Here is a 54820-nt window from a genome sequence, read left to right as displayed (position 1 = left end):
CACACGTCGTCGGCGCTGTACTGGCCGGCCTGGTACAGGGTGGCGATCAGGCCCGCGCAGGCCTCGCCGTAGCCGCTGGGCGCGGTCAGCAGGGCGCGCGCCTCGTCTGCCACTTTCAAGCCCTTGAGCGCCTTCGACTGCAGCGCGTAGCATTTGACCTGGGTGTCGTCGTTGAGCACGAACAGCGGCAGCTGGTCGTCGAAGTTGGGCCAGTCCTTCTTGCGGCCCAGCTCCAGCAGCCAGTCGTTGCGCAGGCGGTCGGCGATGGCGCTGCCTTCGTAGCGCTTGAGGAATTCGCGGATCTCGTAGGTGGTGGCGTCACGCCAGTGCGATTTCAGCCGATAATAATCGACATAGGACGGAATGGAATAGCTGGGCAGGCGGGCGGCGTAGAAATCGGCCTTCTGCGTTTCATCCTTGCGCACCGCTTCGCGCAGCAGCAGGAAGGCATCGTCCTCTTTGCGGTTGTCCGCGCCAGCGTCTTGGGCGTGAGCCAAGCTGGTAAAGGCGCATAAAGCTACTACGCCGGCAATCCATTTCGACCTGGAAATCAATGTACGACTCTCACAAAAATTCAAGACAATTCAAGACAACTCCGAGACATGAGCGGCGACCCTAGAATACCACGCAACGTCCCCCAGCCCCTAGCCCGGCCAGAGGGCGGCAACCCGAAATCGGCGCTGCGCAAACAGATGCTGGCGGCGCGCCGCGCGCTGGACGCGGACACGCGCGCGCAGTGGGACCGCGCGCTGTGCGAACAGGTGCTGGCGTGGCAGCGGAAAAACAAGGTGGCGGTGCTGGGCGTGTACTGGCCGCTGCGCGACGAGCCGGATCTGAACCCGGCCTACGCCGAGCTGGCGCGGCGCGGCGTGCGGCTGCTGCTGCCGGTGGTGGTGCAGAAGGATGCGGCGCTCGAATTCGCGCACTGGCAGATCGGCGAGGCGATGGTGAAGGACGCGATGGGGGTGGCGGTGCCGGCCGAGCTGCGCATGGAAGCGTATCCGCCGGCGCTGCTGGTGCCCTGCCTGGGCTACAACCGGCACGGCTACCGGCTGGGCTACGGCGGCGGCTTCTACGACCGCACGCTGGCGCGCGCGCCGCGCCCGGCCACGGTCGGCATTGCGTACTCCTGCCTGCAAGCCGACTTCCCGGATGATAGCCACGACATCGCGCTGGATGCCGTGCTGACGGAACTGGCGGCTTAAGAACGCCGTGCGACGGCGCCCCTAAGCCGCTCTCGGGCGGGACTACTGTCAGCGGGTCTTGACGTAGGGTACCGACTGCTTTTCCTGCCACAGGCGGTTGCCAGCCCTGTCACGGCCGATGATCAAGTCGTGGCGGCGCGGCAGGCGGCCTTTCTGGAACAGCACCACGCTGTCATAGATATGCATGCCGTAGGTCGAGTTGGTGAACTCGGTGACCGGTACCGCGCCGCGGGTGTGGTAGGCGTTCAGGCTGTCCATCAGATCCTTGGTCAGCTCCATGAAGCTGCCTGGCTGCTTCAGGCCGCCGCCGTAGTCGGGCCAGTAGTTGGTGTGCAAGTCTTCCACCGCGTAAATGCCGCGCTCCGTCACGTGCGGGTAGAGCACGTTGAAGGTTTTGACCTGGTGTTCGCAGATGTGGCTGCCGTCATCGAGGATGATGTCGAACGCACCGAACTCCTCCACCAGGCTGAGCAAAAACTTCTCGTCCGACTGGTCGCCGATCCGCACATGGATCTGGTCCTCTTCGTGGTTCTTGGCGTCCGGGTTGATGTCGATCGAGACGATAGTGGCCAGCGGCCCAAAATAGCGCTTCCACATTTGCAGCGAACCGCCGTGCAGGCAGCCGATCTCAAGGATGGTGATCGGCTTGTTCACGAACTCTGCAAAGTGCTGCTCATAGATGGGCAGGTAGTGGGTCCATTTGAAGACGGTTTTGCCTTCGTTCAAGTTAAACAATGACCATAAGCTCATCTCGTTGCCTGCTTTCTTCTCAATGTAGTCGATATGCTGCCGTTTTTGGCACCGCTAAGTATAGGGAAGTTTGGCCACTACGCAACCCGCCTGTCTTAAACCAGCCGTTGCCACAGCGCCGTGGTGGCGGCGGCCTGGTTCATGCTGTAGAAGTGCAGGCCGGGCGCGCCGCCCGCCAGCAGGCGTTCGCACAGGCCGCCCACCACGTCCAGGCCGAAGGCCTTGATGGAGGCGCTGTCGTCGCCGAAGCTGGCCAGCTTCAGCCGCACCCAGCGCGGGATCTCGGCGCCGCACATGTCGGAGAAGCGCATCAGCTGCGTGTAGTTGGTGATCGGCATGATGCCGGCCACGATGGGCACGTCGATGCCCAGCTTGCGGCTCTGCTCGACAAACTGGAAATACGCGTCGGCATTGTAGAAGTACTGGGTGATGGCGGCGTTGGCGCCCGCCTTCACCTTGCGCTCGAAGGCCAGCAGGTCGTCCTGCGGCGATTTGGCCTGCGGGTGCACTTCCGGGTAGGCCGCCACTTCGATGTGGAACCAGTCGCCGGTTTCGGCGCGGATGAATTCCACCAGCTCGTTGGCGTAGCGGAACTCGCCGGACGCGCCGTAGCCGCTCGGCAGGTCGCCGCGCAGCGCCACGATGCGCTTGATGCCGTGCGATTTGTACTCGTTCAGGATGGCGCGGATCGATTCGCGCGTGCCGCCGATGCAGGACAGGTGCGGCGCGGCGTCTTCGCCGGCGGCGAGGATCTCGCGCACCGTGTCGAGCGTGCCGGTCTGCGTGGTGCCGCCGGCGCCGAACGTGACGGAGAAATACTTGGGGTGCAGCTCGGACAGCTTGGCGCGCACCACGCGCAGCTTTTCCGCGCCTTCCGCCGTCTTGGGCGGAAAGAATTCGATACTAAAATTAGGGGTTTCCATCGGCATTCTTCAGAAGTAAGGTGGACAAAGCCCAGGAAATCACACTGTACAGAATGGCGCCGCCCATGGCGGACCAGAAGCTGTCGACATGGAAGCCGTCGATCCATTGCGCCACCAGCCAGAACATGAAGCCGTTGATGACCAGGATGAACAGGCCCAGCGACAGCACCGTCACCGGCAGGGTGAGCAGTACCAGGACGGGACGTATCAGTGTGTTGACCAGGCCCAGCACTAAGGCTGCGACCAGGGCTGCGCCTATGCTCGTGACATCGACGGAATGCATCAGGTAGGGCACGGCGAACAGCGCCGCGGCATTGATTAACCAGGTAAGGACCAAACGCATAAAAAGCCTCGCAGCGGATAAACAAAGGGCCGGCTGCGAGCCGGCCCGGTTCACTGATCAGTAACGGTAGTGCTCAGGCTTGTAAGGGCCTTCTTTTTTCACGTTGATGTAGGCGGCCTGCTCTTCGGTCAGCTCGGTCAGCTGCGCGTTCAGCTTGCGCAGCTGCAGGCGGGCGACCTTCTCGTCCAGGTGCTTCGGCAGCACGTACACGCCGACCGGGTAGTCCTTGGTGTTGACGAACAGCTCGATCTGGGCGATGGTCTGGTTGGCGAACGAGGACGACATCACGTACGACGGGTGGCCCGTGCCGCAGCCCAGGTTCACCAGGCGGCCTTCGGCCAGCAGGATGATGCGCTTGCCGTCAGGGAAGATCACGTGGTCGACCTGCGGCTTGATGTTGTCCCACTCGTATTTCTTCAGCGACGCGACGTCGATCTCGTTGTCGAAGTGGCCGATGTTGCAGACGATGGCCTGGTCCTTCATGGCCAGCATGTGCTGTTCGGTCAGGATATGGTAGTTGCCGGTGCAGGTGACGAAGATGTCGCCGTGTTCGGCGGCGTAGTCCATGGTCACCACGCGGTAGCCTTCCATCGCGGCCTGCAGCGCGCAGATCGGATCGATTTCGGTGACCCACACTTGCGCCGACAGCGCGCGCATGGCTTGCGCCGAGCCCTTGCCCACGTCGCCGTAGCCGGCGATGACGGCGATCTTGCCGGCGATCATCACGTCGGTGGCGCGCTTGATGCCGTCCACCAGCGATTCGCGGCAGCCGTACAGGTTGTCGAATTTCGATTTGGTGACGGAATCGTTCACGTTAATCGCAGGGAAGGCCAGCTTGCCTTCCTTGTGCATCTGGTACAGGCGGTGCACGCCGGTGGTGGTTTCCTCGGTCACGCCCAGGATGGCCGGCAGGCGCTTGGAGTACCAGGTGGGGTCTTTCGCCAGGTGGGCCTTGATCGAGTTGAACAGGCAGATCTCTTCTTCCGAACCGGGGTTGGCCAGCACCGAGATGTCGGTTTCGGCGCGGGTGCCCAGGTGCAGCAGCAGGGTGGCGTCGCCGCCGTCGTCCAGGATCATGTTGGAGTACACGCCTTCGCCCGGCCACTCGAAGATGCGGTGGGTGTATTCCCAGTATTCGTCCAGGTTCTCGCCCTTGACGGCGAACACCGGCGTGCCGGCGGCGGCGATGGCGGCGGCGGCGTGGTCCTGGGTGGAGTAGATGTTGCAGGAGGCCCAGCGCACTTGCGCGCCCAGCGCTTCCAGCGTGCGGATCAGCACGGCGGTCTGGATGGTCATGTGCAGCGAACCGGTGATGCGCGCGCCTTTCAGCGGCTGCGCGGCCGCGAATTCTTCGCGGATGGCCATCAGGCCGGGCATTTCGGTTTCGGCGATCTTGATTTCTTTTTCGCCCCATGCGGCCAGGCCGATGTCAGCGATGATGTAGTCTTGTGCGGATTTGAGTACGGCGTTCATCACGCCCTCCTTTCAATGGTTGAAAAAAGTAACGTGAGCGCGGTGTTGATTTCCGAGCCTGGCCTGCCTGTTGTTGCTTGGCGGGTCGCAGCGCTCCTCGGGAAGGGAATTCTAGCAGAAAAAACCGGGGTCAGGTCCGGCATCGCGACACAAAAACCGGGGTCAGGTCCGGCATCGCGACACGGCCCCATCTATTCAATGGTTGAGCTCGTGTCGCGATGCCGGAACTGACCCCGTTTTAGATTTAGTTCAGTCCGGCGGCGGCGCGCAGGGCGGCGACCTTGTCGGTGCGCTCCCAGCTGAATTCCGGCTCTTCGCGGCCGAAGTGGCCGTAGGCGGCGGTCTTCTGGTAGATCGGGCGCAGCAGGTCCAGCATCTGCACGATGCCTTTCGGGCGCAGGTCGAAGTGTTCCAGCACCAGTGCGGCGATCTTGTCGTCCGAGATCACGCCGGTGCCTTCGGTGTAGACCGTGATGTTGATCGGACGGGCGATGCCGATCGCGTAGCTGACTTGCACCTGGCACTGGCGCGCCAGGCCGGCGGCCACGATGTTCTTGGCCACGTAGCGCGCGGCGTAGGCGGCCGAACGGTCAACCTTGGATGGATCCTTGCCGGAGAACGCGCCGCCGCCGTGCGGGGCTGCGCCGCCGTAGGTGTCGACGATGATCTTGCGGCCGGTCAGGCCGCAGTCGCCCTGCGGGCCGCCGATGACGAAGCGGCCGGTCGGGTTGACCAGGAATTTGGTCTCTTTCAGCCAGCCGGCCGGCAGCACCGGTTTGATGATCTCTTCGATCACCGCTTCTTCGATCTGCTTGTGGCTCACTTCAGGCGCGTGCTGGGTCGACAGCACCACGGTGTCGACCGACACCGGGCGGCCGTCCACGTAGCGCAGGGTGACTTGCGATTTGGCGTCCGGGCGCAGCCATGGCAGGCGGCCGTCCTTGCGCAGCTGCGACTGGCGCTCGACCAGGCGGTGCGCGTAGTAGATCGCGGCCGGCATCAGTTCCGGGGTTTCGTCGCAGGCGTAGCCGAACATCAGGCCCTGGTCGCCGGCGCCCTGGTCCAGGTCCAGGCCCGCGCCTTCGTCCACGCCCTGGGCGATGTCCGGCGACTGCTTGTCGTAGCACACCATCACGGCGCAACCCTTGTAGTCGATGCCGTAGTCGGTGTTGTCGTAGCCGATGCGCTTGATGGTCTCGCGCGCCACTTGAATATAATCGACGTTGGCGTGCGTGGTAATCTCGCCTGCCAGCACCACCAGGCCGGTGTTGCACAGGGTTTCGGCGGCGACGCGCGCTTTCGGGTCTTGCGCCAGGATGGCGTCGAGAATGGCGTCCGAAATCTGGTCGGCAACCTTGTCCGGATGGCCTTCGGATACGGATTCAGAGGTGAAGAGGTAGTCGTTGGAAGACATCGCAAGCTCCTGATACTGGTTTGGTAAACATGTCGCAACAACCAATACGGCTTGCGACGCTTTAGCGATATTTATATTCCGCTTCGCAAGTTGTCTGTTAACTCAGCGGTTCCTTCATACGTGGTATTTTACGCTTCTTTTAAAAACTTTTGGCAAGGCAAAGCTTTTTGCCGGATCTGAACCTTCCATGCTCGTCACCCTATTCCGCCTTCTTTCCGTCTTTCCCTTGCCAGTCTTGCACGCCCTGGGCGCCGCGCTCGGCTGGCTGGTCTATCTGCTGTCGCCGTCGCACCGCCGCCGCATGCGCGACAATATGCGCCTGGCCGGCTTCGAGCGCCATCTGGGCGCGGCGATTGCCGAGTCTGGAAAGAGCATACTGGAATTGCCGTTCATCTGGTGCGCGCAACCGGAACGCGTGTCGCGCCACGCCAGCACCGAGAACTGGGAGCTGGTGCAAAAAAATCTGGACGCGGGGCGCGGGATTGTGTTCCTGACGCCACACCTTGGCTGTTTTGAAATTGTCGCTCAGGAAATTGCGCTGCGCACCGAACTGATGGTGATGTACCGGCCGCCGAAAAAGGCGGCGCTGAAGCCGCTGATCGAGGGCGCCCGCGCGCGCAAGAACCTGCTGCTGGCGCCGGCCAATATGTCCGGCGTGCGCATGCTGGCCAAGACCTTGAAGAAGGGCATGCCGATCGGCCTGCTGCCCGACCAGGTGCCGCAGGAAGGCGAAGGCGTGTTCGCCGACTTCTTCGGCCGCCGCGCCTACACCATGACCTTGCCGGCCAAGCTGGCGCAAATGGGCGACGCGGTGGTGATCGTCACCTACGCCGAGCGCCTGCCGTCCGGCCGCGGCTACGTGATCCGCTTCGTGCCGTTCGACGGCACGCTGGAAGGCACCAGCGCCGAGCAGGCGCGCGCCATCAACGCCGCCATGGAGACGCTGATCGCGCGCGCGCCGGCGCAATATTATTGGAGCTACAACCGCTACAAGGTGCCGGCCGGCGCCGCCGGCGCCGACACTGCCGCCGCCAGCCGGGAGGCGCCATGAGGGTGCTGCTGGGATTCATGTGGCTGCTGCACTGGCTGCCCTTGCCGGTGCTGGGCCGCTTCGGCAAGGCGGTCGGTTCGCTGCTGTTCGTTATCATGAAGCCGCGGCGCGACATCACGCTGGTCAACCTGCGGCTGTGCCTGCCCGAACTGTCCGAGGCCGAGCGCATTGCGCTGGCGCGGCGCCACTTCCAGGCCTACTCGCGCAGCGTGTTCGAGCGCTCCATCCTGTGGTGGGCCTCCGAGGCGCGCCTGCAGCGCCTGATCAAAGTGGTGTCCTTCGACGGCGCCCACCCGGACAGCGCCGGCGTGCCGGTGCAAGCCATGACGGAGCGGCCCACCATCCTGCTGTGCCCGCATTTCGTGTGCCTGGACGTGGCCGGCGCGGCGATCGCCATGCAAGCCTCTGCCTCGTCCATGTATGTGCAGCAGAAGAACGCCGCCTTCGACAAGGTGCTGCGCGACGGCCGCGCCCGCTTCAAGCCGGTGCGCCTGTTCACGCGCCTGGACGGCATCAAGCCCATCCTGCGCGCGCTGAAGGAAAAGCTGCCCTACTTCATGCTGCCGGACATGGATTTCGGCGAGAAGGACGCCGAGTTCGTGCCCTTCTTCGGCGTCCAGGCGGCCACGCTGTCGGCCACCGCGCGCATCGCGGCCGCCACCGGCGCCCAGGTGATGCCGGTAATTTGCACCTTCCTGCCCAATTACCAGGGCTGGCAGGTAAAATTCCATGCGCCGTGGGACAATTACCCGGGTCCGGACATGGTGGAAGCGACGCGCCGCATGAACGCCTTCATCGAGGAACGCGTGCGCGAGGCCCCGGCCGAATATTTCTGGACGCATAAGCGCTTCAAAACGCGTCCCAACGGCGAGCCTTCCTTCTACGGCAAGGCCCGCTAAGCCCACAACACCAACTGATTATGAAACTCAAATTCACCAAGATGCACGGCGCCGGCAATGACTTCGTGGTCATCGACGCCATCAGCCAGCAGATCGACTTCACGCCCGCGCAGTGGAAGCAGCTGGGCGACCGCCGCTTCGGCGTGGGCGCGGACCAGATGCTGGTGGTGGAGAAGCCGACCCGGCCGGGCTGCGACTTCCGCTACCGCATCTTCAACAGCGACGGCGGCGAAGTCGAGCAGTGCGGCAACGGCGCGCGCGCCTTCGCCAAGTTCGTGTCGCAAAAAGGCTTGACCGACAAGCGCAGCATTGCCGTGGAAACCATGGCCGGCGTGATCGCGCCGCGCCTGGAAGAGAACGGCAACGTGACGGTGGACATGGGCGCGCCGGTGCTCGAGCCGGCCAGCGTGCCGTTCGACGCCGACGGCCTGCAGGGCGTGGCCGAGGGCCGCGACACGCTGTGGCCGCTGGTACTGGAGCTGGGCGGCGACAAGGAAACCGTGCTGGTGTCGGTGGTGTCGATGGGCAATCCGCACGCGGTGCAGCTGGTGGGCGACGTGGACACGGCGCCGGTCGAGCTGACCGGGCCGCTGATCGAGCACCATCCGCGCTTCCCGCGCCGGGTCAACGCCGGCTTCATGCAGCTGGTAAACCGCGGCCACATCCGGCTGCGCGTGTTCGAGCGCGGCGTGGGCGAAACCCTGGCCTGCGGCACCGGCACCTGCGCGGCCGTGGTGGCCGGCATCCAGCGCGGGCTGCTCGACTCGCCGGTGACGGTGGACGCGCGCGGCGGCCAGCTGTCGATCGCCTGGGCCGGCGAAGGCCAGCCGGTCTACCTGACCGGCCCGGCCGTCACCGTGTTCGAAGGCGAAATCGAGATTTAAAAACCGGGCGCCAGGCCGGCCGCCGCGCCGCCGCCGGGGCCCTCCTCCGGCAGCCAGGTCTTGAGCCGGTACAGGCGCTGGCGGTAATTGCCTTCCGGGCCGTTCGGGCCGGCGTCCACCTGGTCGAACAGGCGGCCGATGCGGTCCAGCGCCTGGCGCTGCGCGGCATTGCGCACCAGCACCAGGCGGCGCTTGCCGCGCCCGTAGCTGGCGCGGATATCGACCACCAGGCAATGGCCGCGGTCGGCCGCCTTCACATCCAGCAGCAGCGCCTCGGCCCGGCTCAGGCCGAACCAGCCGGCCAGTTCCACGCGCGCCGCCAGCAGGGGCTGGCTGTTCAGCAATTCCCGGCTCACGCCCGGCAGGCTGGCGGCCCAGCCGCCGCCGTCGGTCAGCGGCGCGATGCGGCGCAGCGCCGCGTGCGCGTCCCCGCTGCCCTGGGCGGCCGCCTTTTGCAGCCAGTAGGCGGCGCGCACGTCGTTCTCCTCGCCGCCGCGCCGGGTGCGCCAGGCATTGATGCCGCACTCGAGCTGCGCCGCGCTGTGGCCCATGTCGGCGGCGCGCTCCAGGCAGGCTTGCGCCTCGCTCACGCTGCGCTGCGAAAATTCCGGTTTCAGGTAGATGCGCGACAGCGCGAACCAGGCATCGGCCAGGCCTTGCTCGCCGGCCTGGGTCAGCCAGCGGATGGCGCGCTTGAAATTGACCGCCGCGATGCCGCCGCGCACCCGCTCGCCGTCCCGGTTCATGCGCGCGAACCACAGGCCCAGCGCCAGCTGGGCGTTGCGGTCGCCGCCGTGCGCGGCCAGCTCGCGGCAGCGCATCTCGGTGCCGTCGGCCTCGTCGCCGGCGTCCGCGTAGGCGTCCAGCTGCGCCAGCGCCTGCGCGCAGCGGGCCAGCAACTGCACCTGCTGCGGCGCGGGCTGCCAGCCGGCGTTGCGCGCAGCCTCGGCGTCCGGCGGCGCCTCGCGCAGCAGCTGGCGCATCAGTGGCTGCGCCTGCGCCAGGAAAGCGCTGCGGGACAGCTTGCCCCAGGCCTCGTCCAGCGCCACATAGGCCAGGGTGTTGATGGGGGCGGGCGGCTCGGGCGGCGCGGCCTCGGCCGGGGCGGCCGCCTGCACGGCGTGCGCGGCCGGGGCCGGCTGTTGCTGGGCCAGCAGGCGCAGCGCGTCCGGCAAGCCGGCCCGCACCGCCGCCTCGAGCGCCTGCAGGGCCTTGGCGCGCAGCGCGCTGTGCGCGCTGGCGGCCGCCACGCCCAGGGCGCCCAGCGCCCCCAGCGCGCCGGCCGCGTCGGACTCGCCGGGCGGCGCGCTCAGCACCAGCTGGGCCAGCACCAGGCCGGCCGGCACCACGCCGGCCTCCCAGGCGCGTTCATACCAGGGCAATACCGCTTCACGGCTGTGCTGTGCGTGTTCGTAACCGACATGGCTGCCGATCAGCCGCCATGCCTCGTCGCGCCCCTGGATGGCGGCGCGGTGCAGCCAATGCAGCGCGGTGGGCGGACTCTGCGGCAAACTGGCGCCGCCGAACAGATACAGTTTCCCCAATGCCAGCTGGCACTGGGCGTCTCCAGCGCGCGCCCCTCGGATCATTACTAGTTCTTCACGATTTGCCATCGTTCCACTATTAATATGATTCATTCAAGAAAACGCTGCGACTTCGCCAGTCCGGTCAGTCGCCGGGTGGCTTGCTATTTGGTTGATCTTGCCACATTCCAACAATCAGGGTAAGGCCAAGTGTAGTTTTAATACCAATCGGATTCGCACCAAATCGCTAAGTGTTTGATATTGCTCAAGTATTGCAACGGGGGAATGCGTGTACGCTGGATGACATTGAATTAACTAAGAGAAAGGAAACCTTGCCTTACTGCATGCAGTGGACAGCTATTCAAGCGTTTCAAAAATACAACAAGAAACCACATTTTTTTGGCTTTCGACCAATACTAACCCTCATAATCGACCAATCCTTCACCGTAGGCGCAGGCAGCAATTAAGGTTTAGACCAGATGAGTGGCGCGTGCACGCACTTCACGTTTTAGCTCTTTGATCGATCTATCTAAAAGGAAGAACAAATGAAAAAATCATTAGTGGCCCTGGCACTCATGGGCGCCTTCGCTGGAGCTCATGCGCAATCGTCCGTCACTATTTACGGCACCCTGGATGCCGGCGTGTCAAAAACCACGGGCACCACCGCCCAGATCGGCAAACGCGACAACAACAAACTCGGCTTCCGCGGCGTGGAAGACCTGGGCAACGGCCTGAAGGCGCTGTTCCACCTGGAGATCCGCTACGAGCCGGACACCGGCACCATCGAGAACACCGCCGGCACCAACAGCCGCCCGCTGTTCCAGGGCCAGAGCCGGGTCGGCCTGCAAGGCAGCTTCGGTACGGTGCGCCTGGGCCGCGGCCTGACCCCGTTCCAGGAAACCTCGACCGCCTTCGAGCCATGGAGCGGCGTGCCCGCCGTGGCCGGTTACCAGACCAACCTGCAAGTGGCCGGCTACACCAGCGATCCGCTGGCGCCGCCGGGCTCGTCCGGCAACCGCTTCTCGAACGCGGTCTGGTACAACACCCCGGTGGTGAGCGGCTTCCAGCTCAACGTGGCCGTGGCCGCCAAGGAATCGCTGGGCAACACCACCGCCATCATCGGCCGCGGCACCGCGCTGGCGCCGCAGTACACCGTCAATTCGATGGCCTCGGCCAACCCGTTCGGCGCCAGCGCCACCTACACGCTGAACCAGTTCGCCGCCTACGCCGCCTATGAGCGCAACGCGATCGAGACCAAGCTGTGGTCGGTGGGCGCGTCGTACAAGCCGACCCCGGCCCTGAAGCTGATGGGTTCCTACCAGAAGCAGGACATGGACCACACCGTGGTGGCCGGCGCGGCCAACCACGAAACCGACGCCTGGCTGGTGGGCGCCAACTACACCATGGGCCCGGGCAAGCTGCTGCTGGGCTATGGCCAGAAGTCGCCGGACCGCATCCTGAAGACCAAGCAAGCCTCGATCGGCTACGAGTACAACATCTCGACCCGCACCTATATCTACTTCGACTTGTCGAACCGCAAGATGCCGGTGCCGGCCGCCGTCACCACCCTCAGCGACAGCTCGGTCAACCACTACTCGGTTGGTATCCACCACAACTTCTGACACCCCATGCGCGCGCATGCCCGTGCATGACACCCAAAACGGACCTGGCAGCAGGTCCGTTTTTATTTGGTCTGTGACATTTTCGCAACTCCGATTCAAGAAGCCAACATAGCTTTCTGTACAAGGTTGGATTCGCATGTCATATTGGTTGCACCTAATTAGTACGCACGTACTATTTTGAGAATAACAAAAAAACAATTCAATCTTTGGAGACTGCATGAAAACTAAACTGCTCGCAGCGGGTATCGCCGCCTTGTTCGCCGCGCCTGCCATGGCGCAATCCTCGGTCACCATCTACGGCATCGCCGACGCCGGCGTGATGTATGTGAAAAACGGCGGCCAGGACGCCAAGACCAAGCTGGTCAGCGGTATTGCCGACGGTTCGCGCCTCGGCTTCCGCGGCATCGAGGACATGGGCGGCGGCTACAAGGCCATCTTCAACCTGGAAGCGCGTGTCGAACTGGACACCGGCCGCCAGCAAACCGGCAACCTGAGCAGCAACCAGACCTTCGCGCTGACCGAAGGCCTGAACTTCACCGTGCCGGCAGCGGCCGGCGGCGCGGCCATGGCCGAGCGCCTGAAAGCCGGCGTGCAGAACGCGCTGAACCCCGCCATCAACGTCAACATCACCAACGCGCTGTTCGACCGCACCTCGATGGTCGGCCTGATCACGCCGGTGGGCGCGGTGCTGCTGGGCCGCATGTACACCCCGGGCTATGAAGTGCTGAACGCCGGCGACGTGTTCGAATCGGGCACGGCGGCAGGCTGGGGCGGCATCGTGGGCGGCACCGGCGGCCTGCTGACGGCCGGCATCGCGATCCGCTCCGACAAGTCGATCCAGTACCGCATGGAACTGCCGAACGGCCTCAAGGCTTCGGCCATGTACGGCACCGAGAAATCGGGCTACATCGGCATGGACAAGCGCTCCTGGGGCGCCAACGTGCGCTACGTGGCGAACGGCTGGGACCTGGGCCTGGGCCACAACCACGGCACCGACCAGGTCGGCGCGCGCGGCCTGGTGACCACCACCCTGGCCGGTTCCTACGCCTTCGACAACTGGAAGCTGTTCCTGGGCACCCACAAGCAGAAGAACGAGAACTCGGTCATCATCCGCTACGCGGGCGACCTGCTGGCGCCGACCTTCGCCGCCTTCCCTGCCCCGCTGAGCACGCTGCTGGCCGGCCAGGCCAACGCCGCGCTGAAGCGCAACTTCCTGCTGGACGCGATCAGCTACCAGGCCGGCTTCCACTACAAAGTGGGCGCGGGCCGCATCATGGCTTCCGTGGTGCGCCAGGACGACAAGCGCGCCGACGCCAGCGACGCCACCCAGTACGGCATCGGCTACGACTACAACCTGTCCAAGCGCACCGACGTGTACCTGATCGGCGCTTACATCAAGAACGAGAACGACGGCCAGTACGCGATCGGCGCGGCCAGCGCCTCGGGCGGCTTCACCGCCAAAGCGGGCGAGTCGAGCAAGGGCATCCAGGTCGGCATGCGCCACCGCTTCTAAGCACCGCTCCAGCCACACTGAAAGACGCCTGCGGGCGTCTTTTTTATTGTGGCGTCGGGTAGAATGTGCATTGCTCTCAACCCACAAGCTGACCAATGGATGCCACCGCCGTACTGCAATACCTGACCGACCACCCGCACTTCTTCGAAGAGCACGCCAGCCTGCTGGGCGAGGTGAAACTTTCCAGTCCGCTGACCGGGCGCGCCGTGTCGCTGCAGGAACGCCAGATGGAAGTGATGCGCGACAAATACAAGGCGCTGGAGTTGCGCATGGCCGAACTGTCGCGCCACGCCAAGGAAAACGAAACCATCGCCGGCCGCTTCCACAGCTGGACCCAGGCCCTGCTGCAGGTGCGCGACGACGGCGCCATGCCGCGCGTGCTGGCCGACAGCCTGAAGAGCAGCTTCCACGTGCCGCAAGCCACCTTGCGCCTGTGGGGCGCCAAGCCGGCATACGCGGGCGAGTGGTTCACCGCCGGCGCCTCGGACGACGCGCGCATCTTCGCCAACAGCCTGATGGCCCCGTACTGCGGCGCCAACAACGACTTCGAGGCGGTGCGCTGGCTGGAGGACGCCGGCCACGTGCAGTCCACCGTCATCATCCCGCTGCGCAAGCCGGGCACGGCCGTTCCGGGCGGCAAGAGCGCCACCTTCGGCCTGCTGATCCTGGGCTCGCCGGATTCCGAACGCTTCACCTCGCTGATGGCGACCGACTTCCTGGTCCACATCGGCGAAACGGCCAGCACCGCGCTGGCGCCGCTGCTGGCCTGAGCGCCATGGAAGAGCGCAGCAAAGCCGAGTGGGCCCATGCTTACCTCGAGCAGCTGCGCACGCAGCGCAAACTGTCCCCGCACACGCTGGACGCCTACCGGCGCGACCTGGCCGAGCTGGCCGAGCTGGCCGCGCTGAGCGGCGAGACGGCCTGGAGCGCGCTGGCGCAGGCCGACGTGCGGCGCTACGCGGCCCGCCTGCACGGCAGGCAGCTGGAGCCGCGCTCGATCGCCCGCAAGCTGTCCAGCTGGCGCGGCTTTTTCGACTGGCTGGGCGCGCAAGGCGCGCTGGCCGCCAACCCGGCGCAGGGCGTGCGCGCCCCCAAGCGCCCCAAATCGCTGCCCAAGGCGCTGTCGGTGGACGACGCGGTGCGGCTGGTGTCGGCCCCGGCGCGCGCCCACGCCGCCGGGCCGGCGGCCGCCCCCGAGCCGGCCGGGCTGTGCAACCAGGCCATGTTCGAGCTGCTGTATTCGAGCGGGCTGCGGGTGTCCGAACTGGCGGGGCTGGACCTGCACTACAGCCCGGGCGCGCTGGGCTGGCTGGAACAGGGCAACGCCGACGTGACCGTGCTGGGCAAGGGCGGCAAGCGCCGCACCGTGCCGGTGGGCCGCGCCGCCATGGCCGCCATCGCGGCCTGGCTGGCGGTGCGCCCGGCGCCGGCCGACGGCAGCGCCGCGCTGTTTACCAGCGCGCGCGGCACGCGCGTGTCGGCGCGCGTGGTGCAGCTGCGGCTGAAGGCGCACGGCCTGGCCACCGGCGCGCCGTCCGGCGTGCACCCGCACATGCTGCGCCATTCCTTCGCCTCGCACGTGCTGCAGTCGTCCGGCGACCTGCGCGCGGTGCAGGACATGCTGGGCCACGCCACCATCGCCTCCACCCAAGTCTACACGGCGCTGGACTTCCAGCACCTGGCCCAGGTCTACGATCAGGCTCACCCGCGCGCCAAGGTCAAGTAGGACTATGTAAAGTAAGCATGCGCTGCGTCAAGGCAGGGGTTTGGCCGGGTTGACAAAATTCCGGCATAATCGCTCGATCCCGGCCCCAAGAGGGCCACCTTACTACTGATCGGCAAGCTGACCATGGCAATGATACCTACCACCATCCTCACCGGTTTCCTCGGCGCAGGCAAGACCACGCTGCTCAACCGTATCCTCCAGGAAAGCCACGGCATGCGCATTGCCGTCATCGAGAACGAATTCGGGCAGGAAAACATCGACAACGAAATCCTGGTGCAAGACAGCAAGGAACAGATCGTCGAGATGAACAACGGCTGCATCTGCTGCACCGTGCGCGGCGACCTGATCGTGGCGCTGTCGAGCCTGGCGCAAAAGCGCGCCGCCGGCGAGCTGCATTTCGACCGCGTGGTGATTGAAACCACCGGCCTGGCCAACCCCGGCCCGGTGGCGCAGACCTTCTTCATCGACGACGAAGTGGGCAGCCACTACATGCTGGACGCCATCGTCACCGTGGTCGACGCGCGCCACGCCATGCAGCAGCTGGACGACAACGAGGAAGCCCAGCGCCAGGTCGGTTTCGCCGACAAGCTGCTGCTGTCCAAGACCGACCTGGTGGACCAGGCCGTGCTGGACCAGCTGCTGCCGCGCCTGAAGCGCATCAACCCGCGCGCGCCCATCAGCCAGTCCCATTTCGGCAGCGCGCCGATTTCCGAGGTGCTGGACCTGAAAGGCTTCAACCTGAACGAGAAGCTGGAGCTGGACCCGGACTTCCTGGCCGCCGAGGAACATGACCACGATCACCATGACCACGACCACGCGCATGGCGAGCACTGCAACCACCCCAGCCATGCCCACGATCACCATCACAGCCACCACACCGACGACATCGCCGCCTTCGTGTTCAAGAGCGCGCGCCCGTTCGACAGCGCCAAGCTGGACGAATTCCTCGGCGGACTGGTCGATGTGTACGGTCCTCGCATGTTGCGCTACAAAGGCGTATTGTTGATGCAGGGCGCCGAACGCAAGGTGGTATTCCAGGGCGTGCACCAGCTGATGGGCAGCGATCTGGGCGCAAAATGGGCCGAGGGCGAAGAACGTGGCAGCAAAATGGTATTTATTGGCAAAAATCTACCGAAAGACATCTTTATTCGCGGATTGGAACAATGTTTGGTATAAACTAACCGGGTTTTGTGGGGTGCCGGTTAGCAACTAGGTAACGACTTAGGTGCCGGCGCGGTTGCCGAGTTCATCGCGCAACTGATAAATTTGAAAACTCTGTCGTATCGAAGGTAAGCGAAGTGATGACTAAAACTAATAAATCGACCCCCGCCGCTATCGAAGAAGTCCGCCTCCTCACGGAAGAAGAAATTCTGAAGATGGGCGAAGCAGACTACATGAACCCGGCGCAAATGGCATTTTTCAAGGCCAAGCTGCAAGCCCTTGAGAAAGAGCTGCTGAAGAATGCCGGCGAGACGACCGAACACCTGCGCGAAACCGTGCTGGTGCCGGACCCTGCCGACCGCGCGACCATCGAGGAAGAGCACGCGCTGGAACTGCGCACCCGCGACCGCGAGCGCAAACTGCTGAAGAAAGTGCAGCAATCCATTGTCGCCATCGACAACAACGAATATGGCTGGTGCGAAGAGACTGGCGAACCGATCGGCATTCCGCGCCTGATCGCCCGTCCCACCGCCACGCTGTCGCTGGAAGCGCAGCAGCGCCGCGAACTGAAGCAGAAGCTGTACGGGGATTAAGCCGCCCGCCCGGCTCCCCTCGCCCGCAAAAAAGCATGCCGCCCGCGCCGCATGCTTTTTTTGTTTGCGCCTTGCTCTTCGGCTACACTAAGACTCCAGCATAGCGAGGAATGCCGTGGGCCTGTTTTCCCTGTTCAAGAAAGGCAAGCCGGACGCCGCCCCGGACGGCGACGACGAGGCCGCGCGCCTGGCCGCCAACAGCGAAGCCCAGCGCGCCGCCGCCAACAGCCAGCTGCAGCGCGACATCGCCCGCGCCACCGCGCTCAAGATCGACGCCATCGAAGCGGCCATGGAAGCCGACATCTTCAACACGCCGGAACCGGCCTGGGGCAGCCGCCCGCCGCGCCCGGCGCCGGCCCCCGCCACGCCGTCCGGCGCCGCCGATGCAGCCGGCAATCCCGACACCCTGCCCCTGCTGGACGCCAGCACCACCCAGCTGCTGGCCGACGATGAAGTGCCGGCCCCGGTGGCGTCCGGCGCCGCCGCGCCGGTGGTGGAGGAAAGCGCCATCCTGTACGCCAACGGCCAGAGCGCCGTCGCCGAGCAGATGCTGAGCGGAGCGCTGGCCGAGGCCGCCGCATCCGGCCTGGGCGCGCAGCAGGACCGCACCGTCTGGTGGCTGCTGTTCGACCTGCACCAGGTGCAGGGCCGGCAGGAACAGTTCGACAGCCTGTCGATCGACTACGCCAGCACCTTCGAGACTTCGCCGCCGCCGTGGCGCGGCATGGCGGCGGGGTCGGCAACGGGGCCGGCGGCCGGGCCGGCGGCGGGCGCGGCCGGCGGCTACGCCGGCGTCGCGCCCACGCTGGCTTTCGGCCCGGCGCTGGACGCGGGCGCCGCCGCGGTCCTCGAGCGCCTGCCCGGGCTGGCCGGTGCCGCCCCGCTGCGGCTGGACCTGAGCCGGGTGGCCAGCTTCGACATGGACGGCTGCGCGCTGCTGCTGAACGCCTTGCAAAGCCTGCAAAAACAGGGCCGCGAGCTGATCGTGGCGGCCGCCGCCGAGCTGGCCGCGCTGCTGCAGTCCAGCCTTGCCGTGGGCCGCCGGGAAGACGGCGCGGCGCCCTGGCTGCTGCTGCTGGAACTGCTGCAGCTGCTGAACCGGGAAAAAGACTACGACGAAGCCAGCATGGACTACTGCGTCACCTTCGAAGTGTCGCCGCCGCCTTACGCTGCGCCTGCGCCGCGGCAAATGGCCACGGCCGCGCGCCAGGCCGCCCCGGCGGCGGCGGCGTCCGACCGCTTCATGCTGCCGGCCGTGGTGGAAGGCGACTGCGGCGCCCTGCTGGAGGCCATCGCCGCCTACGCCGGCCAGTACCCGGCCCTGGTGTTCGACTGCTCGCGCCTGGCGCGGCTCGACTTCGGCGCCGCCAACCTGCTGCTGGCGCGCCTGCAGCAACTCGCGCCGGACGGCAGAAGAGTAGAATTCCGGGAAGTGAACCACCTCGTGGCAGCGCTGCTGCAGCTGCTGGGCTACGCCAGCCTGGCGCGCATCTTTGCCCACAAGTATTAAGCCGTTGATTAAGCCGCTGATTTAACCGCTGCGCCAAGCAGCCGCCCCGGCCACCGCCTAGTCCGTCTTGCAATTATCCGGCCAGACCCCATGTCAGGGGCTGGCGCTGATAGCGCATTGAACGTCGAGCGTCATTACTTTGAGGTCAACATGGAACAATTTCACGGCACCACCATCCTGTGCGTGCGGCGCGGCAGCCAGGTCGCACTGGGCGGCGACGGCCAGGTAACGCTGGGTAACATCGTCATGAAGGGCACGGCCCGCAAGGTGCGCAAGCTGTACCAGGGCAAAGTGCTGTGCGGCTTTGCCGGCGGCACCGCCGACGCCTTCACCCTGCTGGACCGCTTCGAAGCGAAGCTGGAAAAACACCAGGGCAACCTGCTGCGCGCCTCGGTCGAGCTGGCCAAGGACTGGCGCACCGACCGCGTGCTGCGCCGCCTGGAAGCGATGCTGCTGGTGGCCGACGCCACCTCCACCCTGGTCATCACCGGCAACGGCGACGTGCTCGAGCCCGAGAAAGGCATCGGCGCCATCGGCTCCGGCGGCACCTACGCGCAGTCGGCTGCGCTGGCGCTGCAGGAGAACACCGAGCTCACGCCGGCCGAGATCGTGAAGAAATCGCTGACCATCGCCGGCGAGCTGTGCATCTACACCAATATGTCCCACATTATCGAAACGCTGGACGGGAAGGCAGAATGAATATGACACCGCAAGAAATCGTCGGCGAACTCGACAAGCACGTGGTTGGCCAGGGCAAGGCCAAGCGCGCCGTGGCCATCGCGCTGCGCAACCGCTGGCGCCGCCAGCAGGTGGAAGAACCGCTGCGCCACGAGATCACGCCGAAGAACATCCTGATGATAGGCCCGACCGGGGTCGGCAAGACCGAGATCGCGCGCCGCTTGGCCAAGCTGGCCGACGCGCCCTTCATCAAGATCGAAGCGACCAAGTTCACCGAGGTGGGCTATGTGGGGCGCGACGTCGACACCATCATCCGCGACCTGGTCGACATCGGCATCAAGCAGACCCGTTCGGCCGAGATGGCCAAGGTGCGCGCGCGCGCCGAGGACGCCGCCGAGGACCGCGTGCTCGACATCCTGCTGCCGCCGCCGCGCGACTTCGGCTTCAGCACCGGCGCCGCGGCCGAAGGCGAAGGCAAGCCCGACACCACGCGCCAGACCTTCCGCAAGCGCCTGCGGGAAGGCGAGCTGGACGACAAGGAAATCGAGATCGAGCTGGCCGACAGCGCGCCGCAGATGGAAATCATGGCCCCGCCCGGCATGGAGGAAATGACCGAGCAGATCAAGTCCATGTTCTCCGGCATCGGCGGCGGGCGCAAGAAGGCGCGCAAGGTCAAGATCAAGGAAGCGATGAAGCTGCTGCTGGACGAGGAAGCGGCCAAGCTGGTCAACGAAGACGACATGAAGCAGAAGGCGATCCAGAACGTGGAGCAGAACGGCATCGTGTTCCTGGACGAGATCGACAAGATCGCCTCGCGCTCGGAAGTGGGCGGCGCCGACGTGTCGCGCGCCGGCGTGCAGCGCGACCTGCTGCCGCTGGTGGAAGGCACCACGGTCAACACCAAGTACGGCATGATACGCACCGACCACATCCTGTTCATCGCCTCGGGCGCCTTCCACCTGGCCAAGCCGTCCGACCTGATCCCGGAACTGCAGGGGCGCTTCCCGATCCGGGTCGAGCTGGAATCGCTGTCGATCGCCGACTTCGAGCGCATCCTGACGTCGACCGACGCCTGCCTGACCAAGCAGTACGAAGCGCTGCTGGCCACCGAGGGCGTGAAGCTGGACTTCGCGCCGGACGGCATCACGCGGCTGGCCGAGATTTCCTACCAGGTCAACGAGCGCACCGAAAACATCGGCGCGCGCCGGCTGTACACGGTGATGGAAAAGCTGCTGGAAGAGATTTCCTTCAGCGCCAGCGACGGCGGCAAAGACGGCGGCGTGCAGACGCTGACCATCGACGCCGGCTACGTGAACCAGCGCCTGGACGCGCTGGCGGTCAACGAAGACCTGTCGCGCTACGTACTGTAAGGAAGAGGGAGGGTCACACGATGGCAAACAAGGCATTGGCGACGCGGCAGAAGATGCAGTTCCGCGTCGAGCCCTCCCATAAGCCGCGCAACCCCTACGCGGCGCTGGCCAAGAACCGCGCGGCCGGCCCGCACGCCAAGCCGGTCTCGGCCCAGCGCCAGGCCGCCAAGGCCGCCCTCAAGAAAATCGACTCCGCCAAGTCCGAAGACTAGCGAGCTGAGCCGCATTCGGGGTCAGACCCCGAATGCGGCTCAGGCTGCTCATAAACACTTCATTTCCCGCCGCCTGATCCTACATTGTGGTAAGACGTATGGGGCCGCGTCCCTATGACTAGGGCAAGCTCTGCCGCATTCGGGGTCTGACCCCGAATGCGGCAGAGCTTGCTTATCGGGTGCCGCTGACGGGCGTAGGCATCTGGGGCGGCTGCTGCACGGGCGGGGCGGGCGGTGGGACCGGTTGCTGCTGTTGCTGCACCGGCGGCATCGGCAGCGGCGCGGCGGTGGCGCTGGAGGAACTGGCGCTCTCCGGCGGCGGCAGGTCGAGCCGCTTCTGGATGCCGCCTTCGGACAGCACCACGTACAGCGCCTGCACTTCCTGCACCTTGACATTGCTGGCCACCTCGGCGCCCACCGGGTAGGCCTTGCCGGGCTGGCCGTCCACCGCGATGATGGCCACGCTGCCGCGCCCGTTGGCGGCGGCCACCACACCGCGCAGCTGGTAGTTGCTGGCGGCGGCGACGGCGATGTCGCCGCCGAACAGGTTGCGCGCGGACGCCACCGACGCTTCCGGCGGCGCCTGCATCGGCACCGCGGCGATCGCGCGCTGCTCGGGTTTGAACAGCAGCATGCCCCAGTAGGCACACGAGGCGGACAGGGCCACCACGGCCACAAAACTTGCTACGACAGGCAGACGATTCATATTAGTGCACCAGCTGGTTAATTTCGATAATCGGCATCAGCACCGCCAGGACGATCAGCAGCACCACCACGCCCATGGCCAGGATCAGCGCCGGTTCCAGCAACCCGGCGATGGTCAGCGTGCGCCGCTCCAGGTCCGCCTCCTGCGCGCTGGCGGCGCGGTTCAGCATGGCCGGCAGCTCGCCGGTGATTTCCCCGGCCCGTATCATGTGGATCAGCATCGGCGGGAAGTGCTTCTGCGCCGACAGCGCGCGCGCCAGGCTCACGCCTTCGCGCACCGCGTCGCTGGCTTCCTCCACCAGCTGCTGCATGGCGACGTTGGTCAGCGTGTCGCGGCTGGTCTCGAGCGCGCGCAATATCGGCACGCCGGAGCCGGTGGTGATCGCCAGCGTGCTGGCGAAGCGCGCCGTGTTCAGGCTGCGCTCGAACTTGCCGTACAGCGGCGCGGTCAGCAGCCAGGTGTGCCAGCGCGTCTTGAGCGCGATGTTCTGCAGCGCGCGCCGCCATGAGAACCAGGCGCCGATCAGCAGCACCAGCACGATCAGGCCGTAGTTGCGCACGAAGTCGGACACGGCCAGCATGATCACCGTCAGCACCGGCAGCTTCTGCTTGGTGTTGGCGAACACGGAGACGATCTGCGGCACCACGTAGGTGAGCAGGAAGATCACGATGGCGAACGCCACCACGGTGACGATGGCCGGGTAGGTGAACGCCAGCTTGACCTTCTGCACCAACGCGTTGCGGCGCTCGATGTAGTCGGCCAGGCGCGTGAGCACGCGCGACAGCTGGCCGATCTGCTCGCCCGATGCCACCAGCGCGCGGTAGATCTCGGCGAAGTCGCGTGGATGGCGCGACAGCACTTCGGACAGCGCGGCGCCGCCGATCACTTCGGAACGGATGGAGGCGATCAGGTCGCGCACATAGGGCCGCTCGGCCTGCTCCAGCAGCGCCGAGAAGGCTTGCTCGAGCGGCAGGCCGGCTTCCAGCAGGCTGGCCAGCTGGCGCGTGAACAGCGCCAGCTCGGTGGTCGACAGGCGCTCGCCGAAGCCGCGCCGCTTGGTCTGGCCGCTGGCGTCGACCTGTGCCGAGATGGCTTCCACCTTGAGCGGCGTGAGGCCTTGCGCGCGCAGGTCGGAACGGGCCGAGCGCGGGCTGTCGGCGTTGACCACGCCCTTCCTGGTGGCGCCGCCGGCGTCGACGGCTTCGTAGCGGAATGCTGGCATCTACTTTAGTCCTTGGCGACGCGCAGCAATTCGGCCTGCGTGGTGGTGCCGTCGAGCAGCCAGCGTTCGCCGTCCTCGCGCATGGTCTTCATGCCGCCGGCCTGCGCGGCGGCGCGCACTTCTGCTTCCGAGGCGCGGTTGTGGATCTGGGCGCGGATTTCCTCGGTGGTGCGCAGCAGCTCGTAGATGCCGACCCGGCCCTGGTAGCCGGTGTGGCCGCAGTGCTCGCAGCCCACCGCGTGCCATTGCGCGCCGTCGAAGGTTTTGCAGGACGGGCACAGCTTGCGCACCAGGCGCTGCGCCAGCACGCCGAGCAGCGACGACGACAGCAGGAACGGTTCGATGCCCATGTCCAGCAGGCGCGTAACGGCCGCCGAGGCGTCGTTGGTGTGCAAGGTGGCCAGCACCAGGTGGCCGGTGAGCGAGGCCTGCACCGCGATCTGCGCCGTTTCCAGGTCGCGGATCTCGCCGATCATGATCACGTCCGGGTCCTGGCGCAGGATGGCGCGCAGGGCCTTGGCGAAGGTCATGTCGATGCGCGGGTTGACCTGGGTCTGGCCCACGCCCTGCAGGTCGTATTCGATCGGGTCTTCCACCGTGAGGATGTTGGTGGTGGTGGAGTTCACGCGCGACAGCGCGGCGTACAGCGTGGTGGTCTTGCCGGAGCCGGTGGGGCCAGTCACCAGCACGATGCCGTGCGGCTGGGCGATCAGGCCGTCGAACTGCGGCAGCATGTCCCCGCTCATGCCGAGGTGCTGCAGGTCGAGGCGGCCGGCTTCCTTGTCCAGCAGACGCAGCACGGCGCGCTCGCCGTGGCCGGTGGGCAGCGTGGAGACGCGCACGTCGACCGGCTTGCCGCCAACGCGCAGGGTGATGCGGCCGTCCTGCGGCAGGCGCTTCTCGGCGATGTCGAGCTGCGCCATGATCTTGATGCGCGAGATCAGCGAGCCGTGGATGGCCTTGCGCGGCTTGACCACGTCGCGCAGCGTGCCGTCCACCCGGAAGCGCACCACCGAGGTCTGCTCGAACGGCTCGATGTGGATGTCGGACGCGCCTTCGCGCAGCGCCTGCGTGAGCAGCGCGTTGATCATGCGGATCACCGGCGCGTCGTCGGACGATTCCAGCAGGTCCTCGATGGCCGGCACGTCCTGCAGCAGCTTGGTCAGGTCCAGGTCGGCGTCGAATTCGTCGGCCACCTGCGAGGCGTCGCCGCCGGCGCCGGCGTAGGCCTTGGCGATGGCTTCCTCCAGGTCGGCGCGGCCCAGGGTTTTCAGGTTGATGCGGCCGAAGCGGCGCGACACTTCGGCGATGGCGGCCGGCGCGGTGGCGCTGGACACGTACAGGTCCACCGAGTGCTCGGCTTCCTGGCCCGGCTGGGCCAGCACCGAATAGTCGCGCGCGAAGGCGTAGGGCAGCAGGTTGCTCATTATTGCGGCTTGCCTTCAGACGGCGCGGGCGCCTGGTTCGGATTGAGCTGGCCAGGCTGCAGCGGCGGCACCGGGCGCGCCATCTGGCCGCTGCCGGGGACCGGCGTGCCGTCCTGCAGGCCCGGCAGCATGGGCTGGCCGAGGTTTTTCAGCAGCGGCGTGTCGTTCGGCTTCACGTCCTGCTGGGTGGCGCGCATGTAGTCGTAGCGGTCGGTGGCCAGGCTGGTGCTCTGGTCCTTGTTGCGGATCACCACCGGGCGCAGGAACACCATCAGGTTGGTCTTCTTGCGGCCGCGCTTCTGGTATTTGAACAGGTTGCCCAGCACCGGGATGTCGCCCAGGCCGCGCACCTTTTCCACATTGTCGTTGGCGTCGTCCGAGATCAGGCCGCCCAGCACCACGATCTGGCCGTCGTCGGCAATGATGTTGGTTTCGATCACGCGCGTCTTCAGCACGATGCCGCTTTCGGACGTGACGCTGGTGTCGATGCTGGAGCTCTCGTTGTAGATGGCCAGCTTGATAGTGCCGCCTTCGGAAATCTGCGGGCGCACCTTCAAGGTCAGGCCGACGTCCTTGCGGTCGATGGTCTGGAACGGGTTGGTGCTGGTGCCGGAGGTGGTGGTGAACTGGCCGGTCAGGATCGGCACGTTCTGGCCGACGCGGATGGTGGCCAGCTCGTTGTCCAGCGTGAACACGTTGGGCGTGGACAGGATGTTGGTGCCGCCGTCCGCTTCCAGCGTGTGCGCCACGGCGCCCAGGCCCAGCTTGCCGTTCGCCAGCTGCTTGAAGATACCGATGGTCATGCCGGCGCCCGGCAGCACCTTGCCGTCGCCCGCAGCGAGGCTGAGCAGGTTGTTGCCGGTGCCGCCGGCAAACGAGGTGCCGCCGCCGACGCGGTAGGTGGAGTTGTCGTTGCCGCTCAGGCCCAGCCACTGCACGCCGAACTCGGAAGCCTTGTCGGCGCTCACTTCGACGATCAGCGATTCAATGTAGACCTGGGCGCGGCGCACGTCCAGCTGGTCGATCACGGCGCGCAGGTTGCGGTACACCGACTCGGGCGCGGTGATGATCAGCGTGTTGGTGGTGGCGTCGGCCTGGATGAAGCCGCCCGCGCCGCCGGAGGTCAGCTGGTTGGTGCTGGCGCCCGCGTTCAGCAGCGGATTGGTGGAGCCGGTGGTGCCGGTGCCGCCGGTCATGCCGCTGCCGGTGCTGCCTGTCATGCCGCCGCCCGCCTGGCCCTGCTGGTTGTTCAGGCCCGCCGCGTTGGTGGCCTGGCCGGTGACGCTGCTGTCGCCGGACATGACCGAGCGCAGGGTTTGCGCCAACTTGGTCGCTTCGGCGTTCTTCAGGTAGACCACGTGCACGTTGCCCAGCTGCGCGGTGGGCTGGTCCAGCTTGGCGATCAGCGACTTGGCCAGGTTGGCGCGCGCCACCGACGGCGCGCGCACCACCAGCGAATTGGTGCGCGGGTCCGCCAGCACGCTGACGCGGCCGGAATCGGCGCCGCCGCCGGCGCCCGGCTCGAGCAGCTTGGTGAGCATGGTGGCCAGGTCGCTGGCGATGGCGTAGCGCACCGGGATCACGTCCATGTCGGTGCTGGACGGCGCGTCCAGCGCGGCGATCAGCTTGCCCAGGCGCTTCAGGTTGTCCGCGTAGTCGGTGATGACCAGCGTGTTGTTGCCGGGGTTAGCGTTGATGGTGTTGTTGGGCGTGATGAGCGGGCGCAGCACCGTCACCAGGTTGGCCGACGATTCATAGTTCAGGTGGAACACCTGGGTGGCGATCTGGTCGCCTTTCAGCACCGGGCCGGAGCCGATCTGGGTCGGCGTGGCCTGCAGCTTGGCCTCCGCTTCCGGCACCACCTTGGCGTAGCCGTCGCCGCTGACGATGGCGAAGCCCTGCAGGCGCAGCGCGGAAGTCAGCAGCGCGAACGCCTGCGTCTTGCTCATCGGGCCTTCGGACACCAGCGTCAGCGTGCCTTTCACGCGCGGGTCGATCAGGAAGGTGATGTTGGTGTAGTGGCCCACCGCCTTGATCACCGATTCGATGTCGGCGCCGACGAAGTTGAGCGCGGCGTCGTCGCCGGGGGCGGCCCAGGCGGGTGCTTGCGCGGTCAGCGCCGCGCAGCACAGCATGGCGGCCGCGCTCAGCTGGCGCAGCGTTGGACGTTGGGACTTGCTTGCGGACTGTTTTTTCATTATCTGTACTTATCTGAACTCTAACGCGATGATGTTCTTGCCGCCCTGGTTGGGACGGCGCTGGCCCAGCAAATTCAATAGATTGTCCAGCGACTGCTCATAACCGTCGGCCGCCTGGGCCTGCCCGGAGAATTGCAGGCGGCCGTTCTGCAGGCTGCCTTTCCCGCTCAACAGCAGCGGCCCTTTCAGCGAACTCAGCTCCAGTTGCGCCTGCTGGCCGCGCCAGTCCAGCGCCAGCTGGTAGCTGCCCAGCGGCTTCAGTGGCGACAGCCGCGACGACATGTCTGCCATCTCCAGCGTGGTGCGGCCGTTCACGTCCACCTGCGGTCCCGCCAGCGCCAGCTCCAGCGTGGTCCACGACAGCCGCAGGCGGCCGCTGGGCGCCAGCGTGTTGAGCGGCGCCCCGAGGCCGGCCAGGCCGTCGGCCGGCAGCAGCAAGGCGGACGGACTCAGTTGCCACTGCTTCCAGCTGCCCTTGAAGCTGACCGGCTGCGCCAGCGCCTGCGGGTTCGACAATTCCATGTCCACCATGCCCAGCAGCGACAGCGGCGACAGCTTCCACGCGAAGCGCCCCGGCAGCAGCGGCGTCACCGCGCCGTTGCTGCTGGCCGCGCCGCCGATGAAGGCCGAACCGCGCCACAGCGTACCTTGCGCGTCGCCCAGCGTCAAACGGCCGCCGGTGCGGCCCTCCACCGCGTCCGCCACCCAGGCGGCCGGGAAGAAGGCCAGCACCGCCAGCAGCACGCCCAGCAGCGCCGCCAGCAACCATAGCACGGCGCGCTTCATCGGCCTCCGCCGGCGTTGTTCGCGCCCTGGCCGAAGGCTTGGCGCAGCGTGATACTGGCGTCCACCATGCCGGGCGTGGCCTGGCCGGTGACGACGGCTTCCTGCACCAGCACGGCGCTGTCGCGGCGCTGCGCGTCCAGCCAGGTGACCAGCGCGGCGAACGGCACGCCCTTCACTTCCAGCTTGGCGTATTCGCCGGTGAGGTTGAGCGACTGCGGCTTGAGGCCGGCCGCGTTCAGGCTGGCGTTCAGCGCGTCGCGCGACATCGGCGGCGCCTGCACCGGCGGCCTGGCCGCCAGTTCGGCGGCGCTGCGGCCCAGCGCCTTCAGGTCGGCCACGTCCTGGCGCAGCTGCGGCAGCGCCTTGGCCAGCTTCTCGCGCCCTTCCAGCGCGGGCGACACCAGCACGCTGTACACCAGCGCCAGCCCCACCACGGCGCCGCCGATGGCGAGCATGCGGCGTTCCTGTTCGCTGATTTCATTCCAGAAGGACGATGCGGTGTCGCGCAATTGCTGAATCTTCATCGTTGCTTCGCTCATGCTTTGCTCCCGGTACCAGTGCGGACCTGCCACACGCCGGCCGCCGTTTCCGACAGCGCCAGGCCGCGCGCCGACAGGGCGCCCTGCAGCTGCTGCAGGGTGGCCGCGTCGGCCGCGTTGGGTTTGAGTTTGATGACCAGGCTGCGCTCGCGGTATTCCATCGAGGCGATCAGGTCGCGCTTGCCGGTGGCGGCCAGCGCTTCGCCGAACACGGCGGCCATGGCGGTGAATTCGTCGGGATTGACCTCGCCGCTGCCGGCCTTGGCGGCGGCGATATTCATGCGCATCTGCGCGGCCGGGTCGCGGATCACGGTTTCCTTCGGATAGGCGGCGCGGAAGATCTGCACCATGGACTCGCGCAGCTCGCGCTCTTCGCGCTTCATGCGCAGCCATTCGATATTCATGCCGGCCAGGTTGACCAGCACCGCCAGCAGCGCCAGGCGCAGCGGCCAGCGCCAGCGCTGCCAGGCGCGCGACTGCGCGCCGGTGGCGCCCAGGCCTGCGGCCAGGTCGGGCGCGGCGCCGCCTTTGGCGCTCTTGGCGGCGGACACCCAGTGTTCCCAGCGCTCGGTTTCCAGTTCGACGTGGCTGACGGCGGCCGCCAGCGGCTGGTACTGCGGCAGCAGCGCGGCCGGCAGGTACACCGTCAGCGGCGCGTCGCCGGCCAGCGCGCGCAGCATCTGCAGCGCCGCTTCCGGCTGCGGGCCCACGGTCAGGCCCATGCCGTCCTGCTGGCCCTTGCGCAGGGTCAGTTCCAGGCCGGCGTCGGTTGGCGCCAGCGCGGCCGAGGCGCCGCCCGGCGCCAGCGGCAGGCACAGTTGCGCGGGCAACGCGGAGATCGCCTGCGCGCCCTGCGCCACCAGCGTTTTCACCAGCACTTCCAGCCAGCTGCGCTGCACCACGGCCACGGTGCGGGTGCTGCCGTCCTGGGTGGCGGTCAGCGGCGCCAGGGCCAGCACGCAGTCGGCCGGGTCGCCCAGCACCTGGTCCTCCACCAGCGCCGGCAGCGCGGCCTTCAAGCGCGCGTTCGACAGCGGCGGCACCGCCACATGCAGCAGGGTGACGTCGGCGGCGGCCAGCAACAGCACCACGCGGCGCGCGGAGGCCACCGTGTCGGCCAAGTTGCCGAGCGGGGATGCGCCCTGCTGCATCACGTTGCCGCCGTCGCCCACCAGCGCGAAATGGCACGCGGGCGCGGCGCCGCCGTCGGCGGCCGCCCTGGCTGGATACCGGATGTATAAAGTCGTCAAAGAAGAATCTCGCTTTCGTTCATGCTGCTTTAGCTATCCAAATGAGCTATCCAAACTAAATTTCCCGCATCCACAGCAGCGTGGGCGCCTTGCCGCGAAAAATCAGCGACTGCGCGTCCAGCGCCGCCCGGTCCAGCCTCACATGGCTCAGCACCAGGAAGTAGTCGCTGCGCACATCCACTGCCACGCCCTGCGGCAGGACCTTGCCGCTCTGCCCCAGGTAATTGGTGAAACCCGCCGCGTCCAGAAACGGCGAACGGCGCCGGAACTGCACCATCGTGGCCGCTTCCGACACCGAACAATTCTCCACCAGCGCCGCCAGCACTTCCGGCGGCGCCGTATTCACGTTCACATTAGTGCGGGCCGGCAGCACGATGACGAACTCGCGCAGCTTTTCTATCATTTGCGGCGTGAAGCCCGACACCGACAGCAGGTCTTCCACGCGGATCAGCTCCAGCGGCTCGCGGCGCGTGCCGTTGCTGCTGCCCGCCAGCCCGCTGCCGGCGCCACCGGTCCCGCCTGTTCCTCCGGCACCACCTGTTCCGCCCGTTCCACCGGTGCCACCGGTGCCGGCCGCCACCGGCTGGCTTAGCGCCACTTCCTCGGCCAGCGATTGCGCCAGGCTGGGGTTCAAACTCAGGTGCTGCAGCAGGCGCCGGAACACCTGCACCTGCGCCGGGTCCGGCGCGCCGTTCAGCACCAGGTTGGCGAGATTGTAACGCGCCTGCGCGTCGGTAACCCGGCCGGAGAGGGTGGCATCGAATTTTTCGTTGGCTACCCGCTCGCGTTCGACGTAATCGTCCAGCCGCGTTTCGGCCAGCGGCGTGGCCCAGGGGCCGGTTTCGGAGGTGACGGTAGGGTTGGAAATCTTATCCTGCTGCAGAATCAGGCGCGCCCAGTCCAGCGCGCCGCGCATGATCCACTTGGTCTGCAGGTGCAGTCGCTGATTCTCCATCGAGCGCACCTGCACCTGCTGCTGCCAGAACAGGCTGGCCACGATGGTGACGGCCAGCGTGGTCAGCAGCAGCGCCGTGATGACGGCCACGCCGGCCTGGCGCGCACGGCGGCGCAGCGGGGAACGCATCGGGCCGCGCATCATTTCTCCCCCATCAGGAATACTTTCACCAGTGGCGCCGACTGGCCGTGCAGTTGCACCGTCCATTCCAGGCCGTCGAAGTCCTGCACGCTGGCGCTGCCTGCCCCGCCACCGCCCTCGCCGGCCGAGCCGCCCTGCACGCCCTGCACCGGCTGCCAGGCGCTGTCGCGCCAGCCGCGCACGGCCATGCTGTCCACGCCGCTCTGCAGCGCCACGGAAGGTGCGTTGTCGCTGTCGCTGACAGCCGCTGCCCACAGCGCATCAAGCTGCGCCAGGTCGCGCGTGGGGCGCGATTCGCGGCGCGTGAGCACGCCGTCGCGGATGCGGTAGGTCACCACTTGCAGGCGCGAAGGCTCGCCCTCGGCCAGCACGGTGCGCACGAAGATCATGCGGTCCGCGTCGGCCGCCAGGCTTTCGCGCGAGCGCAGCTGCTTGCGCTGGGCGCGCTGCTCCATGTCGCTTTGCATCTGGGCGAACGCCAGCTGGATGCCGCGCGTCTGCTCCATCTGCTCGGTGAGCGCCTGGCGCGAACGGACGATGCCGTCCAGCCCGCGCCAGCCCAGCACGGCGACGATGGCCAGCACGGTGATGGCCACCAGCAGTTCAACCAGGGTGAAGCCGCGCGCCCGGCGCGGTAGAAAGATAGACGCCATCATTCCTGCAGCTTCAGTTGCACCAGCTTGATGATCAGGCGCTCCGGCTGTTTTTCGTCGAACACGCTGACCTCGACCCGGCGCAGGCGCGGGTTGGGGCTGGCGATCACCTCTTCCTGGCACACCAGTTTCAGGTCGCCCTGCGGGCATTCGAAGGAAGTCTTGCCCACGGAGGGGAACTGCTTGTTCAGGCTCAGGTGCACCAGCCGGTTCTCGGCCGACCAGGTGGCCATCATGGCGGCGCGCAGGCCGTCGCTGTTCTGCGTCAGGCTGCCGACCGCGCGCAGCGAAGCGCCCAGCGCGGTGCCGACGATCATCAGCGCCACCAGCACTTCCAGCAAGGTAAAGCCGCGCGCGCGGCGCGGCGCGGCATGCATATGGTTGGCGCGCATCTCAATCCACCGTGAAATGGCCGATGCCGTCGGCGCGGATGGCGACGCTGACGTCGCCGCTGGCCATGGTCAGCACAAAGGGTTTATCGACCGGCTCGCGGCCGAAGGTGATGCGCAGCGTGTCGCCCGGCACGGTGGAGGCCGGGTCCAGCAGCAGGGTCACGGGGCTGTTCTTGAACTGGCGTTCGCGCAGCAGGTCGTCCTGCTTGTCCTGGGTGGTGATGGGTTCCCACACGCGCTGCTCGTTGCGCACCAGGAAACGGTAGCTTTCCGGTCCCGCCTCGAAGGCCACCAGGCGGTTGCGCACGATGGCTTCGTCGCGCGCCAGCTGCAGCAGCAGCGCCACGCGCTGCGCTTCCTGCTGCATGCTCTGGCGCCGGCTGGGCGCCGCGTTGAGCGACACCAGGCCGACCGTGATGCCGGCAATGACCAGCACCACCAGCAGCTCGATCAGCGTAAAGCCGCGCTGCGGTTGGGTGAAGCGCGCGGCGGCTGCCATGATGGAAGCTTAGTTGTCCCAGGAGCCGATGTCGGCGTCGTCGCCGGTGCCGCCCGGCTGGCCGTCGGCGCCCAGCGAGAACACGTCCACTTCGCCCTTCAGGCCGGGCGACAGCAGCTGGTAGGGGTTGCCCCACGGGTCCTTCGGCATCTTCTCGAGGTAGCCGCCCGCTTTCCAGCCGTTGGCGGCCGGGCCGGTGGTGGGCTTGGTGAGCAGCGCCTGCAGACCCTGTTCGGTGGTCGGATAGCGCTGGTTATCCAGCTTGTACAGTTTCAGCGCCTGCATCACGGTGGCGATATCGACCTTGGCGGCGGCGATTTTCGACTCGCCGGTGCGGCTCAGCAGCTTCGGTACAACCAGCGCCGCCAGCACGCCCATGATGACCACCACCACCATGATCTCGATCAGGGTGAACCCGCGCGCGCGGCGCTTGGCAGGGAATGTTACGTTTTGCATAGACAAGGACACTTTTCAGGTGAGAGTGCGGAAGTATAAGGCTTAATTGTGGAATATAAGGCCTAATCGTGGCGGTGGGCGGAAACGCCGATGCGCTGCAAGGCGCCCTCGTTGCCGCCGCCGGCGATATTGCTCGACACCGGCGCCAGCTTCTTAAGCGCCGGGCCGGCGGCCACGAATGGACGGATGCCCAGCGCGCTGTCCACCTCGTGCGGATAGACCAGGAAGCCGCGCGTGATGACGGCGGCCACCTTGCGCACGTCGCCGATGTTTTTGGTCGGGTCGCCGTCCACCAGCACCAGGTCGGCCAGCTTGCCCGGCGCGATGCTGCCGCGCTCGTGGCTGGTGCGGGTGTACAGCGCGCCGTTGCGGGTGGCCACCTGCAGCGCCTGCGACGGCGTCAGTCCGGCCTGCACCAGCAGCTCCAGCTCGGCCTGCAGGGTGAAGCCCGCCAGCTCGTCGGTGCCGGCCACGATGGGCACGCCGGCGCGGTACAGGCGGCCGACGAAGTCCACCATGTGGGCGTAGGACTGCTCGTAGCGCTTCAGGGTGGGCTCGTCGGCGATCTTCATGGTGCCGACGCGGAAGCCGCGCTGCAGGTCCGGCGGCATATGCGGGGCGATGGCCGCGAACGGCGTGTTCATGTCGCCGTCCTTCTGCTTGAGGAAGGCGAAGGTGGCCAGGGTGGGGTCGATCACGGTCTTCTGCTTCGCCAGGCGGGCGATGAAGTCCTTGACCGGCTTGGAATCGAACTTCAGCGCGGCGCTTTTCTCGGCCGGCAGCACGAAGCGCTCCAGGGTCCGGGTTTCGGTCTGCGGCGTGGCCAGGAAGTTCAGCATCACCTGGTTGATGTGCTGGATCTCGTCGAAGCCCATGTCCAGCGCTTCGAAGGCGCGCAGGCCGGCCGGGATGTGGCCGGACACGCGCATGCCGCGGCTGTGCGCGTACGCCACCGCGTCCTTCAGGATCTCTTTCGGGAAGGAGTTGTAGATCTTCAGCTGCGGGTAGCCATGCTCGGCGTACCAGTCGATGGCGTTTTTCGCCTGCGGCAGCGTCTTCACCACGAAGCCGAGATTGGCCGAGTACGGGCTTTCGCCCTCCAGGAAGCCGGACGGCACCACCTGCGGCGAGAGCAGCTTGCCGGCCGCGGTTTCGTCCATGATCTGCTGCAGCTGGGCGTTGTCGTTGCCCATGTCGCGCACGGTGGTCACGCCGGCGGCGATATTCAGGCCGCCTTCCCAGCGGCCCACGTGGCCGTGCATGTCGAACAGGCCGGGCAGCAGCACGCGGCCGTCGGCGTCGATCTCGTTGACGGCGCCGCGCACCGGCGAGCCGGCCGGCAGCACGGCGGTGATGCGGCCGCGCAGCACGTACACGTCCGAGGCCGGGCCCAGTTTGGCTTTCTCGCTGTCGAACACGCGCGCGTTCTTCACCACGGTCAGGCCGTTCAGCGGATGCTGCAAGGTGGCGGCCAGCTCGGTCAGCATCTTCTGCTCGGCCTCTTTCTGCAGCGCGGCCAGCGCCGGGCCGTTGGCTTCCCAGCCCTGCTCGATGGCGGTGAAGGCGCCCGGGATCACCACCGCGAACAGGCGCGGCTTGGTAGTGCCAGTGCTACCGGCGGCGTTGCCCATGGTGGCCCAGTAGAACTGCGGCGACAGGCCCAGGCCCGTTTGCGCCAGCAGCTGCACCGTCTGGCTCTGGCCGTTCAGGGTCACCTGCGCTTCGGCCAGCTTGCGCTGGGTCAGCGTGCCCGAGGGCAGCAGCGCCAGCTTGCCGTCCGGCGCGGCGGCCAGCGCGCTGATGGCGGCGGACGCCACTTCGAAGGAGTTATTCAGCGGCACGTACATGGCCGGGCCGTTCAGCGCCTGCTCGCCGCGCTCGGTGGTCGACTGCCACGCGGCCTTGCCGTCCCGGATGCCGAACTGCTCGTTGACCACGGCGCCGTAGGTGGAGTTGCCCTGCACCGCGTAGCTGGCCATGGTGCCGTCGGCGTTGTAGCGGATCTGCTCGGTCAGCTCGGGGCCGCGGCCGTTGTTCTTGTAGATGAAACGCACCTTGGTCAGGCCGTCGTCGCCGCGCTCGACCACCTGCTCGCCGGCCTGCTTGCCGTTCTCGGTGATGAGCACATAGCGCAGGGTTTCCGCTGCCGAGGCGGCGGCCGGGGCGTAAGCGGCAAATGCCGAGGCAATCGCCACGGCCATGACGGCGGAAAGTCGCTTCATCTGAGTAAGTCTCCTAGGGTTGTGCGCACACCGGGCAGGCGTCGTTACGGGCGATTTTGATGCAGGTCCAGTCCATGCGCAAGCCGTCCAGCAGCAGCAGGCGGCCGGACAGCGGCTCGCCTATGCCCATCAGCAGCTTGAGCGCCTCGGCCGCCTGCATGGCGCCGACCACGCCCACCAGCGGCGCGAACACGCCCATGGTGGAGCAGGCCACGTCCTCGAAGGGCTGGTCTTGCGGGAACAGGCAGGAATAGCACGGCAGGTCCGCGCTGCGGTCGGCCCCGCCGCGGGGATCGAACACGCTGACCTGGCCGTCGAAGCGGATCACCGCGCCCGACACCAGCGGAACCTGGTGCACCACGCAGGCACGGTTGACCGCGTGGCGGGTGGCGAAGTTGTCGGTGCAGTCGAGCACCACGTCGGCCCGGCTCACCAGCTCGGCCAGGCGCGCGTCGTCCGCGCGCTCGACCAGCGCTTCGATGCCGATGGTGGGGTTGATGGCGGCCAGCGTGGCGCGCGCCGACTCGGCCTTGGGCTGGCCCACGCGCGCCATGTTGTGGGCGATCTGGCGCTGCAGATTGGTCAGCTCGACCGTGTCGTCGTCGATGATGGTGAGCGTGCCCACGCCGGCCGAGGCCAGGTACATGGCGGCCGGCGAGCCCAGGCCGCCGGCGCCGATCACCAGCGCGCGCGCCTCCAGCAGTTTCTGCTGGCCCTCGATGCCGATTTCGTCAAGCAGGATATGGCGCGAGTAGCGCAGCAGCTGGCTGTCGTCCATCGCCTTACTTCTTCTGCGGCTGGGCGGGAGCGTCCTGTTTCACGGGGGCATCCTGCCTGGCGGGCTTGGCGGAGGCCGCCACGTCCAGGTCGCGCGCCTTCTCGGTCTTGGACAGCTGCACCGGCAAGCCCTTGAAGTGGTTCAGCGCCTGCGCCAGCTGGAAGTCGTCCTTGCTGCCGAATTCCACCGGCTTGCGGGTCTTGGACAAGGCCAGGATGCGCTGCTCTTCTTCCAGTTCATCGTGCACCGGCTGCGGCGCGGACGGCAGCTCGGCCTCGTCCTTGTTGTTCAGGTGCTTGACCAGGTCGGCCTCGCGCAGGCGCAGGCTGTTCAGGCCGTCGCCGTCGGCGGTTTCATCGACCAGCATGTCCGGCACGATGCCGCGCGCCTGGATCGAGCGGCCGTGCGGCGTGTAGTAGCGCGCGGTGGTCAGCTTGACGGCGGTGTCGGCGGTGAGCTGGCGCAGGGTCTGCACCGAGCCTTTGCCGAAGGTCTGCGTGCCCATGACGACGGCGCGCTTGTAGTCCTGCAGCGCGCCGGCCACGATTTCGGAGGCCGAGGCCGAGCCGGAATTGACCAGCACCACCATCGGCACGGTCTTCAGCGCGGCCGGCAGCTTGGCCAGCGGGTCGCTGTTGGCGCGGCCGGAATAGTATTCGGGGCGGGCGTAGAAAGTCTGCTTGGAGTCGGCCAGCTGGCCGTTGGTGGAAACCACCACGGCGTCCCTGGGCAGGAAGGCGGCCGACACGCCGATGGCGCCCGGCACCACGCCGCCCGGGTCGTTGCGCAGGTCCAGCACCAGGCCCTTGATGCCGGGGTTCTGCTCGTACAGCTTGCCCAGCTTGCGCGCCAGGTCGTCCACCGTGGGTTCCTGGAACTGCGACACGCGCAGCCAGGCGTAGCCCGGTTCGATCATCTTGGCTTTCACGCTTTGCACGCGGATCTCTTCGCGCACGATGGGCACGATGATCGGCTTGTCCTCGCCCTTGCGCGACAGCGTCAGCACGATTTTCGAGTGCGGCTCGCCGCGCATTTTCTTGATCGCCTCGTCCAGCGACAGGCCGCGGATGGGCGTATTGTCGAGGCGGGTGATCAGGTCGCCGGCCTTGATGCCGGCCTTGAAGGCGGGCGAATCCTCGATCGGCGACACCACCTTGACGTAGCCGTCCTCGATGCCCACCTCGATGCCGATGCCGACGAACTTGCCCAGCATGGACTCGCGCATCTCCTTGAAGGCCTTCTTGTCCAGGTACACCGAGTGCGGATCGAGCGAGGCCACCATGCCGGAAATGGCTTCGGTGACCAGCTTTTTCTCGTCCACGTCCTCCACGTAGTCGGACTTGATCAGGCCGAACACGTCCGACAGCTGGCGCAATTCCTCCAGCGGCAGGGGCATGGCCGGCGCTTTCTGAGCCACAGCGGAAAACTGCAGGGAGGCGGCCACGCCGGCCACCATGCCCAGGCCGATCAGGCCGAAATTCTTGAACTTGTTACCCATGATTCTTCCGCTGTGTTGGACTTTAGAATTTGACCCAGCTGGCCGGATCGAATTCCTTGCCCTTGTGCCTGAGCTCAAAGTATAAACCCGATTCTTCGTTGCCGCCGGTGTTTCCGGCCGCCGCGATGACGTCGCCGGCCTTGACCACCTCGCCCACCCGCCGCAGCAGCGACTGGTTGTTGGCGTACAGGCTCCAGTACTGGCCGCCGTGGTCAACGATGATCAGGTTGCCGAAGCCGCGCAGCCAGCTCGCGTGCACCACCCGTCCGCTGGCCACGGTGTGCACCTCGGCCCCTTCGGCGGCGCGGATGAACATGCCTTTCCAGCTGGGGCCGTCGCCCCGCTTGCTGCCGTAGCGCGCGGCAACCTTGCCCGCCACCGGCGGACGCAGCTGGCCTTTCAGCGCGGCGAAGGCGCCGTCCGGCATGGCCGGGGCCAGCGCGATGTCGGCCTTGCGCGCCGGCGGCTCTTCCTTCACGGCCGCCACTTTCGATTCGTCCACTTCGATCGGCTCCAGCTTGCCGCCCTCGCCTGCCGGGGCCGGCGGGGTGGCCTGGGCGGTCTGCGGTGGCGGCGTCACCGCGGCCGGCGGCAGCGGCAGCGGCGCCGGTTTCGGCTTGCCCTCGGCCTTGGCGATGCGTTCGCGCTCGGCCTGTTCGGCCCTGGCCTTGGCCAGCGCTTCGGCGCGCGCCTTGGCCTGTTCGCGGGCCTTGGCCTGCGCCAGCGCCTTCGCCTCGGCGTCGGCCTTGGCCTTGGCGGCCCTGGCGGCGGCCACGCGTTCCAGGCGCGCCTTCTCGGCGGCGGCGGCCCTGGCCTGTTCTTCGATCAGCTTGCCCAGCTTGTCCACCAGGCCGGCCATGCGCTGCTCGTCCTGCGCCAGCTTGCCGGCTTCCTTGCGCTGCGCCACCAGGCGCTGCGACAGGCCGGCCAGCACGGCGGCGCGCTTGGCTTTCTCCTTGACCAGCAGCTCTTTCTGCTGCTGTTCTTCCTGCGCGATTTCGTCCAGCTCGTCGCGCGCGTTCTGCGCCTCGGCCTGGTTCGCCTCCACCGCGCGCAGGTTGGCGCGCAGCGAGTCGAGCAGCCGCGCCTGCGCCTGCGACACATAGGCCATCAGCTGCAGGTCGCGGTTGATGCGGTTCGGGTTGTCCCCGGACAGCAGCAGTTTGATGCGGTCTTCATTGCCCGCCACGTATTGCTCGCGCAGCAGCTTGGCCAGCTGCTGCTTTTGCAGCTCCACCGTGGCCTGCAGGCGCGCGCGCTCCTCGCCCAGCGCTTGCAGCCGGACGCTGGTCTGGGATTGCTCCTCGGAAAGCTCGCGCAGGCTGCGGTTGGCGTTCGAGATCGCCTCCTCGGACTCGGCCAGCGTGTCGGCCGCGTCCTCGCGGGCGCTCTCGGTCTTGCCGATGTCGCGCTTGAGCTCGTTGAGCTTTTGCTGCAGGCCGGCGCGCTCGGCTTCGGCTTGCAGCTTCTGCTTGCTGCGCTCGGTGGGCTTGGCGGGGGCGGCTTGCGCACCGGCAGCCGTCCCCAGCGTCAGCAGCAGCGCCAGCGCGGCCGCCCCCGCACTGCGGGTGGTAGAAGACCAGGACATCAACTATTTACTTGGCCTTGCCCTGGTTGGCCACCGCGGCTTGCGCGGCGGCGATGGCGGCCGGGTCGCCCAGGTAGTAGTGGCGGATCGGCTTCAGGTCGGCGTCCAGCTCGTACACCAGCGGCTGGCCGTTGGGGATGTTCAGGCCGACGATGTCGCTGTCGCTGATGCCGTCGAGCATCTTGATCAGCGCGCGCAGGCTGTTGCCGTGGGCCGAGATGATGATTTTCTTGCCGGCGCGGATGGCCGGGGCGATTTCCTCGTCCCAGGCCGGCATCACGCGCGCCACGGTGTCCTTCAGGCATTCGGTCAGCGGGATGCTGTCCTTCGGCAGGCCGGCGTAGCGCGGGTCGTTGAAGGAGGTGCGCTCGTCGTCTTCGGCCAGCGGCGGCGGCGGCGTGTCGTAGCTGCGGCGCCATACCAGCACCTGCTCGTCGCCGTACTTGGCGGCCGTTTCGCCCTTGTCCAGGCCCTGCAGCGCGCCGTAGTGGCGTTCGTTCAGGCGCCAGTCGTGCTTGATCGGCAGATACATCATGTCCATTTCGTCCAGCGCCAGCCACAGGGTGCGGATGGCGCGCTTGAGCACCGAGGTGTAAGCCAGGTCGAAGGTGTAGCCTTCCTGTTTCAGGACCTGGCCGGCGGCTTTGGCTTCCGCCACGCCCTTTTCCGTCAGGTCGACATCGGTCCAGCCGGTGAAGCGGTTTTCGAGGTTCCAGGTGGATTCGCCGTGACGCATGAAGACAATTTTGTACATAGGACTATCTATAAAGTGTGAAAAAATCTGCGGGAGGCAGCGTTTCAGCCTCTGTTCAGCTTCTATTTTATAATGCGCGCATAACCTATAACCATTGGAACACCGTGAAATTCCTTATTGATCAGATTTTTCTTATTGGCATCGTCGCCCTGTCGGGTGGCGCACTGCTGTGGCCGGTCCTGACCCAGCGCGGCAAAAAAGTGACCCCGGCCGAGGCCGTGCAGTTGATAAACCGCGGCAAGACCACCATCCTGGATGTGCGCGACGCCAAGGAATACGCCGACGGCCACCTGCCGGACGCCAAACATATCCCGGCTGGCGAGCTCAAGCAGCGCGTCGCCGAGCTGGACAAATTCAAAAGCCGCACCATCGTGGTGGTGTGCCAAAAGGGCGGCCGCGCCTTCGGCGCCGCCAAGCTGCTGGGCGGCGCGGGCTTTGATAACGTGGTCGTGCTCGATGGCGGCCAGTCCGCCTGGCAGACCGCCGGCCTGCCGCTGACTAAATAAGAGAGGATAGCACCATGACAGCCAACGTAACCCTGTACAGCACTGCCGTGTGCCCGTACTGCGTGCGCGCCGAGCGCCTGCTGGAAGCCAAGGGCGTGACCGGCATCAACAAGATCCGCGTCGACCTCGATCCCGAGCAGCGCGTGCTGATGATGCAGAAAACCGGCCGCCGCACCGTGCCGCAAATCTATATCGGCGACACCCATGTGGGCGGTTTCGACGATTTGTATGCGCTCGATCAAGCCGGCGGCCTGGACCCCTTGTTAAAAGCCTGACCGCCCTCAAATTGGTTTTGCTACAATTGCTGCGCATTGGCGCGCCCGCCCTCCCGGGACGGGCCGCGCGGGTACCCTAACAGCGAGCGGTTTTGCCGCTCTTTTCCTACATAAGAAAGCGCACCATGTCTGACGAAAATCTGCAACCAGTCTTCCAAATCCAACGCGTCTACCTGAAAGACATGTCGCTGGAACAGCCGAACTCCCCAGCCATTTTCCTGGAACAGGAAGCGCCTGCGATCGAAGTCGCGCTGGACGTGGCTGCCGAGCCGCTGGCTGAAGGCATCTTCGAATCGACCGTCACCATCACCGTGACCGCCAAGATCAAAGACAAAGTGGCTTTCCTGGTTGAAGGCAAGCAAGCCGGTATCTTCGAAGCGCGCAACATCCCTGCCGAACAGCTGGACCCGCTGCTGGGCATCGGTTGCCCGAACATCGTGTACCCTTACCTGCGCGCCAACATTGCCGACATGATCACCCGTGCCGGCTTCCCGCCCGTGCACCTGGCCGAGATCAACTTCGAAGTGTTCTACCAGCAGCGCCTGCAAGCGCTGGCTGAGCAGCAAGCTGCCGCAGCACCTGCCGAAGGCGCGGCGCACTAATTGCGTTAGCAGTAACGATGCAATCCGGCGGGGCGCCTGGCGCGCCGCCCTCTCAAAGGCCGGCAGCGGCCTTTGCGTTTTTTCACTCCCGAATTCTGATCAGAGGCCCGGTATGACACTCTTCCGATGGATCGCAGGCGCAGCACTGCTGCTGGCCGCTACGGCCGGGCATGCGCTCGACTTCAAATCGGTGGGCGCGGCCCCGGCCATCCTGTACGACGCGCCGTCCACCAAGGGCGGCAAGCTGTTCGTGGCGCCGCGCGGCATGCCGCTGGAAGTGGTGCTGAGCTACGGCGAATGGGTCAAGGTGCGCGACGCCAGCGGCGACCTGGCCTGGACCGAGGCCAAAAGCCTGAGCGCCAAGCGCACCCTGGTGGTGCGCGCCGCCAACACCAAGGTGCGCGCGTCCGCCGACGACAGCGCCGCCACGGTGTTCCTGGCCGACAAGGGCGTGCTGCTGGAACTGGCCGAAGCGGCCGGCAACGGCTGGGTCAAGGTGCGCCACCGCGACGGCCTGACCGGCTATGTGAAAAGCAGCGATATCTGGGGCATTTAAGAACAATCCCATGCAGAACCATCAACATGCCGCCGGCGCGCGCCGGATCAGCGTGCTCGGCGCAGGCGCCTGGGGCACGGCTGTCGCCATGGCGCTGGCCGCCCGCCACGATGTTTTGTTGTGGGGGCGCAACAAAGCCGCCATGCATGAAATGGCGGCCGCGCGCGACAATCTCCACTATCTTCCCGGCCACCCGTTCCCGCCCGGCTTGCGCATCGGCGCCGATTTCGACGCCGCGCTGGCCCACGGCAGCGACCTGCTGATCGCGGCCTGCCCGGTGGCCGGCCTGCGCCCGCTGCTGGAACAGCTGAAGGGGCGCGCCATCCCCAACCTGGTGTGGCTGTGCAAGGGCTTCGAATACGGCACCGGCCTGCTGCCGCACCAAATCATGCGCGAGGTGCTGGGCGACAGCGTGCCGGGCGGCGCGCTGTCCGGCCCCTCGTTCGCGCAGGAAGTGGCGCGCGGCCTGCCGTGCGCGCTGACCATCGCGTCCAGCTCGGCGCCGCTGCGCGACTGCGTGGTGGCGGCCATGCACGGCGGCAATATCCGGGTCTACAGCAGCGCCGATCTGGTGGGCGTGGAAGTGGGCGGCGCCGTCAAGAACGTGCTGGCCATCGCCACCGGCGTGGCCGACGGCCTGGGCCTGGGCCTGAACGCGCGCGCCGCCCTCATCACGCGCGGCCTGGCCGAGATCACCCGCCTGGGCACCGCGCTGGGCGGCCAAGTGGAAACCTTCATGGGCCTGACCGGGATGGGCGACCTGATCCTCACCTGCACCGGCGACCTGTCGCGCAACCGGCGCGTCGGCCTCGGCCTGGCGCAGGGCAAGGCGCTGGACACCATCGTCAGCGAGCTGGGCCATGTGGCCGAGGGCGTGCCCTGCGCCAAGGCCGTGCGCGAGCTGGCGGCCCGGCTGGGCGTGGACATGCCGATCACCAACGCGGTGGCCGGCGTGCTGTTCGACGGCGACCAGCCGCAGGCCATGGTGGCGCAGTTGCTGGCGCGCGATCCGCGCGGCGAAAATGGCTTGCCGATATGAAATTTCTGGTGTTCAAAAGTTAAATAATGTTCCGTCAATTGTCATTTGACCGAACAAAATAAATGCGGCGCACGCTTCAATCCGGCGCTAATTTGCCTCAATTTTGTGCGAAACTAGTTGTCATGCAGGGCGGCAACGCCCCACTCTTCCTATATTTTCAGAAGATCATTGGCAATGAAACATTCTCTTTCGTCCATCGAACTGTCCAGTAATAGCAACCCGGAAAAACAGCGCCGCCGCTTCATCCAGCTGATGTCGGCCAGCGCCGCCACCATGGCGCTGCAAGCCTGCGGCGGCGGCGGCAGCGCCACCGCCGGCACCACCCAGGCCGGCCCCACGCCGGCCGAACCGGCGCCGCCGCCGAGCACCGCTTCCGGCGGCGCCAGCGGCCCGTCGGCCCTGGTGCCGGCTGGCACGCCGCCGGTGTGGACCGTGGTGCCCACCTTGACGTTTACGCAAGGCGTGGCCAGCACCATTTCCATTTCCAAATACGTCAAGAGCGCCAGCGGCGGTCCGCTGGCCATCGCCCTGAACGGCCTGGCGCTGCCGCCCGGCGTGACTTACAACGCCAGGACCTTGTCCTTCGTCTACGACGGCATCGGCGCAGTCGGCAGCACTGACGGCCACGTGCTGACCGCCAGCGACATCTGACAGGCTGACCTTATGGCACAGTCCTCCTCGAACCCCTTCATGATCCAGGTGCAGGCGCCTGCGGCATCGTTCGCCAGCTTCACGCTGAACTCGGCGACCGGCGGCGCCAACCTGCCGTTTACCCTGGGCCAGGCCTTCCGCCAGGGCCAGGTGCCGGCCGGCAAATTCGTCGGCAGCAGCCTGCCCGGCCTGCAGGTGACGGCCAAGAACCACTGGCCGGACGGCTCGCTCAAGTTCGCCACCCTGTCCGGGCGCGCCACGCTGGCCGCCAACACGCCGCAAAGCTACACGCTGAACGCCAGCGGCACGGCCGGCACCGCCGCCGCGCTCGGCACGGCCGGGCTGCGCGCCGTCAACCTGGCCGCCGCCGTCGGCGCCGGCAGCTTCGGCACGGCCAGCTGGTCCGGCGCCGACTGGGACGCGCCCTTCATGGCCTGGGTGGCCGGCCCGGCCATGAGTTCCTGGATCTACCGCAAGCCCATCGGCAGCGACGCGCACCTGGTGGCGTGGCTGGAAGTGCGGCTGTACGCGGGCGGCGCGGTGGAAGTGCTGCCCTGGGTGGAAAACGGCTACCTGAAAGTGGCCGGCCCCACCAACAAGAGCGCCACCTACACCTTCAGCCTGGGCGGCACGCAGCGCTTCAGCGCGGCCATCGACCTGCCGCACCATTGCCGCACCGTGCTGCTGCAGGGCGCCGCGCACGGCCACTGGCTAGGCAGCGACCCGCAGATCACCCCCAGCCACGACAAGGCCTATCTGCAGGCTTCGCGCCTGGTGCCGGCCTACCGCGGCGCGGTGCCGTCCACCGCCACGGCATTCAACGGCCTGGCAACCACGTACACGCCTTTGCAGCAGGGTAATTACGCGAACGCCATGGGCCAGACCGGCTACCACGGCGCGATCGGCCTGCTTCCCGACTGGGACGCGCTCTACCTGACCAGCAGCGACGCGCGCGCCTACGCCGCCGTGCTGGTGAACGCCTACGGCGCGGGCCGCTACGGCATCCACTTCCGCGACGAGACCACCCAGCGGCCGCTGCGCTTTTCCAGCTACCCCAACCTGGTGGCGCACGGCAGCAGCTCGGTCAGCGGCGTGGGCGGTTCGAGCAAGGGCCAGACCACGGCGGCGGCCACCGGCACCGTCGCCCCGGTGTGGGACACGCCGCACCATCCGGCCATCGGCTACACCGCCTATCTGCTGACGGGGCGCTTCTACTTCATGGAGGAAGTGCAGTTCTCGGCCACCCTGGGCTACCTGAAGAATCCGGACACCCACCGCAGCTACGCGAACGGGGTGTTCCTGTCCAACTCCGGATCCAACACCACGCGCGGCGCGGCATGGTCGCTGCGCACGCTGGCGCAGGCGCTGTGCGTGACGCCCGACAGCGACACGGCGCTGCGCGGCGAATTCGCCGCCTCGCTGGCCGCCAACGTGGAGCATTACCACGCCACCTATGTGGCCAAGCCCAACAACAAGTTCGGCTTCGTGGTGCCTTACACCAACTATACGCAGGGCTACGGCGTGCAGTCCGAAGCCACCTGGCAGCAGGACTTCTTCACCGCCGCCATCGGCTACGCGATCGACCTGCAGCCGCCGCTGGCGGCCACCGTGCTCGGCAAGCTGAACGCGTTCTTCGCCTGGAAGGCACAAAGCATCATCGGCCGCCTGGGCGGCACCGCCGACAGCGACTATCTGTACCGCGACGCGGCCCAGTACTACATGCCGGTGGCGCCGGTCGAGCGCGCCGACTTCGAAGGCGGCACCGGCCCGTGGTACGCCAGCTGGGGCGACCTGTACTTCGCGGCCCAGGCGGTGCGCAACCCCGGCGTGGCCGGCCCCCTGCGGGGCGGCAACTTCCCGGACGCCACCGGCTACTGGGGCAACCTGCAGCCCGCCATCGCCTATGCCGTGCAGCACGGCGTGCCCGGCGCGCAAGCTGCCTACAACCGCATGATCAGCGCCAGCAACTGGAACGAACTGGCCGCAGGCTGGAACAAATCGCCCGGATGGGGCGTGCAGCCGCGCGTCAGCTAACTCCGCCAAGGAAAATTATGAGCCAAGCATCATCCAATGTCTTCACCATCACCGTGGCGGCCAACCCCGTCACGCGGCCGGTGCTGCCGGCCTGGGTGCCCCCGGCCGGCTTTTTCGCCGACGTGCCGATGACCAACACGCCGATGAGCGTCACGCCGTCGATCTACAAGGCCGACAACTACCTGATGAACACGCCGTTCGCCATCTGGGGCGGCAGCGCCATCCTGCGCGACTACGGCACTTACGGCGCGCAAGTGTATTACTCGGCCGGCCACGAATCGTCGCCCGGCCTGCCGAACCTGCAGTTCACGCTGATTTGCGACTTCACCACGCTGACGTGGAGAACCGCCAACGTGCCGCTGCAAAGCAACGCCTCCGGCAGCTTCACCAACGGCTACGCGGCCGACGGCACGCCCTACAACCCGCACAGCTACCTCGGTTTGCAGGAAATGCCGACCGCCTGGGGCGGCGGGCCGAAGGGCACGCTGGTGTCCTTCTTCTGGGCCGGCTCGCGCATCCCCAACCGGCTCAAGCTAATGGATGTGTCGCGCCCGCAGCTGGGCTACAGCCAGCTGGCCACGCGCCAGCCGCAAAACGCCGTGCCGGACGAAGTCCGCTTCTCGGCCACGGTCACGGGCGGCAACTACCCGACCACGGTGATCGACGAGCAGCGCCAGGGCTGGTGGGCCGCCGTGAACGGCAAGGTCGACTACACGCTGTTCATCAGCAAGAACGGCGACGTCACGCAATACCCGGCGCTGGGCGGCAACCTGCAGAACGGCGTGTTGACGCTGTGCCCCAAGCTGAACCTGCTGGTGGCGGTGGACGGCGGCTATATCAACGGCGCCTATGCCAACGGCTCGTTCCGCGCGCTCTACATCCGCAACCTGGCCACCGGCGCCGTCACGCGCAACACCACGCTGGGCACGGTGCCGGCGCTGCTGGGCGGATACGACGGCGGCGGCCAGAACTTCCACCGCCCGGACACCATGGGCCTGGAATGGGTGGACGAGCTGGGCGCGATGTTCGGGCTGGACCAGTCGGTGGCGCCGCCGGAGCTGGTGAAACTGACGCCGCCGGCCACCAACCCGGCCACCAATCCGTGGACCTGGAGCAAGGTGCCGGTGCAGCACTGGGACAAGGACGTGGGCGGCCAGGCCGAGCTGCAGGCGGCCGAAAACGGCGCCTGGTCCAAGTTCCGCTGGTCCAAGCAGCTGCAGGGCTTCGTGTTTTGCTCCCACCAGGCGCGCAAGCCGCAGATCATCAAGCTCACCTGAGCATCAAGCCGACCTGAGCCAAGCTGGCCTGAGCCTCAGGCCAGCCGGAGGCCAGGCAGGAAGGCGGCGCTGGTCAGCAGCACGGCCAGCGCCAGCAGGGCCAGCCAGCGCAAGCGCTGCCCCAGGCGGCGCCGGGGCCGGATGTAGGCCTGCAGCGCAGCCTCGTGCTGCGCCAGCAGGTTGCCGATGCTGTGCCAGCCATACAACGACACCCGCGACAGCCCTGCCCGCGCGCGCTGCTCGGTCAGATCCTCGGCGCGGTCCTGCAGCGCGACGGTCTCGGGGGTGGTGGTCAGGATGATGAGTTCGTGGACCGGATGCGGGAAGTTGTCGATCTCGCGCACCGCCGCGTCCAGGTTGGCGATGCTGAGCGACTTGCCGAAACTGCGGCTGCGGCCCTTGCACTGCAACAGCAGCACCTTGCCGTCCGGCAACTTTGCCCAGGCGTCGGCGCCATGTTCCCTGTGATCCAGCGGCCCCCAGCGCTCGAACTGCACGCCGTGGACGGCAGACATCAGGCTGCGGCTCAAGCGGTCAAAGTCCTGCCAGCTGGCAGGTTTCGGAAATTCAGCTGCATTGCGCCCCATGATCTTCCCTCATGAAGATGTCATTTTTTATGATATAAAAATGACATCTTTCCACAAGGAAGTCAAGTATTGCTCAGCTTCGGCAGAGGGGGGCGTCGCTTATTTGGCAAACGTCGCCAGCGGCTTGCCTTTTTGGACCAGATAGGTGGCCAGTTCGGCGGCATTGCCCGTGCCGACGTTCTTGGCCACGTGCATGGCGCCGGCCGGGATGAAGACCGCGTCGCCCACTTTCAGCGTGACCGGCGGCCGGCCTTCGATGCGGTACTCCAGCGTGCCTTCCAGCACGAAGGCGATTTCCTCGCCCGGATGGGCGTGCTTGGGCGACTCGGTGCCTTCGGCGAAATCGACCCGCACCTGCAGCACTTCGCGGCCTGGCACGCTGAAGTCGCTTTTCAGGATATCGGTGCGCTTCAGGCCCTGCATCTGCACCTGCGCGTGCGCGGCCTGCGCCAGCAGCGCGCTGCCGGCGATCACTACTGCTGCCATCATGGTGTGTACGGTTTTCATCTTGACGTCCTTTTCTGCGTTGACCGGATCGGGTATCGATTCCATACCGCTATTAAACCGGCGGCGTGTATCGGTCGTGTGTTGTGAAAAGGCGGCGGGGAACTCGCCGTGTATCGATTGCCGTGCTGGATACACGGGGATACAAGAACAGGGTGTTAAACGGGGGGGCGCAGACCTTGTCAGGCCGCTGGACGCAGCTGCATCTCTACATGCAGGCCCGCAGCGGCAGCCATATTCACCAGCGCATCGATCGCGAACAGGTTAATTTTTCCACGCATCAGATCGGAAACACGTGGTTGGGTAACGCCGAAAAGCTTGGCGGCATCGCCTTGGCTTAAACCGGAACGGGAGACATAGCTTTTCAGCTCAATCATCAGCTGAGAGCGCACCTTCATGTTCGCGGCCTCTTCCGGGGTGTCCTCAATGGCATCCCAGACGCTTGCAAAATGTTGCGTAGTCATTTTCCCAGCTCCTTCTTCAAATCGCGGTAGCGCAGACTTGCCAGATCGAGATCATGCTTGCTTGAATCGCCACGACCATTGTAGACACTCCTGAGCCATAATTTAGGCAACGCCTCAAATTGAGGAATGCCATCGAATCAATCACCTAGCTGCCCCATGGGTGCCGTGCGGCAGAACGACACCCCTCGCTGGCCACCTCACCTTGAGGACACCCCTATCCCGAATCGGGACACCCTGTCCTAAATCGGGACTACCCGACGCGTCACCCACGCGTGGCGGGGTTGGGTGGCTGCGGCCAGCCACAGGGAGCGATGCCGGAAATCCTGCACGGCCGCAACGGCCTGCTGCTGGCCGACCAGGTGGCGAATGCTCGCGAGGGTTCGCAAGGCCTCTCGACTGCGGTAGAAATTTACCGGCCCCGGCCAAGCTGGCGCAACCTATGCGGAACCCTTTCGATACCCTTTGCCAAGCCTTACTGAACGAGTGCGAACACATCCGAACGCACAGGGGCGGCAATGCGGTCGCAGTGCGCGCGCAGGCCGGCTAGGTAACGCCATGTAACGCCAGCGCCAGCCTTGCAGCACCGCGCCCGCTGGAAACCCAGCCGGTTCCTGCCGGGTTCGCCATGGGTTTCGGCTAGGACTGCTCGCGCACGGCACGGCCGGCGGCGAGAAAATCGTCTGCCCGGAAAATCAGGTTACGACGTCCGCATGCTGCTGGCGCAGTGCAAGCTTGGTGCTGGCACCGGGCTATTCATAGGCTGGGCCAGGAATAAGCAGACTTGGCGCTGTGAGCAACGTCCCGTATTGCGATAAACTCTAATAGTTGCCACCAGATAAATGCCAAATCATGAACGTATACCGCAAGCTGCTTGTCATCGGCATTAACGAATTGCTCGACAGGAACCTCATCCGCTTTGACTATACCGATGAGGAATCGCGAGGTGATGGCGGTCACATATCGGCGACAATTGCCGGCGAAACCTCCAAAGTGATATGGGAACCAATCGGGTCGGGAGAGTTGCGCATTTCTGTATGGTGGAAGTTCGATATCGACAGGCATCCGCAAGCCAATCTCAGCGGTAACCAGCGGGAAAGTTTTAGAGGTGCGAGCCCCCTCGCGAAATCGCAGCACTACCCTAAATTTGTAGGGGCATTTGCTAGCGGATGGCTCGAGCGAGAATCTGGGCGATATCTGATGGGGAAAGGTTCTGAACGAATCTTCGAGACCTACATGCGCAGGGGCGAGAAACAGATTCTTGAGCAGATTCCCACTCCAGTCGCCAACGGCTATGCAGTCGAAGGGAAGTTCATTTTCTGAGAATGCCACGAACCTCAGGGTTTCACTACACCTGAGGTATTGGCGCGCGACACGGCGTGCAGTCGACCAGGGCGCTGACGCTTTCGCCGGCGGCATACTCCGCGATGATATCCGTCCGCTGCTCGGCCGTGGTCCTCGACGGCCGGCCCAATGTTCCGCTGTCGCTCTTGGCGTTGTCCAGTGCGTCGATAAAAGTGAAATTGAACTGTATTCTTACAAACGTGCATCAATGAAGACGCGTAGTAGCGTAGGCACGATGCCTCGACTTCTAAGCTGAGGGTCGCTGGTTCGAACCCAGCTGGGCAGGCCATAAAATCAGGGACTCAGAAAGTTTCTCAGGTCCTTTTTTTGTATCTGTAGTTTCCGTGTAGGCACTGTGTAGGTTTTAAGGAGAAGCGATGGGCAGAGTTATGGCGTTTGTCGACGGTGAAAACTTATTGAACCGCTTTGAGGCGATGGTGAAAGAGGGGTACCCTTCCCGAGACCATACCAAACAAGGGGACCTGATGGCCCCAGTGAAATACGAGGCCAAGAAGTTCGTATGGTCTCCTTACACGGTCAGCAACCTCTACATGGGCGACGTTCTAGAACGAGTCACTTACTACACCACGTTTACAGGTGACGATGACGCCGTACAAACGCTCAGCACGACTATTGGTGAGTGCGGCACCCGAGAAATTCCATTCTCCAGTTCCGGACAGCATCCGCTTCGGGTTTTGCCAAAAGTTTTCAAGAAGACAACTAGGGGGACGAAAACCAAATCGGTTGATATCAGCATTTGTGTTGATGTGATGGAGTATGTAAGTAATGACGCGCTCGACGCAGTGTATTTGGTATCGGGGGATGTGGATTATCGTCCTCTTGTCGAAGCAGTCATGCGTGCTGGAAAGCGCGCGTATGTCGCTTCCCTTTCCAGTGGTCAGAGCAAGGCATACAGTAACATACCCGACAGATTCTTGAACCTGGACTCGCTCTATTTTTTTGGTACGCCCAATTCTTCCCTCGGGTAGCCTGCGGACACTTGTAAAAACTACCTCAATGCCGGCTTCACGACCTCCAGCACGCTAGCGCGCGAAACTTCGTACATCCGGGCTAGCGCGCTAACACTCTCTCCAGCGGCATACTTGGCGATGATGTCGGCGCGCTGCTCGGCTGTCGTCTTCCATGGCCTTCTCAGCGCCTCGCCTCTACTTTTTGGGTTGCCTCAACCGTTAAGCGCAGGTGGATGCTGTGCACGTCGCCTCCGAGTTTCTGGGTCAGCTATTCTTTATAATCGATTTGAAAATTGATTGTAAGAAGTAGTCGCCGCAAATAGATGTTAGTATTCCAAGAGCTGTACCTCCCCAAAAATCCATAACTTTAATGGTTAGAGGGAATTTTGCTTCCGTAATTCGTGATATTAGTAAGCTCGCTATGCAAGCGGTTAAAAGGTATGACGGCAGCGTCCAGAATATTCGCTCCAAACCAGAGTTATTGGCAAGCGCATAACAAAGTTTAAACAAAAAGGCCAACCCTCCTCCAATGCCAGCAGAGGCTAAAATCACTGAAGACTTTGTAACCACCTCAATTTTGCTAGAAGTTTTTTTAGTTATACTCTTCTGAATCACATCGGCCTGCTGCTGTCTCAATATTTCAATTGCAGGCCCACCAGGCTGCGGAGAAATCGGGGCGATAAGGGCTTCAAAATCTGGCCTGCTCTCCCAAAAATGAACGTTGGCATAGATTTCATAGGAGCCGGGGTGGGAAAATATGTTCCAATTTAAATGCTTAAAAAATGATGGTCTTGGCTGATGAGCGTTTAATCGCCATGTACCAAAATAATCTGATTCTGGTTGAATGCAAACCATTCCTATTTCCCCAGCTATTGTCGGGAATGCAGCCCACCGCCCATTTGCTTGAATTTCAGTCGGATGAGTGACCTCAGCAGGCATAGTGAAAATAGTTGTTGGCGATGCTATCCACAGCGGCACATCAGTGTCATTCACTATTTCGATAATCAGCTCCCATGGCTCCCCTAGCTCATGTGCGAGGCGAGAGGATGTGAGCTTTAATAAAATGTCTCTTGGATTCACACTCATAGTTGCTAGGCTCCTGTGGAAGTATTGCCAATTATGAACATTTTCTCTCAGCAATGCTACAACTTGGCTCTTGAAAAATACCTTGACGCCCTGCAGGTCGCCGTCCTATGCTAAAAAAGCACCGAACAAAGACGGTGCCGGGTTTGGAAGCCCGAATGCATAGGCGGACACCCGCCACCAGGCGGTATTTTTTCGTCCGTACCTCGTCGCACCTTCAATGAGCGGCGGTGGTGGGGAGGCTCACGCCTGCCGGTTCCCTGTGCGCCGGTCTTCCAACCTTGCCATCGCTGCTCACCCCGTTTGGAAGCGGGGTGAGCGGTTCAACACCGCACAGGAGGCCATCATGGTCAAAAGCACCCTCACGTCCAGCGCCAGCGCGCCGGCGCAATCCCACATCACCGGCCTGAGCGCCGACCAGCTGTTCACCGCCGCATTCGCCGTTCCGCGCGACCCACGTAGTCCTGCCTACAAGGCCGGCGTCCGTGCCTCGCTGCAGTTCCGCATAGAGGGCCGTCGCATTCCCAAGCTGTACGACCCGGCCAGTGCGGAGGATGACGCCTACTATGCGGGTGTGGCTGAGGGCCACGCCATCTGGCGCCGCGGCCAGGCGGAAAGCGCAGGTGCAGCATCAGCGCTGACGATTTCCCGCTGCTTGTGCCAGCTAGCGCCAGCGTACCGAGCACCGAACTGGTTGCGGCCGCGCCCACGATGGAAGACCTGGCCGCCGCCCAGTGTTACGATATCCGCACGGTGGCCGGCGCGACGCTCTGGCGCGAGATTACGCTCGCCGACGTTCCGCGCCTCATCAAGCTGCGCCGCGAGCTGCCGGACTTGTACCCCGAGTGGCAACAGGACTTGATAGCCCACCCGCTGCGGGAAGACGCGCAACGGGCTTGCGGCCAAATGCGAAGGGACGGCCTTACTGTCGCCTCGCTAGCCGGCCGGGTTGAGCCGCTGGTGTACGCCGGCGGCACCTTAGGCCTGAACTTGGACACGATAGATATTCTCGTGCGCACGCCGACGCGGGCAGCGGACGTGTCGCTCAGCGCGGCGCTGCAGCACCTTGACTTGTTCGAGCCAGTCAGCCAGGCGCGTCTGGTGCTGCAGGTGGAGTGGTGGTTCGATGTGAAGCTGAACCGAGGTGCATCGTGAGGCCGCCGACCAAGACGAGGCCCCGGCGCTCGCGCTGGTGTCCGACACGCTGACCAGCGAGGGACGACGTATGCTGAGCCGCTACCGTGCTACGGCGCTCGAATGGCGCGCCGACATCGTGGACTACGCGAACACGGTGGCCAAGATGTTCCCGCTGGAGCGGGCACCGCACCCGGCTGCCGGGCAGCGCATCCGCCTGGCCGGCGTGGATGACAAGGAAAAGCTAAGGTGAGCGTCAGCATCCGGCGCCACCGTCTCCCCAGCATTGGGCGGAGGGTGGTGCCCCTGTGCGCGAGTAACAACTGATGGGTCCAACCCTGGACGCATGTAGCCGGGCCCCATCTTGCGCATCACCAAATACCGGCCGGGCCGGCATTTGAGACCGAAGTGGGGAAATCCCACTTTGGCAGGTTATTTAGTTCTGGTGAGTACCGCGACCAATCCGGTGACGGCGCCTATAATGCCCGTCAGAGGAGCTATCCAGGCAAGCCAGAAGATTCGGTCGTCATGTCGAGCTTTGCGTTCTTTTCGTATGTCATCGCGCAATTTCGCGCGTCCCAGTGGAGTAAGCGCCCAGCGGCCATAGAACTGCCCCCGCTCCCAATCAGCTTCATCGCTTTCATCGTGCGGGTCAAATGGCGGGCGCAGCACATCCAGTCTATCAGCCGCCTTCAACAGCTTGCGACTCATAAGAAAAGCTTCCTCCTCATCGTACATTCCGACTTCATGGCTACGAAGATGCCATATTGATTCCAGTGCGGCATTATCCTTCTTTGCTTTCGCGACGCGCGTGTCTGCCTCATATGCCCGTTCAGTCATTCGGCGTTGCCAGGAAACCCGCCAAAGTTCCGGCATGGGAAGGTACTTCGACAGCCTCCAGAGAAGTTTCATGTCGCCGATGGGTAGTTGTCAGTATCCCATCATACCTTGGCATTCCCGGTATGTGCTACTGGTCGAAGCCCTGTCAGAAAACGAACGATTTCCGACAGGCAGGAAAGGGAAGCCATATCCATGTTGGAAATATAGGGCTTGCCATTTCTAACGGGTGAATATATTCTAACAGTGTTTTCTAACACTCTTGGACAGGAATTCATCATGGCAACATTCGCATATGGCCGCGTCAGCACCAAAGAGCAAACCGCAGACAACCAGCGGATGGAAATTGAAGCGGCCGGCCACCAGGTGGATTACTGGTATGCGGATACCATCAGCGGGAAGACCAGCGCCAGCGAACGCCCGCAGTTCGCTGCGCTGCTGGCACAGATTCGCAACGGCGAAACCCTGGTGGTGGCGAAGCTGGACCGCCTAGGCCGCGATGCCCAAGACGTCGGCGCCACGGTCAAGCTGCTGGCCTCGCGCAAGATTGCCGTCATCGTTCTGCAGCTCGGCAAGCTAGACCTGACGTCGCCGGCCGGCAAGATGATGATGACCATGCTGGCGGCCGTGGCGGAGATGGAGCGCGATTTGCTGGTGGAGCGGACGCAAGCAGGGCTAGCCAGAGCCAAGAGCGAGGGCAAGACGCTGGGCCGGCCGTCGAAGACCACGGCCGAGCAGCGGACAGACATCATCGCCAAGTACGCCGCCGGCGAGAGTGTCAGCGCGCTGGCCCGCACGTATGGGATTTCTCGGGCCAACGTCTTGGGGGTGGTGAAAAATTAGCCGGGGACCTTTTTTTCTCCCTTGTTCGTTTAAAACGACGATTGCTCAAATTTGAGTACTTTGTTAGTATTCTGGTGTAGACAAGCGCAGGAGCTGTAGAGGTCGCTTAACGGCGGCAGCCCGAACGGGTGGGAACCTCGAACCTGGGGTCTACTTTTTACTCAGGCTCACCAAATCGGTGAGCCTTTGTTTTTCTGCGTTATCGCTACACCACATTTTCAGCCCGTAACCATCTGCTCGGTGGTCTCTTCTGTAAATTGTCGGTTTCAAAATTTCTAGATACCGGCTTTCAACTTCACCATATTGGGTCTTGTTCACGCCGAAGAAGACGCTCGATGCGACCGCGTCCGCTAGTTGCAATCCTGCCAACTTATCATGATTTACTGCGCGCACGTTCTCGCAGTTGATTGCCGGCCAGTGAATATTTATCTCTGCGCCGGCTTGGGATTGCTTACGCAGCAAATCTAGATAGCCTTTCAGGTCCTCATAGGACATTGCGGACCTATTGGAAAAAACCAAATCTGTATTGCATGCGCCGCCAACTGCATTATCTCTGCATACCCAACTCGCCCGCTCGAGAAGAAGGCGGGTGCAGTAGCGGTAAAGTTTATGCGCTTCCTGCTGGAAATTCTCCGGGTTCTTAATGGAAGGCTTATGGACCAGGATACTCACCGTGCGCACAGGAAGACCTGCCAGAAGGCGCACATAGGGAACGCGTTGCTCGTGTTTCAGGTCACGAAAGTGAAGCACATACTTGTCCTGCTTGCCTAGAAGTTGCCTAACCTCCTTGGCCGCTTTAACAAATTGCAAGTCATTTTCTTTTCGTATGATTGTCGCGGACAGTACAAACCAACGGGAGCTTCCCCGCTCACCCTCTAGAAATTTGAAGCCTTCGTCTCCAGCCTCGTCGATGTAAGCGACAAAATCAGCAGCCATCATTTCCTCAAAATTGTCATGTCTCCCGACAATTATAAAGGCACACCCTCTCGGTACGAGAAATTCGCAAAAATGCCTACACAGCGCCTACATGCCGCGCAAAACAAAAAGCCCAGCCGGTTAAGGGCTGGGCTAAGTGCTTGATTCTATTGGTGCCGACTGCCGGTTTCGAACTGGCCACCTGATGATTACAAATCAACTGCTCTACCAAATGAGCTAAGTCGGCGTTGCGCGAAGATTATACGCTATTTGATACGCGTGAGGGT

Annotated in this window: 58 protein-coding genes, 1 tRNA gene and 1 riboswitch (2 of these 60 cut by a window edge); of the genes, 27 read left to right on the top strand and 32 right to left on the bottom strand. The window is 65.1% G+C overall.

Going from position 1 to position 54820, the window contains the following annotated elements:
- Positions 1-554 carry the 5' portion of a lytic transglycosylase domain-containing protein gene (locus AC56DV_RS16015; RefSeq protein ID WP_496315264.1) on the bottom strand. It extends 1420 nt beyond the left edge of the window, so 554 of the gene's 1974 nt are visible here — the first part of the coding sequence; the start codon lies at positions 552-554; its stop codon lies off the left edge, out of view.
- 48 nt (positions 555-602) lie between these two features.
- On the opposite strand from AC56DV_RS16015, the gene AC56DV_RS16010 reads away from it, so the two are divergent.
- On the top strand, positions 603-1205 hold the full coding sequence (locus AC56DV_RS16010) for a 5-formyltetrahydrofolate cyclo-ligase (RefSeq protein ID WP_496315263.1): 603 nt from the start codon (positions 603-605) through the stop codon (positions 1203-1205).
- A 48-nt stretch (positions 1206-1253) separates the two neighbouring features.
- On the opposite strand, the gene AC56DV_RS16005 is transcribed toward AC56DV_RS16010, so the two are convergent.
- From AC56DV_RS16005 to metK, 5 genes are all read right to left on the bottom strand, one after another.
- Positions 1254-1940 (bottom strand): hypothetical protein, encoded by a 687-nt coding sequence (locus AC56DV_RS16005; RefSeq protein WP_496315262.1) that lies wholly within the window; start codon positions 1938-1940, stop codon positions 1254-1256.
- 110 nt (positions 1941-2050) lie between these two features.
- A complete protein-coding gene (gene metF / locus AC56DV_RS16000) occupies positions 2051-2878 on the bottom strand; it encodes a methylenetetrahydrofolate reductase [NAD(P)H] (RefSeq protein WP_496315261.1) in 828 nt (275 codons plus the stop codon).
- Positions 2865-3221, bottom strand: coding sequence for a phage holin family protein (locus AC56DV_RS15995; RefSeq protein ID WP_496315260.1), 357 nt, complete (start codon positions 3219-3221; stop codon positions 2865-2867). Before AC56DV_RS15995 ends, metF begins: the two co-directional genes overlap by 14 nt.
- Before the next feature lie 57 nt (positions 3222-3278).
- Positions 3279-4694 (bottom strand): adenosylhomocysteinase, encoded by a 1416-nt coding sequence (gene ahcY, locus AC56DV_RS15990; protein ID WP_496315259.1) that lies wholly within the window; start codon positions 4692-4694, stop codon positions 3279-3281.
- Between the two features lie 28 nt (positions 4695-4722).
- Positions 4723-4799: riboswitch (S-adenosyl-L-homocysteine riboswitch) on the bottom strand.
- Positions 4800-4938: 139 nt separating this feature from the next.
- Positions 4939-6108, bottom strand: coding sequence for a methionine adenosyltransferase (gene metK / locus AC56DV_RS15985; protein ID WP_496315258.1), 1170 nt, complete (start codon positions 6106-6108; stop codon positions 4939-4941).
- 187 nt (positions 6109-6295) lie between these two features.
- Between metK and AC56DV_RS15980 the strand changes: the two genes are divergently transcribed.
- Genes AC56DV_RS15980 through dapF form a run of 3 tightly spaced genes read left to right on the top strand, consistent with a single transcriptional unit; the run spans position 6296 to position 8942 of the window.
- Positions 6296-7159: a lysophospholipid acyltransferase family protein gene (locus tag AC56DV_RS15980; RefSeq protein ID WP_496315257.1), complete on the top strand. Its 864-nt coding sequence runs from the start codon at positions 6296-6298 to the stop codon at positions 7157-7159.
- Positions 7156-8058, top strand: a complete 903-nt coding sequence (locus tag AC56DV_RS15975) for an LpxL/LpxP family acyltransferase (protein WP_496315256.1) — start codon at positions 7156-7158, stop codon at positions 8056-8058. The genes AC56DV_RS15980 and AC56DV_RS15975 overlap by 4 nt, the downstream gene beginning before the upstream one ends.
- Before the next feature lie 20 nt (positions 8059-8078).
- Positions 8079-8942 carry a diaminopimelate epimerase gene (gene dapF / locus AC56DV_RS15970; RefSeq protein WP_496315255.1) on the top strand — a complete coding sequence of 288 codons (864 nt, stop codon included), beginning with the start codon at positions 8079-8081 and terminating at the stop codon, positions 8940-8942.
- On the opposite strand, the gene AC56DV_RS15965 is transcribed toward dapF, so the two are convergent.
- Positions 8939-10555: a tetratricopeptide repeat protein gene (locus AC56DV_RS15965; RefSeq protein ID WP_496315254.1), complete on the bottom strand. Its 1617-nt coding sequence runs from the start codon at positions 10553-10555 to the stop codon at positions 8939-8941. The two genes, dapF and AC56DV_RS15965, sit on opposite strands and share 4 nt — an antisense overlap.
- A gap of 455 nt (positions 10556-11010) precedes the next feature.
- On the opposite strand from AC56DV_RS15965, the gene AC56DV_RS15960 reads away from it, so the two are divergent.
- The 10 genes from AC56DV_RS15960 (at position 11011) to AC56DV_RS15915 (ending at position 20850) form a co-directional block, all read left to right on the top strand.
- Positions 11011-12087, top strand: coding sequence for a porin (locus AC56DV_RS15960; RefSeq protein ID WP_496315253.1), 1077 nt, complete (start codon positions 11011-11013; stop codon positions 12085-12087).
- A gap of 217 nt (positions 12088-12304) precedes the next feature.
- Complete coding sequence (locus AC56DV_RS15955; RefSeq protein ID WP_496315252.1) at positions 12305-13600, top strand: porin; 1296 nt, start codon at positions 12305-12307, stop codon at positions 13598-13600.
- A gap of 95 nt (positions 13601-13695) precedes the next feature.
- Complete coding sequence (locus tag AC56DV_RS15950) at positions 13696-14370, top strand: DUF484 family protein (RefSeq protein WP_496315251.1); 675 nt, start codon at positions 13696-13698, stop codon at positions 14368-14370.
- Between the two features lie 5 nt (positions 14371-14375).
- Positions 14376-15326: a tyrosine recombinase XerC gene (locus AC56DV_RS15945; protein WP_496315250.1), complete on the top strand. Its 951-nt coding sequence runs from the start codon at positions 14376-14378 to the stop codon at positions 15324-15326.
- Between the two features lie 123 nt (positions 15327-15449).
- On the top strand, positions 15450-16502 hold the full coding sequence (locus AC56DV_RS15940; RefSeq protein ID WP_496315249.1) for a CobW family GTP-binding protein: 1053 nt from the start codon (positions 15450-15452) through the stop codon (positions 16500-16502).
- Positions 16503-16627: 125 nt separating this feature from the next.
- On the top strand, positions 16628-17080 hold the full coding sequence (gene dksA, locus AC56DV_RS15935) for an RNA polymerase-binding protein DksA (RefSeq protein WP_056401310.1): 453 nt from the start codon (positions 16628-16630) through the stop codon (positions 17078-17080).
- Between the two features lie 115 nt (positions 17081-17195).
- Positions 17196-18590, top strand: a complete 1395-nt coding sequence (locus tag AC56DV_RS15930; protein WP_496315248.1) for an STAS domain-containing protein — start codon at positions 17196-17198, stop codon at positions 18588-18590.
- Between the two features lie 150 nt (positions 18591-18740).
- Positions 18741-19289 carry an ATP-dependent protease subunit HslV gene (gene hslV / locus AC56DV_RS15925; protein WP_057158414.1) on the top strand — a complete coding sequence of 183 codons (549 nt, stop codon included), beginning with the start codon at positions 18741-18743 and terminating at the stop codon, positions 19287-19289.
- Positions 19286-20638, top strand: a complete 1353-nt coding sequence (gene hslU, locus AC56DV_RS15920; RefSeq protein ID WP_496315247.1) for an ATP-dependent protease ATPase subunit HslU — start codon at positions 19286-19288, stop codon at positions 20636-20638. The genes hslV and hslU overlap by 4 nt, the downstream gene beginning before the upstream one ends.
- A 20-nt stretch (positions 20639-20658) precedes the next feature.
- Entirely contained in the window at positions 20659-20850 is a 192-nt protein-coding gene (locus AC56DV_RS15915) for a hypothetical protein (protein ID WP_496315246.1), read from the top strand.
- 172 nt (positions 20851-21022) lie between these two features.
- On the opposite strand, the gene AC56DV_RS15910 is transcribed toward AC56DV_RS15915, so the two are convergent.
- The 17 genes from AC56DV_RS15910 to gpmA form a co-directional block, all read right to left on the bottom strand.
- Entirely contained in the window at positions 21023-21556 is a 534-nt protein-coding gene (locus AC56DV_RS15910; protein WP_496315245.1) for a type II secretion system protein N, read from the bottom strand.
- Position 21557: 1 nt separating this feature from the next.
- Positions 21558-22778 carry a type II secretion system inner membrane protein GspF gene (gspF, locus tag AC56DV_RS15905; protein ID WP_496315244.1) on the bottom strand — a complete coding sequence of 407 codons (1221 nt, stop codon included), beginning with the start codon at positions 22776-22778 and terminating at the stop codon, positions 21558-21560.
- A gap of 5 nt (positions 22779-22783) precedes the next feature.
- Positions 22784-24205, bottom strand: coding sequence for a type II secretion system ATPase GspE (gspE, locus tag AC56DV_RS15900; RefSeq protein WP_496315243.1), 1422 nt, complete (start codon positions 24203-24205; stop codon positions 22784-22786).
- On the bottom strand, positions 24205-26403 hold the full coding sequence (gspD, locus tag AC56DV_RS15895) for a type II secretion system secretin GspD (protein WP_496315242.1): 2199 nt from the start codon (positions 26401-26403) through the stop codon (positions 24205-24207). The genes gspE and gspD overlap by 1 nt, the downstream gene beginning before the upstream one ends.
- A 9-nt stretch (positions 26404-26412) precedes the next feature.
- Positions 26413-27189 carry a type II secretion system protein N gene (locus tag AC56DV_RS15890; RefSeq protein WP_496315241.1) on the bottom strand — a complete coding sequence of 259 codons (777 nt, stop codon included), beginning with the start codon at positions 27187-27189 and terminating at the stop codon, positions 26413-26415.
- Positions 27186-27728, bottom strand: a complete 543-nt coding sequence (locus AC56DV_RS15885; protein WP_496315240.1) for a type II secretion system protein M — start codon at positions 27726-27728, stop codon at positions 27186-27188. The genes AC56DV_RS15890 and AC56DV_RS15885 overlap by 4 nt, the downstream gene beginning before the upstream one ends.
- The gene (gspL, locus tag AC56DV_RS15880; protein WP_496315239.1) at positions 27725-28978 is read right to left on the bottom strand and encodes a type II secretion system protein GspL; all 1254 of its coding nucleotides are present in this window, start codon (positions 28976-28978) and stop codon (positions 27725-27727) included. The genes AC56DV_RS15885 and gspL overlap by 4 nt, the downstream gene beginning before the upstream one ends.
- Positions 28979-29033: 55 nt before the next feature.
- On the bottom strand, positions 29034-30077 hold the full coding sequence (gene gspK, locus AC56DV_RS15875) for a type II secretion system minor pseudopilin GspK (protein ID WP_496315238.1): 1044 nt from the start codon (positions 30075-30077) through the stop codon (positions 29034-29036).
- On the bottom strand, positions 30074-30730 hold the full coding sequence (locus AC56DV_RS15870) for a PulJ/GspJ family protein (protein ID WP_496315237.1): 657 nt from the start codon (positions 30728-30730) through the stop codon (positions 30074-30076). The genes gspK and AC56DV_RS15870 overlap by 4 nt, the downstream gene beginning before the upstream one ends.
- Complete coding sequence (gspI, locus tag AC56DV_RS15865) at positions 30727-31119, bottom strand: type II secretion system minor pseudopilin GspI (protein ID WP_496315236.1); 393 nt, start codon at positions 31117-31119, stop codon at positions 30727-30729. Before gspI ends, AC56DV_RS15870 begins: the two co-directional genes overlap by 4 nt.
- Before the next feature lies 1 nt (position 31120).
- A complete protein-coding gene (gene gspH, locus AC56DV_RS15860) occupies positions 31121-31618 on the bottom strand; it encodes a type II secretion system minor pseudopilin GspH (RefSeq protein WP_496315235.1) in 498 nt (165 codons plus the stop codon).
- Positions 31619-31627: 9 nt separating this feature from the next.
- The gene (gspG, locus tag AC56DV_RS15855) at positions 31628-32074 is read right to left on the bottom strand and encodes a type II secretion system major pseudopilin GspG (protein WP_496315234.1); all 447 of its coding nucleotides are present in this window, start codon (positions 32072-32074) and stop codon (positions 31628-31630) included.
- Between the two features lie 62 nt (positions 32075-32136).
- A complete protein-coding gene (locus tag AC56DV_RS15850; RefSeq protein WP_496315233.1) occupies positions 32137-34296 on the bottom strand; it encodes an amidohydrolase family protein in 2160 nt (719 codons plus the stop codon).
- A 13-nt stretch (positions 34297-34309) separates the two neighbouring features.
- Positions 34310-35074, bottom strand: coding sequence for a HesA/MoeB/ThiF family protein (locus tag AC56DV_RS15845; RefSeq protein WP_496315232.1), 765 nt, complete (start codon positions 35072-35074; stop codon positions 34310-34312).
- Positions 35075-35078: 4 nt separating this feature from the next.
- A complete protein-coding gene (locus tag AC56DV_RS15840) occupies positions 35079-36572 on the bottom strand; it encodes a S41 family peptidase (protein ID WP_496315231.1) in 1494 nt (497 codons plus the stop codon).
- 22 nt (positions 36573-36594) lie between these two features.
- Positions 36595-38160: a murein hydrolase activator EnvC family protein gene (locus AC56DV_RS15835; RefSeq protein WP_496315230.1), complete on the bottom strand. Its 1566-nt coding sequence runs from the start codon at positions 38158-38160 to the stop codon at positions 36595-36597.
- A 7-nt stretch (positions 38161-38167) separates the two neighbouring features.
- Complete coding sequence (gene gpmA / locus AC56DV_RS15830; protein ID WP_496315229.1) at positions 38168-38914, bottom strand: 2,3-diphosphoglycerate-dependent phosphoglycerate mutase; 747 nt, start codon at positions 38912-38914, stop codon at positions 38168-38170.
- Between the two features lie 104 nt (positions 38915-39018).
- On the opposite strand from gpmA, the gene AC56DV_RS15825 reads away from it, so the two are divergent.
- The 8 genes from AC56DV_RS15825 (at position 39019) to AC56DV_RS15790 (ending at position 45854) form a co-directional block, all read left to right on the top strand.
- Positions 39019-39420 (top strand): rhodanese-like domain-containing protein, encoded by a 402-nt coding sequence (locus AC56DV_RS15825; protein ID WP_496315636.1) that lies wholly within the window; start codon positions 39019-39021, stop codon positions 39418-39420.
- 14 nt (positions 39421-39434) lie between these two features.
- Positions 39435-39695: a glutaredoxin 3 gene (gene grxC, locus AC56DV_RS15820; RefSeq protein ID WP_496315228.1), complete on the top strand. Its 261-nt coding sequence runs from the start codon at positions 39435-39437 to the stop codon at positions 39693-39695.
- Positions 39696-39820: 125 nt separating this feature from the next.
- Positions 39821-40297, top strand: coding sequence for a protein-export chaperone SecB (secB, locus tag AC56DV_RS15815; protein ID WP_496315227.1), 477 nt, complete (start codon positions 39821-39823; stop codon positions 40295-40297).
- 112 nt (positions 40298-40409) lie between these two features.
- Complete coding sequence (locus AC56DV_RS15810; protein ID WP_496315226.1) at positions 40410-40853, top strand: SH3 domain-containing protein; 444 nt, start codon at positions 40410-40412, stop codon at positions 40851-40853.
- Positions 40854-40863: 10 nt separating this feature from the next.
- Complete coding sequence (locus tag AC56DV_RS15805; protein ID WP_496315225.1) at positions 40864-41892, top strand: NAD(P)H-dependent glycerol-3-phosphate dehydrogenase; 1029 nt, start codon at positions 40864-40866, stop codon at positions 41890-41892.
- A 174-nt stretch (positions 41893-42066) separates the two neighbouring features.
- On the top strand, positions 42067-42543 hold the full coding sequence (locus AC56DV_RS15800) for a hypothetical protein (RefSeq protein WP_496315224.1): 477 nt from the start codon (positions 42067-42069) through the stop codon (positions 42541-42543).
- Positions 42544-42555: 12 nt separating this feature from the next.
- The gene (locus tag AC56DV_RS15795; protein ID WP_496315223.1) at positions 42556-44577 is read left to right on the top strand and encodes a hypothetical protein; all 2022 of its coding nucleotides are present in this window, start codon (positions 42556-42558) and stop codon (positions 44575-44577) included.
- Between the two features lie 17 nt (positions 44578-44594).
- The gene (locus AC56DV_RS15790; protein WP_496315222.1) at positions 44595-45854 is read left to right on the top strand and encodes a hypothetical protein; all 1260 of its coding nucleotides are present in this window, start codon (positions 44595-44597) and stop codon (positions 45852-45854) included.
- Between the two features lie 35 nt (positions 45855-45889).
- Here the strand turns inward: AC56DV_RS15790 and AC56DV_RS15785 are convergent, their stop codons facing one another.
- The 3 genes from AC56DV_RS15785 to AC56DV_RS15775 all read right to left on the bottom strand — a co-directional run bounded on the left by AC56DV_RS15785 (position 45890) and on the right by AC56DV_RS15775 (position 47409).
- Positions 45890-46441 (bottom strand): hypothetical protein, encoded by a 552-nt coding sequence (locus tag AC56DV_RS15785; protein WP_496315221.1) that lies wholly within the window; start codon positions 46439-46441, stop codon positions 45890-45892.
- A 99-nt stretch (positions 46442-46540) separates the two neighbouring features.
- Entirely contained in the window at positions 46541-46948 is a 408-nt protein-coding gene (locus AC56DV_RS15780; protein ID WP_496315220.1) for a cupin domain-containing protein, read from the bottom strand.
- Positions 46949-47127: 179 nt separating this feature from the next.
- A complete protein-coding gene (locus AC56DV_RS15775; RefSeq protein WP_496315219.1) occupies positions 47128-47409 on the bottom strand; it encodes a helix-turn-helix domain-containing protein in 282 nt (93 codons plus the stop codon).
- A gap of 849 nt (positions 47410-48258) precedes the next feature.
- On the opposite strand from AC56DV_RS15775, the gene AC56DV_RS15770 reads away from it, so the two are divergent.
- Together AC56DV_RS15770 and AC56DV_RS15765 are read left to right on the top strand one after the other, a co-directional pair.
- A complete protein-coding gene (locus AC56DV_RS15770) occupies positions 48259-48729 on the top strand; it encodes a hypothetical protein (RefSeq protein ID WP_496315218.1) in 471 nt (156 codons plus the stop codon).
- Positions 48730-49127: 398 nt separating this feature from the next.
- Positions 49128-49739 (top strand): NYN domain-containing protein, encoded by a 612-nt coding sequence (locus tag AC56DV_RS15765; protein ID WP_496315217.1) that lies wholly within the window; start codon positions 49128-49130, stop codon positions 49737-49739.
- Between the two features lie 246 nt (positions 49740-49985).
- On the opposite strand, the gene AC56DV_RS15760 is transcribed toward AC56DV_RS15765, so the two are convergent.
- Complete coding sequence (locus tag AC56DV_RS15760) at positions 49986-50807, bottom strand: hypothetical protein (protein ID WP_496315216.1); 822 nt, start codon at positions 50805-50807, stop codon at positions 49986-49988.
- Positions 50808-51515: 708 nt separating this feature from the next.
- Between AC56DV_RS15760 and AC56DV_RS15755 the strand changes: the two genes are divergently transcribed.
- Together AC56DV_RS15755 and AC56DV_RS15750 are read left to right on the top strand one after the other, a co-directional pair.
- On the top strand, positions 51516-51959 hold the full coding sequence (locus AC56DV_RS15755) for a hypothetical protein (protein WP_496315215.1): 444 nt from the start codon (positions 51516-51518) through the stop codon (positions 51957-51959).
- Entirely contained in the window at positions 51949-52191 is a 243-nt protein-coding gene (locus AC56DV_RS15750; RefSeq protein ID WP_496315214.1) for a hypothetical protein, read from the top strand. The genes AC56DV_RS15755 and AC56DV_RS15750 overlap by 11 nt, the downstream gene beginning before the upstream one ends.
- A gap of 179 nt (positions 52192-52370) precedes the next feature.
- Here the strand turns inward: AC56DV_RS15750 and AC56DV_RS15745 are convergent, their stop codons facing one another.
- The gene (locus tag AC56DV_RS15745) at positions 52371-52850 is read right to left on the bottom strand and encodes a hypothetical protein (protein ID WP_496315213.1); all 480 of its coding nucleotides are present in this window, start codon (positions 52848-52850) and stop codon (positions 52371-52373) included.
- A gap of 204 nt (positions 52851-53054) precedes the next feature.
- Between AC56DV_RS15745 and AC56DV_RS15740 the strand changes: the two genes are divergently transcribed.
- Positions 53055-53618 carry a recombinase family protein gene (locus AC56DV_RS15740; protein ID WP_496315212.1) on the top strand — a complete coding sequence of 188 codons (564 nt, stop codon included), beginning with the start codon at positions 53055-53057 and terminating at the stop codon, positions 53616-53618.
- A gap of 150 nt (positions 53619-53768) precedes the next feature.
- Here the strand turns inward: AC56DV_RS15740 and AC56DV_RS15735 are convergent, their stop codons facing one another.
- The 3 genes from AC56DV_RS15735 to AC56DV_RS15725 form a co-directional block, all read right to left on the bottom strand.
- On the bottom strand, positions 53769-54557 hold the full coding sequence (locus tag AC56DV_RS15735) for a DUF3800 domain-containing protein (RefSeq protein ID WP_496315211.1): 789 nt from the start codon (positions 54555-54557) through the stop codon (positions 53769-53771).
- 147 nt (positions 54558-54704) lie between these two features.
- Positions 54705-54780 (bottom strand) — tRNA-Thr (locus AC56DV_RS15730).
- 19 nt (positions 54781-54799) lie between these two features.
- Positions 54800-54820, bottom strand: the end of a protein-coding gene (locus AC56DV_RS15725) for a ClpXP protease specificity-enhancing factor (RefSeq protein WP_496315210.1). 504 nt of this gene lie beyond the right edge of the window; only the last 21 of its 525 coding nucleotides appear in the window; the start codon falls outside the window, past its right edge; its stop codon occupies positions 54800-54802.

It is taken from the genome of Massilia sp. BGA-UO-ETr-WB1 (assembly GCF_059567845.1).
Note: the sequence above shows the minus strand (reverse complement) of the source record. Positions and strands in the feature narration are given on the sequence as shown.

What these genes read in the sequence shown, in the direction of transcription:
- AC56DV_RS15780 (WP_496315220.1), bottom strand. Translation starts at nt 46,948, where the DNA reads ATGAAAACCGTACACACCATGATGGCAGCAGTAGTGATCGCCGGCAGC.
- grxC (WP_496315228.1), top strand. Translation starts at nt 39,435, where the DNA reads ATGACAGCCAACGTAACCCTGTACAGCACTGCCGTGTGCCCGTACTGC.
- AC56DV_RS15735 (WP_496315211.1), bottom strand. Translation starts at nt 54,557, where the DNA reads ATGATGGCTGCTGATTTTGTCGCTTACATCGACGAGGCTGGAGACGAA.
- gspH (WP_496315235.1), bottom strand. Translation starts at nt 31,618, where the DNA reads ATGGCAGCCGCCGCGCGCTTCACCCAACCGCAGCGCGGCTTTACGCTG.
- AC56DV_RS15785 (WP_496315221.1), bottom strand. Translation starts at nt 46,441, where the DNA reads ATGGGGCGCAATGCAGCTGAATTTCCGAAACCTGCCAGCTGGCAGGAC.
- AC56DV_RS15790 (WP_496315222.1), top strand. Translation starts at nt 44,595, where the DNA reads ATGAGCCAAGCATCATCCAATGTCTTCACCATCACCGTGGCGGCCAAC.
- AC56DV_RS15980 (WP_496315257.1), top strand. Translation starts at nt 6,296, where the DNA reads ATGCTCGTCACCCTATTCCGCCTTCTTTCCGTCTTTCCCTTGCCAGTC.
- metF (WP_496315261.1), bottom strand. Translation starts at nt 2,878, where the DNA reads ATGGAAACCCCTAATTTTAGTATCGAATTCTTTCCGCCCAAGACGGCG.
- AC56DV_RS15805 (WP_496315225.1), top strand. Translation starts at nt 40,864, where the DNA reads ATGCAGAACCATCAACATGCCGCCGGCGCGCGCCGGATCAGCGTGCTC.
- ahcY (WP_496315259.1), bottom strand. Translation starts at nt 4,694, where the DNA reads ATGAACGCCGTACTCAAATCCGCACAAGACTACATCATCGCTGACATC.
- AC56DV_RS15755 (WP_496315215.1), top strand. Translation starts at nt 51,516, where the DNA reads ATGGAAGACCTGGCCGCCGCCCAGTGTTACGATATCCGCACGGTGGCC.
- gpmA (WP_496315229.1), bottom strand. Translation starts at nt 38,914, where the DNA reads ATGTACAAAATTGTCTTCATGCGTCACGGCGAATCCACCTGGAACCTC.
- AC56DV_RS16010 (WP_496315263.1), top strand. Translation starts at nt 603, where the DNA reads ATGAGCGGCGACCCTAGAATACCACGCAACGTCCCCCAGCCCCTAGCC.
- dapF (WP_496315255.1), top strand. Translation starts at nt 8,079, where the DNA reads ATGAAACTCAAATTCACCAAGATGCACGGCGCCGGCAATGACTTCGTG.
- gspE (WP_496315243.1), bottom strand. Translation starts at nt 24,205, where the DNA reads ATGAGCAACCTGCTGCCCTACGCCTTCGCGCGCGACTATTCGGTGCTG.
- hslV (WP_057158414.1), top strand. Translation starts at nt 18,741, where the DNA reads ATGGAACAATTTCACGGCACCACCATCCTGTGCGTGCGGCGCGGCAGC.
- AC56DV_RS15835 (WP_496315230.1), bottom strand. Translation starts at nt 38,160, where the DNA reads ATGTCCTGGTCTTCTACCACCCGCAGTGCGGGGGCGGCCGCGCTGGCG.
- AC56DV_RS15850 (WP_496315233.1), bottom strand. Translation starts at nt 34,296, where the DNA reads ATGAAGCGACTTTCCGCCGTCATGGCCGTGGCGATTGCCTCGGCATTT.
- AC56DV_RS15975 (WP_496315256.1), top strand. Translation starts at nt 7,156, where the DNA reads ATGAGGGTGCTGCTGGGATTCATGTGGCTGCTGCACTGGCTGCCCTTG.
- AC56DV_RS15810 (WP_496315226.1), top strand. Translation starts at nt 40,410, where the DNA reads ATGACACTCTTCCGATGGATCGCAGGCGCAGCACTGCTGCTGGCCGCT.
- AC56DV_RS15840 (WP_496315231.1), bottom strand. Translation starts at nt 36,572, where the DNA reads ATGGGTAACAAGTTCAAGAATTTCGGCCTGATCGGCCTGGGCATGGTG.
- gspF (WP_496315244.1), bottom strand. Translation starts at nt 22,778, where the DNA reads ATGCCAGCATTCCGCTACGAAGCCGTCGACGCCGGCGGCGCCACCAGG.
- dksA (WP_056401310.1), top strand. Translation starts at nt 16,628, where the DNA reads ATGACTAAAACTAATAAATCGACCCCCGCCGCTATCGAAGAAGTCCGC.
- AC56DV_RS15950 (WP_496315251.1), top strand. Translation starts at nt 13,696, where the DNA reads ATGGATGCCACCGCCGTACTGCAATACCTGACCGACCACCCGCACTTC.
- AC56DV_RS15960 (WP_496315253.1), top strand. Translation starts at nt 11,011, where the DNA reads ATGAAAAAATCATTAGTGGCCCTGGCACTCATGGGCGCCTTCGCTGGA.
- AC56DV_RS15770 (WP_496315218.1), top strand. Translation starts at nt 48,259, where the DNA reads ATGAACGTATACCGCAAGCTGCTTGTCATCGGCATTAACGAATTGCTC.
- AC56DV_RS15870 (WP_496315237.1), bottom strand. Translation starts at nt 30,730, where the DNA reads ATGATGGCGTCTATCTTTCTACCGCGCCGGGCGCGCGGCTTCACCCTG.
- gspG (WP_496315234.1), bottom strand. Translation starts at nt 32,074, where the DNA reads ATGCAAAACGTAACATTCCCTGCCAAGCGCCGCGCGCGCGGGTTCACC.
- AC56DV_RS15760 (WP_496315216.1), bottom strand. Translation starts at nt 50,807, where the DNA reads ATGAGTGTGAATCCAAGAGACATTTTATTAAAGCTCACATCCTCTCGC.
- metK (WP_496315258.1), bottom strand. Translation starts at nt 6,108, where the DNA reads ATGTCTTCCAACGACTACCTCTTCACCTCTGAATCCGTATCCGAAGGC.
- AC56DV_RS15940 (WP_496315249.1), top strand. Translation starts at nt 15,450, where the DNA reads ATGGCAATGATACCTACCACCATCCTCACCGGTTTCCTCGGCGCAGGC.
- secB (WP_496315227.1), top strand. Translation starts at nt 39,821, where the DNA reads ATGTCTGACGAAAATCTGCAACCAGTCTTCCAAATCCAACGCGTCTAC.
- gspD (WP_496315242.1), bottom strand. Translation starts at nt 26,403, where the DNA reads ATGAAAAAACAGTCCGCAAGCAAGTCCCAACGTCCAACGCTGCGCCAG.
- gspI (WP_496315236.1), bottom strand. Translation starts at nt 31,119, where the DNA reads ATGCGCGCCAACCATATGCATGCCGCGCCGCGCCGCGCGCGCGGCTTT.
- AC56DV_RS15915 (WP_496315246.1), top strand. Translation starts at nt 20,659, where the DNA reads ATGGCAAACAAGGCATTGGCGACGCGGCAGAAGATGCAGTTCCGCGTC.
- AC56DV_RS15845 (WP_496315232.1), bottom strand. Translation starts at nt 35,074, where the DNA reads ATGGACGACAGCCAGCTGCTGCGCTACTCGCGCCATATCCTGCTTGAC.
- AC56DV_RS15795 (WP_496315223.1), top strand. Translation starts at nt 42,556, where the DNA reads ATGGCACAGTCCTCCTCGAACCCCTTCATGATCCAGGTGCAGGCGCCT.
- AC56DV_RS15995 (WP_496315260.1), bottom strand. Translation starts at nt 3,221, where the DNA reads ATGCGTTTGGTCCTTACCTGGTTAATCAATGCCGCGGCGCTGTTCGCC.
- gspK (WP_496315238.1), bottom strand. Translation starts at nt 30,077, where the DNA reads ATGATGCGCGGCCCGATGCGTTCCCCGCTGCGCCGCCGTGCGCGCCAG.
- AC56DV_RS15910 (WP_496315245.1), bottom strand. Translation starts at nt 21,556, where the DNA reads ATGAATCGTCTGCCTGTCGTAGCAAGTTTTGTGGCCGTGGTGGCCCTG.
- hslU (WP_496315247.1), top strand. Translation starts at nt 19,286, where the DNA reads ATGAATATGACACCGCAAGAAATCGTCGGCGAACTCGACAAGCACGTG.
- AC56DV_RS15945 (WP_496315250.1), top strand. Translation starts at nt 14,376, where the DNA reads ATGGAAGAGCGCAGCAAAGCCGAGTGGGCCCATGCTTACCTCGAGCAG.
- AC56DV_RS15765 (WP_496315217.1), top strand. Translation starts at nt 49,128, where the DNA reads ATGGGCAGAGTTATGGCGTTTGTCGACGGTGAAAACTTATTGAACCGC.
- AC56DV_RS15890 (WP_496315241.1), bottom strand. Translation starts at nt 27,189, where the DNA reads ATGAAGCGCGCCGTGCTATGGTTGCTGGCGGCGCTGCTGGGCGTGCTG.
- AC56DV_RS15885 (WP_496315240.1), bottom strand. Translation starts at nt 27,728, where the DNA reads ATGAGCGAAGCAACGATGAAGATTCAGCAATTGCGCGACACCGCATCG.
- AC56DV_RS15965 (WP_496315254.1), bottom strand. Translation starts at nt 10,555, where the DNA reads ATGGCAAATCGTGAAGAACTAGTAATGATCCGAGGGGCGCGCGCTGGA.
- AC56DV_RS15745 (WP_496315213.1), bottom strand. Translation starts at nt 52,850, where the DNA reads ATGAAACTTCTCTGGAGGCTGTCGAAGTACCTTCCCATGCCGGAACTT.
- AC56DV_RS15775 (WP_496315219.1), bottom strand. Translation starts at nt 47,409, where the DNA reads ATGACTACGCAACATTTTGCAAGCGTCTGGGATGCCATTGAGGACACC.
- AC56DV_RS15955 (WP_496315252.1), top strand. Translation starts at nt 12,305, where the DNA reads ATGAAAACTAAACTGCTCGCAGCGGGTATCGCCGCCTTGTTCGCCGCG.
- AC56DV_RS15740 (WP_496315212.1), top strand. Translation starts at nt 53,055, where the DNA reads ATGGCAACATTCGCATATGGCCGCGTCAGCACCAAAGAGCAAACCGCA.
- AC56DV_RS15800 (WP_496315224.1), top strand. Translation starts at nt 42,067, where the DNA reads ATGAAACATTCTCTTTCGTCCATCGAACTGTCCAGTAATAGCAACCCG.